This window comes from Streptomyces sp. bgisy100 (assembly GCF_057709105.1).
On the sequence record NZ_JBYITE010000037.1, the window covers coordinates 1 to 56,763 of the forward strand.

The 56,763-nt window shown below is 72.8% G+C and carries 47 protein-coding genes and 1 other RNA gene; 26 read left to right on the forward strand and 22 right to left on the reverse strand.

What is annotated here, in order from left to right:
- Window positions 1-95: 95 nt before the first annotated feature.
- Window positions 96-323 carry a hypothetical protein gene (locus tag AC3EQ1_RS22510; RefSeq protein ID WP_432096149.1) on the reverse strand — a complete coding sequence of 76 codons (228 nt, stop codon included), beginning with the start codon at window positions 321-323 and terminating at the stop codon, window positions 96-98.
- Window positions 324-380: 57 nt separating this feature from the next.
- On the opposite strand from AC3EQ1_RS22510, the gene map reads away from it, so the two are divergent.
- From map to AC3EQ1_RS22530, 4 genes are all read left to right on the forward strand, one after another.
- Complete coding sequence (gene map, locus AC3EQ1_RS22515; RefSeq protein ID WP_432096150.1) at window positions 381-1,238, forward strand: type I methionyl aminopeptidase; 858 nt, start codon at window positions 381-383, stop codon at window positions 1,236-1,238.
- A 144-nt stretch (window positions 1,239-1,382) separates the two neighbouring features.
- Entirely contained in the window at window positions 1,383-2,066 is a 684-nt protein-coding gene (locus AC3EQ1_RS22520; RefSeq protein ID WP_432096151.1) for a biliverdin-producing heme oxygenase, read from the forward strand.
- A gap of 116 nt (window positions 2,067-2,182) precedes the next feature.
- Entirely contained in the window at window positions 2,183-2,725 is a 543-nt protein-coding gene (locus tag AC3EQ1_RS22525) for a GntR family transcriptional regulator (protein ID WP_432096152.1), read from the forward strand.
- Between the two features lie 639 nt (window positions 2,726-3,364).
- Window positions 3,365-4,738 carry a sugar transferase gene (locus AC3EQ1_RS22530; RefSeq protein WP_432096153.1) on the forward strand — a complete coding sequence of 458 codons (1,374 nt, stop codon included), beginning with the start codon at window positions 3,365-3,367 and terminating at the stop codon, window positions 4,736-4,738.
- Window positions 4,739-4,791: 53 nt separating this feature from the next.
- Here AC3EQ1_RS22530 and AC3EQ1_RS22535 read toward each other — a convergent pair whose 3' ends face one another.
- Window positions 4,792-5,829, reverse strand: a complete 1,038-nt coding sequence (locus AC3EQ1_RS22535) for a GDP-L-fucose synthase family protein (protein WP_432096154.1) — start codon at window positions 5,827-5,829, stop codon at window positions 4,792-4,794.
- Window positions 5,830-5,955: 126 nt separating this feature from the next.
- On the opposite strand from AC3EQ1_RS22535, the gene gmd reads away from it, so the two are divergent.
- From gmd to AC3EQ1_RS22555, 4 genes are all read left to right on the forward strand, one after another.
- Window positions 5,956-6,969 (forward strand): GDP-mannose 4,6-dehydratase, encoded by a 1,014-nt coding sequence (gene gmd, locus AC3EQ1_RS22540; protein WP_388845137.1) that lies wholly within the window; start codon window positions 5,956-5,958, stop codon window positions 6,967-6,969.
- 283 nt (window positions 6,970-7,252) lie between these two features.
- Window positions 7,253-9,451 (forward strand): LamG-like jellyroll fold domain-containing protein, encoded by a 2,199-nt coding sequence (locus AC3EQ1_RS22545; RefSeq protein ID WP_432096155.1) that lies wholly within the window; start codon window positions 7,253-7,255, stop codon window positions 9,449-9,451.
- Window positions 9,448-9,954, forward strand: a complete 507-nt coding sequence (locus AC3EQ1_RS22550) for a hypothetical protein (RefSeq protein WP_432096156.1) — start codon at window positions 9,448-9,450, stop codon at window positions 9,952-9,954. The genes AC3EQ1_RS22545 and AC3EQ1_RS22550 overlap by 4 nt, the downstream gene beginning before the upstream one ends.
- Window positions 9,951-10,823, forward strand: coding sequence for a glycosyltransferase family 2 protein (locus AC3EQ1_RS22555; RefSeq protein WP_432096157.1), 873 nt, complete (start codon window positions 9,951-9,953; stop codon window positions 10,821-10,823). Before AC3EQ1_RS22550 ends, AC3EQ1_RS22555 begins: the two co-directional genes overlap by 4 nt.
- Before the next feature lie 181 nt (window positions 10,824-11,004).
- Here AC3EQ1_RS22555 and AC3EQ1_RS22560 read toward each other — a convergent pair whose 3' ends face one another.
- Window positions 11,005-12,945 (reverse strand): PLL family lectin, encoded by a 1,941-nt coding sequence (locus AC3EQ1_RS22560; RefSeq protein ID WP_432096158.1) that lies wholly within the window; start codon window positions 12,943-12,945, stop codon window positions 11,005-11,007.
- Between the two features lie 476 nt (window positions 12,946-13,421).
- On the opposite strand from AC3EQ1_RS22560, the gene AC3EQ1_RS22565 reads away from it, so the two are divergent.
- Window positions 13,422-14,789 (forward strand): NsdA family TPR-like regulatory protein, encoded by a 1,368-nt coding sequence (locus AC3EQ1_RS22565; protein WP_432096159.1) that lies wholly within the window; start codon window positions 13,422-13,424, stop codon window positions 14,787-14,789.
- Window positions 14,790-15,120: 331 nt separating this feature from the next.
- Here the strand turns inward: AC3EQ1_RS22565 and AC3EQ1_RS22570 are convergent, their stop codons facing one another.
- Window positions 15,121-16,272 carry a glycosyltransferase gene (locus AC3EQ1_RS22570; RefSeq protein WP_432096160.1) on the reverse strand — a complete coding sequence of 384 codons (1,152 nt, stop codon included), beginning with the start codon at window positions 16,270-16,272 and terminating at the stop codon, window positions 15,121-15,123.
- A 233-nt stretch (window positions 16,273-16,505) separates the two neighbouring features.
- On the opposite strand from AC3EQ1_RS22570, the gene AC3EQ1_RS22575 reads away from it, so the two are divergent.
- Window positions 16,506-18,017, forward strand: coding sequence for a hypothetical protein (locus tag AC3EQ1_RS22575; RefSeq protein WP_432096161.1), 1,512 nt, complete (start codon window positions 16,506-16,508; stop codon window positions 18,015-18,017).
- Between the two features lie 73 nt (window positions 18,018-18,090).
- Here AC3EQ1_RS22575 and AC3EQ1_RS22580 read toward each other — a convergent pair whose 3' ends face one another.
- From AC3EQ1_RS22580 to AC3EQ1_RS22595, 4 genes are all read right to left on the reverse strand, one after another.
- Window positions 18,091-18,453 (reverse strand): LppU/SCO3897 family protein, encoded by a 363-nt coding sequence (locus AC3EQ1_RS22580; RefSeq protein WP_488187166.1) that lies wholly within the window; start codon window positions 18,451-18,453, stop codon window positions 18,091-18,093.
- 178 nt (window positions 18,454-18,631) lie between these two features.
- Window positions 18,632-19,903 (reverse strand): MATE family efflux transporter, encoded by a 1,272-nt coding sequence (locus tag AC3EQ1_RS22585; protein WP_432096202.1) that lies wholly within the window; start codon window positions 19,901-19,903, stop codon window positions 18,632-18,634.
- Window positions 19,904-20,250: 347 nt separating this feature from the next.
- Entirely contained in the window at window positions 20,251-21,993 is a 1,743-nt protein-coding gene (locus tag AC3EQ1_RS22590; protein WP_432096163.1) for a lipopolysaccharide biosynthesis protein, read from the reverse strand.
- On the reverse strand, window positions 21,990-23,249 hold the full coding sequence (locus AC3EQ1_RS22595) for a glycosyltransferase family 4 protein (RefSeq protein WP_432096164.1): 1,260 nt from the start codon (window positions 23,247-23,249) through the stop codon (window positions 21,990-21,992). The genes AC3EQ1_RS22590 and AC3EQ1_RS22595 overlap by 4 nt, the downstream gene beginning before the upstream one ends.
- Window positions 23,250-23,427: 178 nt before the next feature.
- Here AC3EQ1_RS22595 and AC3EQ1_RS22600 point away from each other — a divergent pair, with 178 nt between their 5' ends.
- Window positions 23,428-23,889 (forward strand): FAD synthase family protein, encoded by a 462-nt coding sequence (locus AC3EQ1_RS22600; protein WP_388845176.1) that lies wholly within the window; start codon window positions 23,428-23,430, stop codon window positions 23,887-23,889.
- Here the strand turns inward: AC3EQ1_RS22600 and AC3EQ1_RS22605 are convergent.
- Window positions 23,843-24,580: a CDP-alcohol phosphatidyltransferase family protein gene (locus tag AC3EQ1_RS22605; protein WP_432096165.1), complete on the reverse strand. Its 738-nt coding sequence runs from the start codon at window positions 24,578-24,580 to the stop codon at window positions 23,843-23,845. The genes AC3EQ1_RS22600 and AC3EQ1_RS22605 overlap by 47 nt on opposite strands.
- A gap of 201 nt (window positions 24,581-24,781) precedes the next feature.
- Between AC3EQ1_RS22605 and efeO the strand changes: the two genes are divergently transcribed.
- Genes efeO through AC3EQ1_RS22625 form a run of 4 tightly spaced genes read left to right on the forward strand, consistent with a single transcriptional unit; the run spans window position 24,782 to window position 29,065 of the window.
- Window positions 24,782-25,927, forward strand: coding sequence for an iron uptake system protein EfeO (gene efeO / locus AC3EQ1_RS22610; RefSeq protein ID WP_432096166.1), 1,146 nt, complete (start codon window positions 24,782-24,784; stop codon window positions 25,925-25,927).
- A gap of 12 nt (window positions 25,928-25,939) precedes the next feature.
- Window positions 25,940-27,235, forward strand: coding sequence for an iron uptake transporter deferrochelatase/peroxidase subunit (gene efeB / locus AC3EQ1_RS22615; RefSeq protein ID WP_432096167.1), 1,296 nt, complete (start codon window positions 25,940-25,942; stop codon window positions 27,233-27,235).
- A gap of 5 nt (window positions 27,236-27,240) precedes the next feature.
- On the forward strand, window positions 27,241-28,218 hold the full coding sequence (gene efeU, locus AC3EQ1_RS22620) for an iron uptake transporter permease EfeU (RefSeq protein ID WP_388845187.1): 978 nt from the start codon (window positions 27,241-27,243) through the stop codon (window positions 28,216-28,218).
- On the forward strand, window positions 28,175-29,065 hold the full coding sequence (locus tag AC3EQ1_RS22625) for an SCO2278 family lipoprotein (protein WP_432096168.1): 891 nt from the start codon (window positions 28,175-28,177) through the stop codon (window positions 29,063-29,065). The genes efeU and AC3EQ1_RS22625 overlap by 44 nt, the downstream gene beginning before the upstream one ends.
- A gap of 104 nt (window positions 29,066-29,169) precedes the next feature.
- On the opposite strand, the gene AC3EQ1_RS22630 is transcribed toward AC3EQ1_RS22625, so the two are convergent.
- Window positions 29,170-29,925 (reverse strand): bifunctional DNA primase/polymerase, encoded by a 756-nt coding sequence (locus AC3EQ1_RS22630; protein ID WP_432096169.1) that lies wholly within the window; start codon window positions 29,923-29,925, stop codon window positions 29,170-29,172.
- A gap of 150 nt (window positions 29,926-30,075) precedes the next feature.
- Here AC3EQ1_RS22630 and AC3EQ1_RS22635 point away from each other — a divergent pair, with 150 nt between their 5' ends.
- Window positions 30,076-30,939, forward strand: coding sequence for a glycerophosphodiester phosphodiesterase (locus AC3EQ1_RS22635; RefSeq protein ID WP_432096170.1), 864 nt, complete (start codon window positions 30,076-30,078; stop codon window positions 30,937-30,939).
- A 243-nt stretch (window positions 30,940-31,182) separates the two neighbouring features.
- Here AC3EQ1_RS22635 and AC3EQ1_RS22640 read toward each other — a convergent pair whose 3' ends face one another.
- Window positions 31,183-31,785 carry a TetR/AcrR family transcriptional regulator gene (locus tag AC3EQ1_RS22640; RefSeq protein WP_432096171.1) on the reverse strand — a complete coding sequence of 201 codons (603 nt, stop codon included), beginning with the start codon at window positions 31,783-31,785 and terminating at the stop codon, window positions 31,183-31,185.
- 118 nt (window positions 31,786-31,903) lie between these two features.
- Between AC3EQ1_RS22640 and AC3EQ1_RS22645 the strand changes: the two genes are divergently transcribed.
- Window positions 31,904-32,125, forward strand: coding sequence for a DUF6243 family protein (locus tag AC3EQ1_RS22645; RefSeq protein WP_432096172.1), 222 nt, complete (start codon window positions 31,904-31,906; stop codon window positions 32,123-32,125).
- Between the two features lie 122 nt (window positions 32,126-32,247).
- Window positions 32,248-33,069 (forward strand): dimethylargininase, encoded by an 822-nt coding sequence (ddaH, locus tag AC3EQ1_RS22650; protein WP_432096173.1) that lies wholly within the window; start codon window positions 32,248-32,250, stop codon window positions 33,067-33,069.
- Between the two features lie 250 nt (window positions 33,070-33,319).
- Here the strand turns inward: ddaH and AC3EQ1_RS22655 are convergent, their stop codons facing one another.
- From AC3EQ1_RS22655 to AC3EQ1_RS22665, 3 genes are all read right to left on the reverse strand, one after another.
- Window positions 33,320-34,357 carry a small ribosomal subunit Rsm22 family protein gene (locus AC3EQ1_RS22655; RefSeq protein ID WP_432096174.1) on the reverse strand — a complete coding sequence of 346 codons (1,038 nt, stop codon included), beginning with the start codon at window positions 34,355-34,357 and terminating at the stop codon, window positions 33,320-33,322.
- 316 nt (window positions 34,358-34,673) lie between these two features.
- The gene (locus tag AC3EQ1_RS22660) at window positions 34,674-36,173 is read right to left on the reverse strand and encodes a serine hydrolase domain-containing protein (RefSeq protein WP_432096175.1); all 1,500 of its coding nucleotides are present in this window, start codon (window positions 36,171-36,173) and stop codon (window positions 34,674-34,676) included.
- Window positions 36,101-37,378 carry a Bcr/CflA family multidrug efflux MFS transporter gene (locus AC3EQ1_RS22665; protein ID WP_488187167.1) on the reverse strand — a complete coding sequence of 426 codons (1,278 nt, stop codon included), beginning with the start codon at window positions 37,376-37,378 and terminating at the stop codon, window positions 36,101-36,103. Before AC3EQ1_RS22665 ends, AC3EQ1_RS22660 begins: the two co-directional genes overlap by 73 nt.
- A 487-nt stretch (window positions 37,379-37,865) precedes the next feature.
- Here AC3EQ1_RS22665 and AC3EQ1_RS22670 point away from each other — a divergent pair, with 487 nt between their 5' ends.
- Window positions 37,866-38,855, forward strand: coding sequence for a Gfo/Idh/MocA family protein (locus AC3EQ1_RS22670; protein WP_432096176.1), 990 nt, complete (start codon window positions 37,866-37,868; stop codon window positions 38,853-38,855).
- Window positions 38,856-39,210: 355 nt separating this feature from the next.
- On the opposite strand, the gene AC3EQ1_RS22675 is transcribed toward AC3EQ1_RS22670, so the two are convergent.
- On the reverse strand, window positions 39,211-40,833 hold the full coding sequence (locus AC3EQ1_RS22675; RefSeq protein WP_432096177.1) for an alkaline phosphatase D family protein: 1,623 nt from the start codon (window positions 40,831-40,833) through the stop codon (window positions 39,211-39,213).
- Between the two features lie 158 nt (window positions 40,834-40,991).
- Between AC3EQ1_RS22675 and AC3EQ1_RS22680 the strand changes: the two genes are divergently transcribed.
- The 4 genes from AC3EQ1_RS22680 to AC3EQ1_RS22695 all read left to right on the forward strand — a co-directional run bounded on the left by AC3EQ1_RS22680 (window position 40,992) and on the right by AC3EQ1_RS22695 (window position 44,673).
- The gene (locus AC3EQ1_RS22680; RefSeq protein WP_432096178.1) at window positions 40,992-41,756 is read left to right on the forward strand and encodes an SDR family oxidoreductase; all 765 of its coding nucleotides are present in this window, start codon (window positions 40,992-40,994) and stop codon (window positions 41,754-41,756) included.
- An 81-nt stretch (window positions 41,757-41,837) separates the two neighbouring features.
- Complete coding sequence (locus AC3EQ1_RS22685; RefSeq protein WP_432096179.1) at window positions 41,838-42,974, forward strand: hypothetical protein; 1,137 nt, start codon at window positions 41,838-41,840, stop codon at window positions 42,972-42,974.
- Window positions 42,975-43,260: 286 nt separating this feature from the next.
- The gene (locus tag AC3EQ1_RS22690; RefSeq protein ID WP_432096180.1) at window positions 43,261-43,473 is read left to right on the forward strand and encodes a hypothetical protein; all 213 of its coding nucleotides are present in this window, start codon (window positions 43,261-43,263) and stop codon (window positions 43,471-43,473) included.
- A 531-nt stretch (window positions 43,474-44,004) separates the two neighbouring features.
- Window positions 44,005-44,673: a transcriptional regulator gene (locus tag AC3EQ1_RS22695; protein WP_432096181.1), complete on the forward strand. Its 669-nt coding sequence runs from the start codon at window positions 44,005-44,007 to the stop codon at window positions 44,671-44,673.
- A gap of 281 nt (window positions 44,674-44,954) precedes the next feature.
- On the opposite strand, the gene AC3EQ1_RS22700 is transcribed toward AC3EQ1_RS22695, so the two are convergent.
- The 3 genes from AC3EQ1_RS22700 to AC3EQ1_RS22710 all read right to left on the reverse strand — a co-directional run bounded on the left by AC3EQ1_RS22700 (window position 44,955) and on the right by AC3EQ1_RS22710 (window position 48,072).
- Window positions 44,955-46,319: a nucleobase:cation symporter-2 family protein gene (locus tag AC3EQ1_RS22700; protein ID WP_432096182.1), complete on the reverse strand. Its 1,365-nt coding sequence runs from the start codon at window positions 46,317-46,319 to the stop codon at window positions 44,955-44,957.
- Between the two features lie 735 nt (window positions 46,320-47,054).
- An RNA gene (gene rnpB / locus AC3EQ1_RS22705) (RNase P RNA component class A) lies at window positions 47,055-47,459 on the reverse strand.
- A 43-nt stretch (window positions 47,460-47,502) separates the two neighbouring features.
- A complete protein-coding gene (locus AC3EQ1_RS22710) occupies window positions 47,503-48,072 on the reverse strand; it encodes a Uma2 family endonuclease (protein ID WP_432096204.1) in 570 nt (189 codons plus the stop codon).
- Between the two features lie 343 nt (window positions 48,073-48,415).
- On the opposite strand from AC3EQ1_RS22710, the gene yaaA reads away from it, so the two are divergent.
- Window positions 48,416-49,216, forward strand: coding sequence for a peroxide stress protein YaaA (yaaA, locus tag AC3EQ1_RS22715; RefSeq protein WP_432096183.1), 801 nt, complete (start codon window positions 48,416-48,418; stop codon window positions 49,214-49,216).
- A gap of 391 nt (window positions 49,217-49,607) precedes the next feature.
- Here the strand turns inward: yaaA and AC3EQ1_RS22720 are convergent, their stop codons facing one another.
- From AC3EQ1_RS22720 to AC3EQ1_RS22730, 3 genes are read right to left on the reverse strand one after another with little or no spacing between them, the layout of a single operon-like run.
- Entirely contained in the window at window positions 49,608-50,795 is a 1,188-nt protein-coding gene (locus tag AC3EQ1_RS22720; RefSeq protein ID WP_432096184.1) for a bifunctional RNase H/acid phosphatase, read from the reverse strand.
- Window positions 50,796-50,800: 5 nt separating this feature from the next.
- Window positions 50,801-51,544 carry a zinc ribbon domain-containing protein gene (locus AC3EQ1_RS22725; RefSeq protein WP_432096205.1) on the reverse strand — a complete coding sequence of 248 codons (744 nt, stop codon included), beginning with the start codon at window positions 51,542-51,544 and terminating at the stop codon, window positions 50,801-50,803.
- A complete protein-coding gene (locus tag AC3EQ1_RS22730) occupies window positions 51,541-52,470 on the reverse strand; it encodes a Nif3-like dinuclear metal center hexameric protein (protein ID WP_432096185.1) in 930 nt (309 codons plus the stop codon). Before AC3EQ1_RS22730 ends, AC3EQ1_RS22725 begins: the two co-directional genes overlap by 4 nt.
- A gap of 428 nt (window positions 52,471-52,898) precedes the next feature.
- Here AC3EQ1_RS22730 and AC3EQ1_RS22735 point away from each other — a divergent pair, with 428 nt between their 5' ends.
- Both AC3EQ1_RS22735 and AC3EQ1_RS22740 read left to right on the forward strand, forming a co-directional pair.
- On the forward strand, window positions 52,899-55,085 hold the full coding sequence (locus tag AC3EQ1_RS22735) for a hypothetical protein (protein WP_432096186.1): 2,187 nt from the start codon (window positions 52,899-52,901) through the stop codon (window positions 55,083-55,085).
- 192 nt (window positions 55,086-55,277) lie between these two features.
- Window positions 55,278-55,439, forward strand: coding sequence for a hypothetical protein (locus AC3EQ1_RS22740; protein WP_432096187.1), 162 nt, complete (start codon window positions 55,278-55,280; stop codon window positions 55,437-55,439).
- Window positions 55,440-55,651: 212 nt separating this feature from the next.
- On the opposite strand, the gene AC3EQ1_RS22745 is transcribed toward AC3EQ1_RS22740, so the two are convergent.
- Window positions 55,652-56,602, reverse strand: coding sequence for a 3-oxoacyl-ACP reductase (locus AC3EQ1_RS22745; RefSeq protein WP_432096188.1), 951 nt, complete (start codon window positions 56,600-56,602; stop codon window positions 55,652-55,654).
- Between the last annotated feature and the right edge of the window lie 161 nt (window positions 56,603-56,763).

Consider the following 56,763-nt stretch of genomic DNA (forward strand, 5'->3'; position numbering starts at 1 on the left):
ACCCGGTCCCCCTCGCCCGGCCGGGCGAGCGGCTGAGCGGGATCAAGGAGCGGGCCGCCGGCCCAGGGCTCACGGGATCCGGCCGCCGCCGGGGATCAGCCCTCCGCGTCCGGGCTCGCCTTGTCGTGCCAGCGGGGGTCGTTCTCCCACTCCCGGTTCCGTTCCGCCGCCGTCTCCATGGCGCGCTCCGCGTCGCCCCTGGTGGGGTAGGGGCCGAGCCGGTCCTCGGCGGGGCACTCCGGCCCCTCCTCGACCTTCTTGTGCTGGAGGCAGTAGAACCACTCGCCGGGCTTGCCGGCCCTCTTCTTCTTGAACAGCGCCATGGGGGCTCCTCTCTCTCGCGCCATGTTTCCCGATGCGGCCTGGATACACTCGCTGGCATGTCCAGCCAGTCACTTCTCGCCCCGGGGACCCTGTCCCCCGCCCGCTCCGTCCCCGCCTCGATCCCGCGCCCCGAGTACGTCGGGAAGGACGCCCCCACCCCGTACACCGGGCCCGAGGTGCAGGACGCCGACACCATCGAGCGCATGCGCGTCGCCGGCCGGATCGCCGCGCAGGCGATGGAGGCGGCGGCCGAGCTCATCGCGCCGGGCGTCACCACGGACGAACTGGACCGGGTCGCCCACGAGTTCATGTGCGACCACGGGGCGTACCCCTCGACGCTGGGCTACCGCCGCTTCCCGAAGTCGCTGTGCTCCTCGGTCAACGAGGTCATCTGCCACGGCATCCCGGACTCCACGGTGCTGCGCGACGGCGACATCGTGAACCTCGACGTCACCGCCTACATCAACGGGGTGCACGGCGACAACAACGCGACGTACCTGTGCGGGGACGTCGACGAGGAGTCGCGGCTGCTGGTGGAGCGGACCCGGGAGTCCCTGAACCGCGCGATCAAGGCCGTCAGGCCGGGCCGCCAGATCAACATCATCGGCCGGGTCATCGAGTCCTACGCGAAGCGGTTCGGCTACGGCGTGGTCCGGGACTTCACCGGGCACGGCATCAACTCGTCCTTCCACTCCGGACTGATCATTCCGCACTACGACAGCCCGCACGCGACCACCGTGATCCAGCCCGGGATGACCTTCACCATCGAGCCGATGCTGACCCTGGGCACCCACGAGTACGACATGTGGGAGGACGGCTGGACGGTCGTGACGAAGGACCGCAGGCGGACGGCACAGTTCGAGCACACGCTCGTGGTGACGGACACGGGTGCGGAGATCCTGACCCTGCCGTAGAGTTTTGCCGACGGCTTGTCGGGAAGGCATTGACTTAGGTCACCCTAAGTCGGAAGAATCGCAGACGGTCGGCCGCGCGGGCGCGGACAGCGCCCGCGGTGGCGTTCTTCCCCTCTCCCGCCCCCTCGGCCCCGGAGGCCCGCCTTGGACGCACCCGGCGCGACACCGTTCTCCACGCTGATCCGCACGGCCTCGCACGAGCAGCACACCGAGGCGGAGAACTCGACGTTCATGAGCGACATGCTCGGCGGGAAGCTCGGGGTGGCGGCGTACACCCGCTACACCGAGCAGCTCTGGTTCGTCTACCGCGCCCTGGAGGACGCGGCGGAGCGGCTCGCGGACGACCCGGCGGCGGGCCCGTTCGTCCGCCACCGCGAGCTGCTGCGGGTCTCGGCCCTGGAGCGCGACCTCACCCACTTGCACGGCGGCCCGGGGTGGCGCGCCACCGCGGAGCCACTGCCCGCCACCGCGGCGTACGCGGCCCGGATCACCGAGGTCGCGCGGAGCTGGCCCGCCGGGTACGTGGCCCACCACTACACCCGCTACCTGGGCGACCTCTCCGGAGGCCAGATCATCCGCTCCACCGCGGAGAAGACCTGGGGCTTCGCCCGCAAGGGCGACGGGGTCCGCTTCTATGTCTTCACCGGCATCGACAACCCGGCCGCCTTCAAGCGGGAGTACCGCGCCCTGCTGGACACCCTCCCGGTCGACGACCTGGAGAAGCAGCGGGTGGTGGAGGAATGCAAGCGCGCCTTCGCCCTGAACACGGCGGTCTTCCGCGAACTGGGGGTGGACTGCGGGCGGGACCGGGGGCCGCTGACGGCTTGAGGGGGCCGGGCCGTTGCCCGTACGTGATCGGCAGCGCCCGGACATCCCCTTCCCTCGGTCGCCTACCGTGTGACGCAACCAGGCTCGGACAGCATCCGTGGTTGCGGGAGGGTCGCGTGAGCGAGAGCGAGTGGGTCAGTACCTCGATGCCGTATCTGGCGCCCGGCGACAGCCGGGGACCGGACCCCTGGACAGCCGAGACCGCCGCCCGGGGACGTCGGGGGACGCAACGCATCGTCCATGCCGGTGAGGCGACGGCACCGGCCGAGGTCGGGGAACTGCTCGGCCTGCCCGAGGGGGAGGCCGTGGTCGTGCGCCGTCGCGTCATGTACCTCGACGACCAGCCGTGCGAACTGACGGACACCTACTATCCGGTGCCGGTCGCCCGCGGCACACCGCTGGCCGGAGCGGCCAAGATCCCCGGCGGGGCGGTGCGGCTGCTGGCCGAGCTCGGACACGTCGGAGTCCGCGTCCGCGAGGACGTCACCGCCCGCCTTCCGACGGCGAATGAGGCGGACGAGCTGCGGATCGAGCCCGGCGAGCCGGTACTTCAGCTGACCCGCGTCACCCTGGACGCCGACGACCGGCCGATTCAGGTCGACATCATGGCCATGCCTTCGCAGCGGCAGCGACTGCGTTACGAGCTCAGGATCGAGTGACCGCACCCGAGCGCCACAGAACGGCACCGACCGCCCGTCACGCCATCCGCCGGCGCCCGGGAGACCGGGGGCGCACCCCGGCCCCTCCCGCGCCGCCCCGATCCATGGGGTATGAATCCGGCCCTTTCCGCGACGCCCGCGGACCGTGACGGCGTCCGGATCCCTTCGTACTGATCCGCGATCGCCGTCGTCCTCCCGCACGGCCGCCGGGGCCGGTCCGGGCGGGCCCGAGGCGGCCGGGGCGGCGGGGCGCGGCCTGGGGTGGGCGCCGCCGGGCGCGGGGTGACCTGCGCCGCGCCCGTCGGGTGAGCCGTTTTCGGGCGAACGCGCGTGCCCCGGAGGGCCTCCGCGTTCGACCGTCAACCCCAGCAAACGAGCCGTGGCGGGAAAAGTGAACCTCAGGGGTATCGAACAGCAAAAATTCGCAAACCTCGGCGGACGCACACCTGTTTGACATACCGTCTCAGCACCTTGCGCGCCGTCCACTTGGGGAAGTGGCTGGTGCGCCTTTTCGGTCGTGAGGTACCAGGGGGGTCCATGCGGCGCGGTGGTATGTCCTATTCCGGATCGGTCAGGCCGGTATCAGAGCGCAAGAGTCTGTCGGGCGGAAGCAGTGAGAAGTCGCCCTGGTATCTGCCCGTGGCGCTGGCCACGGACATCCTCGGCATCGTCGTGCCCGTGTGCACGGTGTTCGCCGTCACGCGCCAGCCCCATCCGGTCCTGGCCGCCCTCGGCGCGGCGGCCGTCTGGCTGGGCGTGCGGGCGTCGCACCGCCGCTACGCCGTCCAGGCGCTGGGCGAGTCCCGCGGCGTGCTGCCCGTCCTCCACGACTGGTTGACGCTGCTGGGGCTGCTCGCGGTTGCGCGGATCGCCGTCGGGGAGAGTTCCGAACCGGCGGTGGCGCTGCTGGCGCTGTCCGCCGCCCCGCTGGTCACCGTCGTCTGCCGGAAGGCCACCCACCGGCATCTCACCGCGCTCCGGCGCGAGGCGCAGTCGGTGCACCGGGTGCTGGTCATAGGGGAGCCGAGCGCGGCGGACGACGTGGTCGAGCATCTGGCCGGGCGCACGGATCACGCCTATGTGGTGACCGGGGTGATACCGGTCGGGTCGGGCCAGCTGACCTCCGGCGTCCCGGCCCTGACCCGGCTGGCCAGCGCGCTGCCCGCCACGCCAGACGAGGACTGGGTGCCGGTGCTGGACGTCGCCGAGCAACTCGGGGCCGAGCTGGTGCTGGTGGCGGCCGGCCCCCGGCTCAGCGGCGAGCGGCTGCGCCGGCTCTCCTGGGCACTGCACGACGTGGGGCTCCCGCTCGCGGTGTCGCCCGGTCTCACCGAGGTCGCCCTGCGGCGGCTGCGGTCGGTGACCGTCGCCGGGCTGTCGCTGCTGCACATCGCCCCGCCCACCCGCCGGGGCGCGCATGTGGTGCTGAAGTCGGCGCTGGACCGGGCGGGGGCGGCCCTCGGGCTGTTACTGCTGGCACCGGTGTACGGGCTGCTGGCGCTGGCGGTCCGGCTGGACTCGCCCGGTCCCGTGCTGCACAAGCAGACGCGCATCGGGCAGGACGGCACGCCGTTCACCATGTGGAAGTTCCGCACCATGGTGGTGGACGCGGAGGCGCGGCGGGCGGAGCTGGCGGCCGTCAACGAGCAGGACGGGCCGCTGTTCAAGATGCGGCGCGACCCGCGGGTGACCCGTACCGGCCGCTGGCTGCGGCGCAGTTCGCTGGACGAGCTGCCGCAGCTGGTCAATGTGGTGCGGGGCGAGATGTCGCTGGTCGGGCCGCGTCCCCCGCTGCCGGACGAGGTGGCCCAGTACGACGACGTCGAGCTGCGGCGGCTGACCGTGAAGCCGGGGCTGACGGGGCTGTGGCAGATCAGCGGGCGCTCCGACCTCTCCTGGGACGAGACCGTGGCGCTGGACCTGCGGTACGCGGACAACTGGTCCATCGGCGGCGACCTGGATGTGATCGCCCGTACGTTCCGCGCCGTCGTCGACGGCCGCGGAGCTTACTGACGGGCGGCGCGATGCTGTCGCCGTGCCCCGCCGCCCGTCGGCGGCGGGGCCGCTCAGACCGCGCCGCCGGCGCACCAGTCGGCGTGGACCGCCGCGATCCCGTCCCGCAGGGGGATCCTCGGCTTCCAGCCGAGGGCGGCGATGCGGGAGATGTCCAGCAGCTTGCGCGGGGTGCCGTCGGGCTTGGAGGTGTCGAAGGCGATCCGGCCCTCGTAGCCGGTCACCTCCCGTACGGTCTCGGCGAGTTCGCGGATGGTGAGGTCCTCGCCGCAGCCGACGTTGACCGGTTCGTCGCCGTCGTAGCCGCGGAGCAGCACGGCGCAGGCCGAGGCGAGATCGTCGACGTGCAGGAACTCGCGGCGCGGGGTGCCGCTGCCCCAGAGGAGGACCTCCTCGCGCCCGTCGCGCTTCGCCTCGTGGAAGCGGCGGATGAGCGCGGGCAGGACGTGCGAGGTCTCCAGGTCGAAGTTGTCGCCGGGGCCGTAGAGGTTGGTGGGCATCGCGGAGATGTAGGAGGCGCCGTACTGGCGCCGGTAGGACTGCACCTGCACGATTCCGGCGATCTTGGCGAGGGCGTACGGCTCGTTGGTGGGCTCCAGCGGGCCGGTGAGCAGCGCCTCCTCGCGGATGGGCTGGGGCGCGAGCTTCGGGTAGATGCAGGAGGAGCCGAGGAAGAGCAGCCGGCGGGTGCCGGCCGCGTGGGCTCCGGCGATCACGCTCAGCTGGATGCGCAGATTGTCCTCGAGGAACGGCACCGGGTAGGTGCTGTTGGCCATGATGCCGCCGACCTTGGCGGCGGCCAGCACGACGGCGTCCGGCCGGACGTCGCGGAGGAAGGTTTCGGTCGCCGCGGCATCGCGGAGATCGAGGGCGTCGCGGCCACGGGTGATCACCTCGTGGCCGTCGGCGGTGAGACGGCGGGAGACCGCGGACCCGACCAGGCCGCGGTGGCCCGCCACGAATATCCGGGCCCCGTCCGGCAGCAGCGGCTCGCCGGCCGTCGCGGCGGAGGAGGGCACCGGCTCGGCCGGGGACTGCGGTCCACCGGCCCGGGCACCGGGGTCGGTGCCCCGGGAAGTCGCAGCTGTCATGGCACCGGATTGTGCCAGCGCGGATCGCCCGCCAGGGAGTGAATCCCTGCATCTGATGGAAACAGCAAGATTTCGCAACATTTCGCCCGGGCCCGACGTGGCCCGGATCTCAGGGGGGGACCTCGCATGGGCAAGAGCGCACTCATCACCGGAGTGACCGGACAGGACGGCTCCTACCTCGCCGAGCTGCTGCTGTCGAAGGGCTACACGGTCCACGGCCTGGTCCGCCGTTCGTCGTCGTTCAACACCGAACGGCTGGACCACATCTACCAGGGCCCGCAGGAGCCCGACCGCCGGCTGGTGCTGCACCACGCCGACCTCTCCGACGGGGTGGCGCTGGTGAACCTGCTGCGCGATCTGCAGCCGGACGAGGTGTACAACCTCGGCGCCCAGTCGCACGTCCGCGTCTCCTTCGACGCGCCGCTCTACACCGGTGACGTGACCGGCATGGGCTCGATGCGGCTGCTGGAGGCGATCCGGGCCAGCGGCGTCGACACCCGGATCTACCAGGCGTCGTCGTCGGAGATGTTCGGCGCGACACCGCCGCCGCAGAACGAGCGGACACCGTTCCACCCGCGCAGCCCGTACGGCTGCGCCAAGGTCTTCGGCTACTGGGCGACGGTCAACTACCGGGAGGCGTACGACCTGTTCGCCGTCAACGGCATCCTCTTCAACCACGAGTCCCCGCGCCGCGGCGAGACCTTCGTGACCCGCAAGATCACCCGGGCGGTGGCCCGGATCAAGGCGGGCCTCCAGGACCGGCTCTACATGGGCAACCTGGACGCCGTGCGGGACTGGGGCTACGCCCCCGAGTACGTCGAGGCGATGTGGCGGATGCTCCAGCAGGACCAGCCGGACGACTACGTGGTGGCGACCGGCGAGGCGGGGACCGTACGGCAGTTCCTGGAGGTGGCGTTCTCGGCCGTCGGCCTGGACTGGGCCGAATACGTGCGGTTCGACCCGAAGTACGAGCGTCCCAGCGAGGTGGACGCCCTGATCGGCGACGCGTCCAAGGCGGAGGAGCTGCTCGGCTGGAAGCCTCGGGTGCTCTGGCCGGAGCTGGCCCGCATCATGGTGGAGGCCGATGTGTCGGCACTCGATGCCGAATTGGCGGGTACGGCGGTTCGTATCGATAGATGACTCGCCAACTCGCAAAGTACGGACATCATTTTGGCCATTTCGGTTACGGCGGCGTGAGCGGCGCCCTAACCTGCCGTGCACAGGGTGGCCAGGGGGGCCGCGCACGCGCGAGCGAGCCGAAAGGGCGCGCCGGTGCCGCACATGAGGGGACCGGGCACGGCGAACGGACAGCCGAGCGCAGTTTCGGAGAGTGCCGGCACCGGGGCAGGGCGCCCGACGGCGAGCAAGTGGACAACACAGCCCAGGGGGGCACATGCGCACAGTGGGGGTTTATGGGGCTGCCATGGCCGTGGCAGTCACATCATTGGTCGGAGCGGGAGCGGTGACGGCGCCGTCGGCAGCCGCGCTGACCCCGCCCGTCGGGATCACGGCCGACGATCTGCCGACCTGGCAGACGAACGGCATCGTCTGGTCGATGGCCCAGGCGGACGGGATGGTCTTCGCGGGCGGCACGTTCTCGACGATCCGGCCGCCGGAGGAGGGCTCGGACGGCGGTGAGCAGCCGGCCGTCAACTTCGCGGCGTTCAACGCGGCGACGGGCGCGCCGACGTCCTGCAAGCTGTCGTTCACCATCGGCTCGGGCACGGCCACCGTACGGGCACTGGCGGTCTCCCCGGACCGCAAGACCCTGTACGCGGGCGGGCAGTTCGGCGCGGTGAACGGGATCGGGGCGAGCAATGTCGCGGCGATCGACATCGCGACCTGCACGCCGAAGACGTCGTTCAAGGTGGCGTCCAGCGCGACCGTGCGCGCCCTGGCCGTCACGGACGACACCGTCTACCTCGGCGGCGACTTCACCTCGCTGGAGGGGCAGTCGCGGCGCTACTTCGGCGCGGTCACCACGGGGGGTGACCTCAAGCCGTGGACGGCCGACGCCGACGAGCCGGGCCGCGCCCTGGAGGTCGCCCCCGACGGGAAGAACGTGGTGCTCGGCGGCGACTTCATGACGGTGCGCGGGGCCGACTCGCACGCCCTCGCCGTGGTCGACGCGGGTACCGGCGCGCTCACCAAGACCTACGCCCGGGGCTTCATCCCGACCACCTCGACGGTCAAGGACCTCACTTCGGACGCCACCGGCGTCTACACCGGCAACGAGGGCACCGGCGGCGGGGTCTTCGACGGCCGGATCGCGCTGAACGCGAGCGACTTCAACCAGCGCTGGCGGGACACCTGCCTGGGCGCCACCCAGGCGGTGACGGTCCACAAGTCGGTGCTCTACTCGGGCTCGCACGCGCACGACTGCAGCAGCATGGGCGAGTTCCCCAACCAGCGCCGCAAGCACCTGCTCGCGCAGTCGGTCGACGACCCGACCCTGCTCGGCTGGTTCCCGGACACCAATGACGGCCTGGGCGAGCAGATCGGCCCGCGCGTGATGGAGACGGCTCAGGCGGGCGGGACCGACTACCTGTGGGTGGGCGGCGAGTTCACCACCGTCAACGGCGGCCGTCAGCAGGGCCTGACCCGCTTCGCGAGCGGCCCGGACACCTCGGCGCCGTCGGTTCCGCTGGTCAACGCCTCCAGCGTGAAGCCGAGCGAGGTGAACGTCCGCTGGCAGTCCAGTCTCGACCTGGACGACAGCAAGCTGACCTACCGGGTCTACCGGAACGGCGGGACGACGCCCGTCCACACCGTCAGCGGCTCCTCGCTGCCGTGGGTCCGGCCGCAGCTCTCCTTCACCGACACCGATGTGACGCCGGGCTCGACGTACACCTACCGGATCACGGCGAGCGACGGCACCAACACCAGTGCCCGGTCCGCCACCCAGACGGTGACGGTGCCGGCCGCGGCCGACTCCTACGCGGAGCGGGTGAAGGCCGACGGCGCGAATCTGTACTGGCGCTTCGACGAGGCGTCGGGGCAGTTCGCGGCGGACGCCTCGGGCGGCGACAACAGCGGTGTCCACCGCAACGGTCCGACGTACCGGGTGACCCCGGCGGCCGTCCCCGGCGGCAGCACGGCCGTGGGCTACAACGGCTCCGACGAGTACACCTACAGCGACCGCAAGCACAGCCGGCCGTCGCAGTACACCATGGAGACCTGGTTCCGGACGACGACGACCTCCGGCGGCAAGCTCATCGGCTTCGGCGACCGCACCCAGGAGCCGAGCGCCAGCCACGACAAGCAGCTGTACATGACCAACGACGGCCGGGTGGTCTTCGGTGTGCACAGCGGCTTCGCCCGTACCATCAGCAGCGGGTTCGGCCTGAACGACGGCAGGTGGCACCACGTCGTCGCCACCCAGGGGCCGAGCGGCATGCGGCTGTACGTCGACGGCTCGCTGCGGGCCAGCAATCTGCTGGTGACGTCCAGCTCGGACTACGACGGCTACTGGCACGTCGGCGGGGACACCATCAACTCCTCGTGGCCGAGCAGCCCGTCCAGCGACTACTTCAACGGGCAGATCGACGAGACCGCGGTCTACCCGAGTGTGCTGTCCGGCTCGCAGGTCTCCGGTCACTACAACCTCCGGACCCGCGGGTGATCCGCGGCCGCCGGTCCGTCGTCGCCGCCGCGCTCCTCGCGGCGGCGGCGACGCTGCTGACCGGATGCGGTAGCGGCGGGGAGCAGGACAAGGGGTCCGGGAAGGCCCGGTCCGCGGCGGCGTCCGCGGACGACCGGGCGGCGGGCGACTCCCCGGCCACCGACGTCGGTGAGGGATCCGAGGCGAAGAAGCCGAAGGCCCCGCGGACCCCGCCGGGCCCCAAGGTGTCGGAGCGGGATCTGAAGCCCGTCACCGGATCGTTCACCGAGAAGCAGAAGTCGTATCTGACCGACCGGGTGCCGAAGGGCACGGACCCGGCAGCGGTCCTGCAGATCGGGCAGGAGAGCTGCGACCGGCTCTCCCGTACGGCCGAGCTGGACCGCAAGGCGGCGATCAGCGCGCTCCGCTCGGGGGAGATCCCGAACGCGGAGGCGGCGGTGAAGCACCTCTGTCCGAAGCAGCTGCCCCTGCTGAAGGCCTCCAAGGAAGGAAGCGGCGGTTGAACCCGAGCAAGCTCCCCATCGTGGTGGCGATCCCCACGAAGAACGAGGCCGAGAACATCGCCCGCACCGTACGGTCGGTCATCGACCACTTCGAAGCGGTGGTGGTGGTCGACTCGGACAGCACGGACGAGACCTGCAAGATCGCCGCGGAGGAGGGTGCCGAGGTCGTCCCGTACACCTGGGACGGCGGCTATCCGAAGAAGAAGCAGTGGTGCCTGGACCACGTCCATCCCCAGATCCCGTGGCTGCTGTTCCTCGACGGTGACGAGACGCCGTCCCCGGAGCTGCTGGCCGAACTGCGGCACTGCTTCTCCCGGCCGCTGAAGGTGGCGGCGTTCGACATCCCGCTGGGCTACTGGTTCGCGGGCCGCCGGCTGCGGCACGGCTACACCATCGTCAAGCGGGCGCTGCTGGACCGCACACGCTGCCACTTCCCCGTCCTCGGGGACCTGGACGCGCCGGGCATGGGCGAACAGGAGGGCCACTACCAGCCGATCGCCGAGCACGTGTGGCGGCTCAAGTCCCCGATCGAGCACGAGGACCTGGACCCGGTGCGGACCTGGTTCGACCGGCACAACCGGTACTCGGACTGGGAGGCGTGGCTGGAGCACCACCCGGAGGTCAAGGAGGAGATCCGGCAGGCCAAGACCCGGCAGGGCCAGCTCTTCCACAAGGCCCCGTTCAAGCCGCTGGTGTCATTCGCCTACGCCTACCTCTACAAGCGCGGCTTCCTGGACGGCCGGGCCGGCTTCGACTACGCCCTGGCCATGAGCTTCTACCGCTGGCAGATCGGGCTGAAGGCCCGGGAGGGCGAACTGAGCGAGGCGGGCCGGCCGGGGGTCACGGTGGAGCGGGTCACGATCCGGTAGGGGCCCGTCGGGTCGAGGACTGGAGGAGGGGCTGTCCCGCCGTGCGGCGGGGCAGCCCCTCTCCCTTGAGCAGCGGGGACAGCCGGCTCACGGCCTCGCCTGGGATCTCGTGGGATTTCTGGACGGTGCGCTCGCCGGGCCCGCCTCACGGTGTGCGGGACGGGCCCGGTGCGGTGGTGGGTCAGCCGCGGTGGACGCAGTGCAGGGTGCCGTTGTGGGACGCCAGGGCCGGAGCCGAGAGGCTGGTCGCGGGGATGCGACGGAACCCGCTCCAGCTGGGCCCCTCCGCCGTTGCCTCCCACAGGTCCTGGCCTGCGCCGGCGGCGCGGACGGCGCAGTACAGCTTGCCGTTGTGGGCCGCCAGGGCGGGTGCGGTGCCGGTCTTGCCGGAGGGGAATTTCTGGTAGGTGTACCAGACGTTGTTGGTGTGCAGTGTCGTCCAGTACAGCCCGTCATCGGCGATGCTGCGGTGGACCGCGAAGAGCATGTTGTTGAAGGGGGCCAGGGCCGGGGTGCTGGTGCTCTTGGCCGGGAGCGCGGTGAAGGCGCTCCAGCGGGTGCCGTCGAAGGTGGCCCAGTGCAGGTCATCGCTGTCGAGGTAGATGTTGAAGCTGGGGTGGAATCGCTTCGCGCGGCGGATCATGAGGTGGAGCTTGCCGTTGTAGGAGGCGAGCGCCGGGGCGGAGAAGGTGCGCACGTCGTCGGGGAGTTTGGCGTAGCCGGCCCACCGGTGGCCGTCGAAGCTGTCGAGGAACAGTTCACCGGTCACGGAGTGGTGGGCGGAGTAGAGCTTGCTGCCGTGGGCGGCCAGGGCTGGTGCGGAGGGACTGGCGCCGGCGAGGTAGGAGAAGGCGCTCCAGGAGGGCCCGTCGTAGCGGTTCCAGTACAGCCTTCCATCGTCGGCGGCGCTGCGGACCATGGAGAACAGCTTGCCGTCGTAGACGGCCAGGGCCGCGGCGGCGACCGTACCGCCGGAGGGGAAGGGGGTGTCCGTGCTCCAGGCGGTGCCGTTGGTGGAGGTGGTCGACAGCAGGCGGGTGTCACCACGTCCGGCCCACCGCGCGTACAGGCGGAAGATGCCACCGTCGCCGGTGAACTGGAAGTAGCGGGTCTGATTCGGCAGCGCGGCCAGAGCCGCGATGGCCGGGCGGTCGAAGACGATGGTGTGTTCCTGGATGAAGTCGTCGTCGTTCCTGAGCCAGGCAATGAGTTCTTCGATGAGCCGTACGATCATCGAGGCGAGCATGATCCAGTCGGCCGTGTTCCCCCACTGGCCGGACGGGAGCGGCGCGATGAGCTCGGAGAACTTGGCCAGCTCATCGGAGATGATGCGCAGCTTGCGACGCATCTCGTCGTGGAAGCCGCTGGTGCTGTCGTCTTCTTCCCAGCAGGCGATGTTGCAGGCCACGATCTTGCTGATGATGCCGTCGAACAGGATCTGGTCCTCGGCGCGGATGGTGGCCCAGTCGCCGGAGTTGAGGGAGCCGTAGTGCTCGGTCTTGCGGGTGTGCTTGCCACCGCCATCGGAGCCGGAGCTCAGCGCCCAGTAGATCTCATCCCGGCCGGTCTCCCCGTTGGTGGCGTCCACGCAGTGCATCTTGTCCAGGACGATCCGGGCGTGGAAGTTCGCGGCGGCCTGCTCGGCCGGAGCCGAGGAGGTCACCAGCGTGACCCCGAAGCCGGCCTCCTCCACTGCCCGGCAGAACTCGATGCTGTTCAGTTCCTCCGGCACCTCGGTGGCGCCCACGTCGACCACGTTCACGTTCGGCTGCGCGGAGATGTCCTGTGTCTCCGGCAGGTCCTTGAGCAGGTCCTCGGTGGCGTAACCCTCAGCCAGCGGACGCGCCGTCACCGTTTGGGGGAACAGCTGCGGCGCGTGGCGCACCGAGGCTTCCTCCGTGTACACCCGCCCGATCTCGCGGATGTCCTCCTCGCTGAGCAGGTGCCCCAGCGGCGCCAGCAGCCCCGCCTCCAGATCCGTCAGCTCCATGCCCGCATCCAGCCGGGCCGCCCCCCGCAGCAGCACCCCGTACAGCAGGGCCGTATCCCGCGGCGCCGCTGCCCGCCGCCGGGTCCGTTCCGTTGCGGGACGGCCCTGCAACTGCGCACGTACCCGCTCCACACGCTCACTCTGAGACAAGAACACAGACGCCACGAAAACCCCTTCAGGGATGAGACGCCCCCGACCCAGCACCAGGGCCGAAGTACGCCCTGACCCTCCCAAAGCGGCCACTCTGAGCGACAGGTAATTTACGGACAGTTCTGACATGGCGGCCAGGACCCCACCAGACCGGCGGATGTCGCACACACAACGGGAGCAAATCAGCACGCGCATCACGGTCCGGCCCGAGCTGGCGAAGGGGCGCCGACCCACCAGCAATGACGACCTCCCACCGGCCCTCACGCGGGGTGAGTGCGACAGCGGAGCCCGTGATCACATGCGTGTTCGCCCTTCCTCTTGCCTCATGTGGATGGCCGGGCGGCTACCGCCTGAGCAGAATCGACCGCCCGCACCCGCAGTGACCAGTACCGTGATGTCGCGAGACGTGGCGAAGTGGCAACGCTCCGCGACAGGTGCTCGGGGAGGGGAGAACGGTGATGACCGGCAGAATCAGCAATCCGAACCTCGCGTTATGGATCGCGGCAGCCGACCTTTCCCACGGCGAACTCGCCCGCCGGATCGCAGCCGAAGCGATGCGCCGAGGTCACCGACAGATTGCCCCGAACGCCACCCGCATCCGCCGCTGGATCGAGGGCGAACGCCCACGCCCGCCCGTACCCGTGCTCCTCGCCGCGGTGCTGTCCGAGGCGGCCGGTCAGCCCCTCACCCCGGGTGATCTCGGTCTGATGGCTGCCGGGCCCACGTTGGATGACATCCAGCTCCCGTTGCTGACCGAGGCAGCCGCCCAGGCCCTGGCCGTTTGGACTCGGATGGACCTCTTCCTCGATCGTCGCGACGCCCTCAGGCTCGCCCTCGGCACCCCGCTGATCCTCGCCGCCGAGCGCATGCTGGGCGGCCATGCCCGCCGCCTGAACCGCGACACGAAGGGCTTCGACGCCGACACCACCGCTGCCCTGGAAGACGTCACCACCTTCTTCACGAAGGCCGACGCCTCCAAGGGGGGCGGGCTCTACCGCTCCGCGATCGTCGCACAGCTTGCAGAAGTCGCCCGCCGCGTCCAGGACGGCGTGCCGCCGTCGCTCAAGACCCGGGTCTTCGCGGCTGCCGCCGACCTGGCGGCGCTGGCCGGATGGGTCAGTCACGACTGCGGACGGTATGCCACCGCCCAGCGGTACTGGTCCTACGGCATCTACGCTGCGGGCGAGGCCGGGCAGCCCGACCGTGGGGTGGAGATCGTCACCCGCATGTCACACCAGATGATCTACCTCGGACACCCCGGCGACGCACTCGGCCTGCTCGCTGTAGCCGGGGCGAAGGCCGAGCTGCCCGCGACCAGGGCGCTGGTCGCCTCCCAGACCGGGCGGGTCCACGCGGCCCTCGGTGATGAGCGCCTGGCGGAGAAGCACCTCGTCGTCGCTGACGAGTTGGTGGCCGAGGGCCTCGGCGACGACGTCCCCGACTGGGTGGCCTACTTCGACGCCGCCGAGCACGCCGGAGCCCGTGCGGTCTCCGCCCGCGACCTGGCCTGCGCCCTCCGGCCTCGCGCAGCGAGCACCCACTTCGCCGACGCCCTCGCGCTCAGGAAGCCGGGGTTCGAGCGGGTGCGTGTCATGGACCGGATCGGCCTGGCCGCCGCTCTGTTCAACGAGGGCGAGCCCGAGCAGGCCGCCCGAGCCGCCCGGCACGCCCTCGACGAGGCGGCCCGGGTCGATTCCACGCTCGTCGCCTCCCGGCTCAACACCCTGCTGAACGCCGCACGCCCGTACCGCACCGCCGACGTGGACGAGGTCTGCACCCGCGCGCGGGATCTCGCGGCAACGCGCCCGACACCGGTTGCGGCCTGAGACCATCGAGCCATGGGCAAGCACTCCCGGCCCGGGCCGCCGAACCAGCCGTCCCCGCCGTCCCCCGCATCGACAGCGGAGACCCGCTCGCGGCGTACGACAAGCGCCGTCGCCCACCACTGAACATCCACCGTCGGCACCGTCCGCTCCATGGTGGAGGCGGCCGCCTCCGCCCCGGCGAGCCACGGGCACTGGAGGAGTGGAACGGATTCTCGTACGAGCCGCCGGAGCTGCGCCGGATCTCGCCGCGGCCCAGCGGTGGGTGAACGAACAGCCGTCGAGCGACGGTACTCACCCACGCTGAGCCGGTCCCTCGCTGCCGTATGGCCCCTCAGTGCCGCCGGATCGCCCCGTCGTAGACCGCCTGGAGGGTGTCGACGACCTTGTCGATGGAGAACTGGTCGCGGATCAGCCCCCAGGCCGCCTGGGACGCCTCCTCGTTGGCTGCCGGGTCGAGGAGTTCCAGGATCGCCTGCCCCACCAGTGCGCCGTTGTCGCGGTCGGGCTTGCTGTCCACGACGCGTCCGGCGCCGGCCGCCTCGACGCCCGGGGAGAGGCCGCCGGTCTTCGTCACCACCACGGGCACGCCGACCGACATCGCCTCCAGGACCGAGACGGCGAACGGCTCCACGACCGACGGCAGTACGTAGACGTCCGCCGTGCGCAGCCGCTCCAGGACCTCGGCGTGGCCGAGGGCACCGACGTACTCGACGGAGTCGGCGACGCCCAGTTGCCGGGCGAGGTCCAGCATCGGGGCGGCGAGCGCGCCGGTGTCCGGGCCGGCCAGGACGAAGCGGGCGTCCGGGTGCTTGGCGAGGACGGTGGGCATCGCCGCGATGAAGTCCTCGGGCCGCTTCCGGGCCTGGACGCGGGCGCAATACAGCACCGTGGGCGGCCGGCCGCCGTCGGCCGCGGGCCGGCGCTCCTGCAGGCGGACGCCGTTGACCAGGCGGTGCGTGCTGTTCAGCCGGTCCGGCGCGATCACCGCCTCCACGTCGTCCCGCTCCATCCCGGTCAGGTGGAGGATCGAGTCCGCGCCGCGCAGCACCCGGCGCAGCCCGAGCGCGTCCACCAGCTTCGCGACCCGCTTCTCGGTGGGGTCGATCATGCCGTGGGTCTGGAGCACCAGCGGGCGGCCGAGCTGCAGCGCGATCAGGGCGAACGGCAGGGTGATCAGATCGCGCATCAGATGGACGTGCACGACGTCGGCGGTCTTCACCAGCTCGCGGGCGCGGGCGAGCAGCGCCGGTGAGGTGATGCCGCTGACCTCGAACTGCGGCAGGACGTGCCGCGCCTGGAACATGAACGCCGGTACGCCCTCGATCTCCTTCGGCAGCGGCCCGGTGAACCCGTCCCCCAGGGTGGCGATCCGGGCGTCCACACCACGGGCCCGCAGTCCCTGGGAGAGATTGAGCGCCACCCGGGTGGGGCCGCCGAAGTCGTTGGTCGGTGTGTGCAGCGTGACGACATGCAGAACCTTCACCGATTGTTCCTCCCCCCGATGCCCCCCGGCATCGTCCGGCCAGCGTAGCGGCGGGCACGCGGCGGCGCGGCCGGATCCTTCGATGTGGCGTTCGAGGCTCGTGCGTTCTGCGGATACGGTCAGGCCGGACTCCCTAGACTTGCCGTGGGGCACCGGGCCGGGGGTTCCGGGCGCAGGTGTCCGACGGACCGGCAGGCCCGGTGCAGGGGGCACGGGGAACGAGGGTGGGGGCCATGGCTGTTGAGGTACGGGACGTCGCGCCGACCGAACCGGCCGGGCCGACCGAACCGCCCGTTCCGCCCGACGTGCCGCCGGTCTCGCCCCGGGCCGTGCTGTCCCGGGCGCTGGCCGTGCCGCTCGTCCTGGGGCTGGTGTTCCTGCTGCCCGGGGTGGTGGCCGCGCTGCCGGGGCCGGGGATCCGGGACGAGGCGTACTGGCTGCAACTGGTGCTCACCGGATACGCCGGGGCCCGGCTGGCGGCGATGACGCTGACCGTGCGGCGGCGGCTCATCCAGGGGTCGTTCTGGATGTTCGTGTATGTGGCGCTCGGGGTGGCGCCGTTGGCACAGGCGGTTCTCGGCCAGACCCCGACGCCGGTCGTCGGGACCCGCTCCGACCTGGTGCTCGCCACCACGCTCTCGCTGATCGGCCTGGTCGCCTACGACGTGGGCGTGCTGCTGGCCCGGCACCGGCCGGTGCTCCGCAACCGGGCTCCCCGGCGCACCGCCTCGGTCAGCCGGCGGCGGCTCTATCTGCTGGTGGCGCTGGCGTTCGTGGCCAGTGCGCTGTTCGTGGTCAAACTGGGTGGTCCGGCGGTCTTCTTCAGCAGCCGTCAGGAGATCAGCGAGGGCATCCAGAGCAGCGGTGTGGCCGCCGCGGACTCGGAGTCGCACGTCGGGTCGGCGTTCCTGCGCGGCTTCGGCACGGTGCCCGCGCTGCTGGCGTTCCTCTTCCTCACCCGCTGGCTGGTCACCTCCCGCGCGGCCCGCCGACGCCCGCTGGTGCTGCTGATGTGGGTCGGGTTGCTCGGGGTGAACGCCCTGGTCAACAACCCGATCTCCAACCCGCGTTACTGGTTCCTGACCGTGATGTTCTCGATCCTCTTCACGGCCTTTCCGAAGAGTCCGGTGATGTACCGGGCGGCGCTGGCGATGGGGGTGGTGGCGGCGCTGCTGCTGTTCCCGTTCATGGACCGGTTCCGGTACGACGAGAGCGGCCACCGGCCGGTGGAGTCCGAATCGGCCTTCGATCCGCTGGTGCGCAAGGACTACGACCAGATCGGCATGTTCGCCAACACCATCACCATGGTCGACTCGGGCACCGGCCATGCGTACGGCCGTCAGCTGGCGGCGTCGACGTTCTTCTTCGTGCCCCGCTCCATCTGGCACGGCAAGCCGCTGGACTCCGGCGTCCGGGTCGGCCAGTGGATGGGCATGCAGAACACCAATCTGTCCTCACCGCTGTGGGCCGAACTCTGGCTGGATTTCGGCCCGGTGGGCATGACGGGAGGCTTCCTGGGCCTGGGCTATCTCTGCGCCCGGGCGGACCGCCGCTACACCGTCCGCACGCTGGACGATCCACGGCCGGGCAACGTCCTGGCGATCGTCATCCCGGTGGTGGCGGGGTACGCCTTCATCCTGCTGCGCGGCCCGCTGCTCCAGGCGTCGGGGCGGATCGGGATCGCGATGGTGTGCCTGGCGCTGGTGACGACGTTCCGGTCGGATCCGCGGAAGCTGCTGCACTGACGGGGACGGGCCGGCGCATCGCCGCCGGGAGGGGCCCCAGCGGGTCACGCCGGAACGGGCTGCCGGGACCGGCTCAGTGCCGGTTCCTCGCGAAGCACACGACGTAGGACTCCGCGCCGGCCGCGCTGATCGAGCCGGTGGAGCCCTTGACGTCCGAACACGCCAGCCCGGTCACCTCGTCGTCGAGCCGCTTGAGCACCCGGTAGCGGGCGTGGGAATCGCCGCATCCCAGCTGCTTGACGCCCGGGTCGTCCTCGGACCCGGTCTTCTGGAAGCAGTCCCCCGCCTTCAGCTGCGCGACGTCGTTGTCACCGGCGAAGTGGCGGTTGAGGAGCGTGGCGGAGACGACAACGACGACCAGGACCCCGATGAGGATCCACGCGCGGCGCAGTCGCGCCGCCCGGGCCGAGTCGTCGAGCGGCTGCGCGATGGTCATGAAGAGGTCCCCCGGACGGTCGGATACGCGGTGCTGATCGCCCTCCATGGACACGGCACCTGGGCACCGAACATCGATGTACGGCATGGACGTGGACATGGCGGCAACCGTCGTACGGTAGCGGAGGTTCCACCAAGCCCCCTGACCGCCCCCGGGTTGCGGCGCGAGGGCCGGGACGTCAGCCCTGTCCGGACCGGGTGACGTCGTCCCTGTCCCCCGCCGCGTCCGGCTCCCCCGCCTCGGCGCCCGCCGGTTCCGGGGAGCGGCGGACCACGGCGATCCGCAGCCACGCCGCCACCGCCTTGCACGCCGAACCGAGGCACAGCCCCCAGGCCGCGCCGAGGACGCCGCCCAGGGCGTAGCCGGTGAGCATGGCGGCCACCGAGAGCAGCGAGAAGACGACCTGGATCGGGAGGGTGGCGCGGGGGCGCAGCACGCGGAGGGTGAGCAGGGCGCAGGTGCCCAGGGCGATGGCCGCGTACTGGCTGCCGGTCGCCGGGAGGAGCGCGGAGGAGGCCGCCCAGGTGTCGCCGAGGAGTTCGCGGCCGAGGCGGTCCGGGAGCGCGATGAGGACGGCGGCCCAGGCGGCGGCGACGGCAGAGAGGGCGATGGCCAGGACCACGGTCGCGCGCACCTTGCGGGCCGCCGTCGGGTAGCGGTTGAGGATCGGCGGGCCGAATCCCGTGGAGGCGTTGAACAGCACGTTCATCGGGCCGAAGAGGGTCGTCACGCCGCGCAGCGCGCCGACCGCCAACGGGCTGGCGAACAGGCCGAGTCCGATGACGGCGAGCTGGCTGGAGGCGTTGCCGACGGCGAATTCGACGACGAAGCGCCTGCCGAGGTGGCCTCGGCGGAGCAGTCGGCGCGGGTCGGAGGCGGCGCCGCGCAGCCGGGGGGCGAGCAGCGCCGCGGAGACGGCCAGGGCCGGGAGGGCGGAGAGCCCCCAGACGGCGATGAGGCGTTCGGGCCCGGAGCCGGGCGGCTGGACGGCGAGGGCGGGGACGGCGGCGGCGAGGCGGACCAGGTCGGCGGCGAGGGCGCAGTGCGGCAGCCGCAGAGTGGAGAAGCAGTAGCGCATGCCGTCCTGGACCAGGACGACGGGCAGGACGAGGCCCAGGACCGCGAGTCCGTGCGCGGTGCCGCCCGGCACGAGGAAGAGGACGGCGGCCATGACGGCGCCGATCGCCGCCGAGGCCCAGGCGGTGAAGGCCACGGCGGAGCGGCAGGCCTCCCGTACGGCGGCCGGTTCGCCGCGTTCCAGGACGAGCGCCTGGCCGACGTAGGCGACGAAGAGCCCGAGCAGCACCGCGAACACGGTGTAGAGCAGGGAGAAGACGGAGAACCCGGCGGCGCTGGAAAGCCGGGCGGCGACGACCAGCACCACGATGTTGGTGAGGGCCGACACGCCTTGGTCGGCGACGGAGCAGAGGACGGCGAGCCGGGTGCCGATGCCGTTGCGGCCGGTGGCGGGTGCGTCGGTGGCGGCCGCGCCTGTGGGGGCCGCGCCGCCGAAGTCCCCGCCGCCGCCCGCACCGCCGGAGCGGGCATCACCGCCGGAGCCGGTCCCGCCGCTGGAGCCCGTTCCGCCGCCGGAGGTTGTGCCGCCCTGCTCCCCGCAGGAGTCCGGCCCGCCGGAGCCGGCATCATCGCCGGGCCCCGCCATGTCACCGGAAGCGGCCTTCCCTCCGGCCCCCGCCCCGCCGCCCGGAACGGCCTCCTCACCACCGGGTCGCCGGACCGGGCCGCCCGCGCCACCGCTGCGGCCGTGGCGTCGTCCACGGCCGTCCCGCGAAACCGTCACCGGCGGGAGGACGTACGGGCGGGGAGCTCGTCCGGGTCGACCTGGCGCAGGGCGAGCGTGCCGGGCCCCTCGGGGCGTTCCGGGCCCTCCGCCGCGTCGGTGGCCGGCTGCGCCGCGTCGGCCTCGGTGCGGCGCCGGGTGCCCGTCCCGCCCTTGGACCCGCCGCGGGGCCGGTTGCCGCCTTCGGAGTGGAGGACGGCGCCGAGCACCGTGCCGCCCGCGCCGGCGACGAGTTCCCGCACCCGGTCGAGGTCGTCGCGCCGCACCTCGCGGGGGTCGCAGACGACCAGGACGCCGTCGACCCGGTCGGCGAGCGCTATGGCGTCGGCGTAGGAGAGGACGGCCGGGGCGAGGACGACGACGACCGAGTCCTCGTCGTCGGCGGTGGCGATGAGCTGGGTGGCGGGAGTGGAGGTCAGGGCGCGCGCGACGTTGCGGACCCGGCCGCCGGGGATCAGGTCGAAGGCGCCGGACTCCCCCGCGTCGATGGGTATCTGCTCCCCCGTGGGCCAGCCGTTGTCGCCGCGGGCCGGGGTGCGGGCCCAGCCGGGCCGGATGCCGTCGGTGGCGCGGAGCCGGGCGGAGAGCGACGGGGTGCGCAGGTCGGCCTCGACGAGCAGCACCTCGCGCCCCATCTCGACGAAGGAGGCGGCGAGGTTCACGGAGACCGCGGCGGCGGTGTCGATGGTGCCGCGCGGGGCGACGACGAGCAGCCGCCGGCGGCCGGCGAACCGCTGGTCGTAGGCGAGCCGGAAGGCGACGGAACGGTACTCCTCGGCGAGCCGGCCGTCCGCGAGCAGCGCGGTGGTCTGTCCGCGCCGGCCGCGGGGCAGGGTGCCGAGGACAGGCGCGCGCAGGGCCCGGACGACATCGCTCTCGGAGCGGGCGGTGGGGTCGAAGACGAGCCGCACCCAGGCGCCGAGGAGGCCGAGGCCGATGCCGACGGCGGCGCCGAGGCCCAGCATCATCGGCAGCCCGGGGCCGGACGGTTCGGACGGCGGGGTGGCGGTGCGGACGACGAACCCGGGGGTGGTGTCGAGGGCTTTGAGCTTGGTGACGTTGCTGTTCAGCTCGGAGATCTTGCCGAGCACCCCGGACTGGGTGGACAGCACCGTGTCCAGGGCGCGGCCGTCGCTGAGTCCGGCGACCTGCTTCGCCAGCTCGTCGCGCTGCTTCTCCAGCGGCTTGAGCTGCGTCTGGTAGCCCTTGACCATGTTGTCGATGAGGCTCTTGGTCTGCTGCTCGCGGTTGTCGAGGTAGGCGCGGGTGAAGGCGTTGGCGCGCTCGGCGGCCCGGCTCGGCGAGGAGTCGGTGTAGGCGAAGCGCAGCACGAGCGTGTTGGGCGGGTTGGTGACCTGGAGGCCCGCCTGGAGTCCCTTGGTGCCCGGCGGGAGGCCGAGGGCCTTGGCCGCTCGCCAGGCGACGGCGTTGCTGACGGCCGTCTGCCGCTCGGAGCCGATGCTCACCCCCTTGTCGGGGGAGGTGCTGCCGGGGGCGAACGGGTCGACCGAGGCGGCCCGTACGGTGACCTCGCTGGTGGCGACGTAGGAGTCGCCACCGAGCACGCCCAGCAGCGCGCCGCCGAGCAGCCCCACGGCGACGCCCACGGCCAGGATCAGCCGGTAGCGGAGCAGTTGTCTGAACTGGTCGCGCAGCAGGTCCGGTTCCTCGTGCGCCTGGGGCGCACGGGGCCGGTCCGGGCCGCCGGGCGCCGGGTCCGAGGCGATGTGCGATGTCATGTGCGGGCCCCCCTCCGCGGGTCGGGGCGGCCGTCGAGCGCTTCGTCGAGGAGCCGGGTGATTCTGGCCAGGCCCGCCTCACGGCTGAGGTGGGCGTCGACGTAGGCCGGGCCGCGCGCCCCCAACGCGTCGGCCGCGGCGGGGTCTTCGGCCAGCTTACGGACCGCGGCCAGCAGCGTGCCGGGATTCTCCGGCGGAACCAGAACGCCCGCTTCCGAGCGGCGGACCTCCTCGGCGGTGCCGCCCTGGTCGGCGACGGAGGCGACCACCGGCCGCCCGGCGGCGAAGTAGGAGGTGAGCTTGGACGGGATGCTCATGTCGAGCACCGAGGCCCGCTGGGTGACGGCGAGGACGTCCGCGGCGGCGAGGACGTCCGGGAAGTCGGCCTCGTCCGCGGGCGGGAGGAAGTGGAGGTTGGGCAGTCCGCCGCCGAGGGCCCGCAGGTGCTCACGCTGGTTGCCGTCGCCCATCAGCACGATGTGCACCTCGGGGGCCTGCCGGGCGGCTTCGACGAGCACCTCCAGCCCCTGCTTGAGGCCCATGTTGCCGGAGTGGAGCACCACGGTGCGGCCCTCGCGCCAGCCGAGCCGGGCCCGCATCTCGGCGCGCGGCCGGGTGGGCCGCTCCACGTGCGACCAGTTGGGGACGAGCCGGATGCGCTCCCGGGGGACGCCCATCGCGGCGACCTTGTCGACGAAGGTCTCGTGGATGACGCCGACCAGGGTGGCCCGGCGCAGGGCGTAGCGCTCGACGGCTCCGGCGGCGGCCGCGGCCCGGTCCCCGCCGCGGATGCCGCTCTGGGCCGCCGCGGCGCCCATCAGGTCCTGGACGACGGGTACGTACGGCACGCCGTACCGCCGGGCGATCCGGGCGCCGATGACGCCTCCGGCCAGGCTGGGCAGTTGGGCGACGACCGCGTCCGGGCGGCCGGTGCGCGGCGGCGCGGCCAGGCCGTGGGCCAGGATCGACGCCTCGTACAGGGCGCGGCGCACGGCGGTCTGCCGTGGCGGGACGGTGTGCCGGCGGCGGTGCACCCGCACTCCGGCGCGCTCCTCCGTGGTGCGCCACACCCCGCGGTAGGCGGGGTCGGTCCGCCAGGCCGGGTAGTGCGGCATTCCCGCCAGCACGTGCACCTCGGTCCGGCCGTCGGCGGCCCAGTGCTCGGCGGTCTGTGTGGCGTACGGGCCGATTCCGGCCTGTTCGGGCGCGTAGTTGGTGGACACCAACAGGACGCGCCGCCCCCCATGCTCCGGCATGCGCATCTCCTCCCCCCAGAGTCGATCAGTTGCACCCTAGCCCGTCATGGGTACAACTTGTCGTTTTTCTCTGTTCGTTCAGCTTTCGCAATCTTCCGGTCGGCGGCTCCGCTCCCGACTATCGTCGGTGGCTCTGACGCGCTGGGGAGCGCGTCGCGAGTGGGGGGTTCCATTTCGCATGCCGCACACCGTGGGATACGCACCCGGGGTCTACGACCTCTTTCACGTCGGCCATCTCAACATCCTCAGACACGCCCGCAGCCAGTGCGACTACCTGGTCGCCGGGGTCGTCTCGGACGAGATGGCGGAGCTGGCCAAGGGCCGCGCGCCGGTGGTTCCGCTCGTCGAGCGCCTGGAGATCGTCCGCAGCATCCGCTTCGTGGACGCGGCGTTCGTGGAGACCGTGCCGGACAAGCTGGACACCTGGCAGCAGGTCCGGTTCGACGTGATCTTCAAGGGGGACGACTGGCGCGGCACCCCGAAGGGGGACCGGCTGGAGCGCGACTTCGCCACCGTGGGCGTCGAGGTCGTCTACTTCCCCTATACCGTCCACACCTCCAGCACCCAGCTGCGGCGCGCCCTGGAGGCGCTGGTCACGCCGGGCGTATCGCAGACAGTTCCCGGAACCACTTCGCCATGAAGGCCGCCAGGAAGAGGCCGTGCACCGCGGCCAGCACGGTGTAGGCGCCGAGGAAGACCCGCTCGCTGCCGAGCGTCAGGAAGACGAGGCAGAAGACGCCGTAGTCGACCGGCAGCAGCGCCACCGCCCGCAGAGGTGAGGGCGCGGCGGCGGGCGGGGCGGGCGCGGCGGCGGCCGGCTTCGGCTTGAGCTTGTCGGTGAGCAGGCCACCGCAGAAGATCAGCACGGCCGCGAGCTGGAATCCGAGCGGCAGCAGCAGCCAGCCGGGGCCCGGCAGGTCAAAGAATCGGTAAAAGGACACCAGCACCGCGGCGTGCAGTGCGGTGATCTTCGCGCAGTCCACGACGTGGTCGAGCCACTCTCCGGCCGGACTGCTCACTCTCCGCAGCCGGGCCAGCTGTCCGTCCGCCGAGTCGAACGCGAAGCCGACCACCAGGCCCGCCCAGACGGCGAGGGCGAGCGGCCAGGAGGGCGGGAAGACGGCGACCGCCGCCACGGCGGAGAAGCTGAACGCGGCGCTGACCAGGGTGACCTGATTAGGGGTCAGTCCCGCGCGGCAGGCCGCCGCGGCGAGAATCCGCCCGGCCGGCCGGTTGATGTGACGTGAATACAGCGACACCCCCTTCGCCGTTTTCTGCGCGCCGCGGAGCTCACTCAACGCCGCACCGAATGTCATGGTCCGAGCCATCATCCCCCCAGATGTCCGCTCACGAAAAAGGCCCCCGCACAAACGCACAATCATGATGGCACGGGGGTCCGACAGCCGCCCCGGACCACTTCCGGTGAGACCGGGGTCACTGGACCCCCGGCGAGAGATCAGGTAAGCCTCGGATAACTTAGGTCAGCCTCACACGCCACCCCCCTTCTCTGTCCGAGCATGCCTGGAGCCCGAATGCGAGTCGTCCGAAACACCTCCGGTGCCGCCCTGGCGGCCGTCGCCGCGGCGGCCCTCACCGCGGTCACCGGCTGCGCCGAGAAGACCGACGCCAAGGGACCCGGGGCGATCGAGATCACCGCCTCGGACACCGCGTGCAAGGTGTCCAAGAAGAAGTTCGCGGCCGGTCACGTGGAACTCGCCGTGGAGAACACCGGCGCGAAGACCACCGAGGTCTACGTCTACGCCCCCGGCGACCGCATCGTCACCGAGCGGGAGAACATCGGCCCCGGCACCAAGGCCACGATCACCACCACCGTCAAGGCCGGTTCGTACGAGATCGCCTGCAAGCCCGGCATGAAGGGCCACGGCATCCGGCAGAAGGTCGAGGCCACCGGCGAGGGCGCGGCGAAGAAGCTGGACCCGCGGCTGGACGGGGCGGTCGCCGCCTACCGGAAGTACGTCCAGGCGCAGGCCGACGAGACCCTTCCCGAGGTCGAGAAGTTCGTCGCCGCGGTGAAGAAGGGCGACGTCGAGGGCGCCAAGAAGGCGTACGCCCCGTCGCGCATCGGCTGGGAGCGCACCGAGCCGGTCGCCGAATCCTTCGGTGACATCGACCCCAAGGTCGACCTCCGCGAGGACGGGCTGGAGAAGGGCCAGAAGTGGACCGGCTGGCACCGCCTGGAGAAGGCGCTGTGGAAGGACAAGAAGATCGGCCAGGAGGAGAAGGACCTGGCCGCGCAGCTCGTCACCGACCTGAAGGACTGGCAGAAGCGCGTCGGCAAGGCGGAGATCGACCCGACCGGCATGGCCAACGGCGCCAAGGAGCTGCTGGACGAGGTCGCCACCGGCAAGGTCACCGGTGAGGAGGAGCGCTACAGCCACACCGACCTGGTCGACTTCAAGGCCAACGTCGAGGGTGCGGAGAAGTCCTACGAGCTGCTCAAGCCGGTCGCGGGCAAGAACGACCCGGCCCTCGTCAAGGAGCTCGACCGGCAGTTCGCGGCGCTGGACAAGCTGCTCGACCGGTACCGCGAGGACAAGGACTCCTACGCGTTCGACTCCTACGACACCGTCGGCAAGGCCGACCGCAAGGAGCTGTCCGACGGGGTCAACGCCCTCGCCGAGCCGCTGTCCAAGCTCGCCGCCGCCGTCGTGAAGTAAGCAGGGAGAAGCATGAGTTCCGAGACCGACGAGACAGGCGGAACAACCGCGGGCCGGACGCCGTCGCGCCGCTCGCTGCTGGGCTGGGGCGGCGCCGGGCTCGCGCTGGGCGCCGCCGCGGCCGGCGGCACCGCCGCCGCGCTGACCGCCGACGACGCGGCACCCGCGCTCGCCGGCGGCGCGGGCGCCGCGGTGCCCTTCCACGGCCGCCACCAGGCCGGTATCGCCACGCCCGTCCAGGACCGGCTGCACTTCGCCGCGTTCGACGTGAAGACCGACTCCCGCGACGAGCTGATCGCCCTGCTCAAGGAGTGGACCGAGGCCGCGGCGGCGATGACCGCGGGCCGTTCGGTCGGCGAGGGCGCCGTCCCCGGCATCCCGGAGGCACCGCCGGACGACACCGGCGAGGCCCTCGGCCTCAAGCCGTCCCGGCTCACCCTCACCATCGGCTTCGGCCGGACGCTCTTCGAGCGGGACGGCAAGGACCGCTTCGGCCTCAAGTCCCAGCTGCCCGAGGCCCTGATCGAGCTGCCGACGTTCTCCGGCGACAACCTCGACGCCGACCGCAGCGACGGCGACCTGTGCGTCCAGGCCTGCGCCGACGACCCGCAGGTCGCGGTGCACGCCATCCGCAACCTCGCCCGGATCGGCTTCGGCAGGGTCGCCATCCGCTGGTCCCAACTGGGCTTCGGCAAGACCTCGTCCACCACGCCCGACGCGCAGACCCCGCGCAACATGATGGGGTTCAAGGACGGCACCCGGAACATCGCGGGCACCGACGCCCCCGCCCTCCGCAAGCACGTGTGGGTGTCCGGGAAGGACGGCCCGGAGTGGCTCGCGGGCGGCTCCTACCTGGTGGCCCGGCGGATCCGGATGCGCATCGAGACCTGGGACCGCACCTCCCTGCAGGAGCAGGAGGACATCTTCGGCCGCACCAAGGGCGAAGGCGCCCCCTACGGCAAGCGCCGCGAGCGCGACGAGCCGGACCTGAAGGCCATGAAGGAGGACGCGCACGTCCGCCTGGCGCACCCCGACAGCAACGGCGGGGCGAAGATCCTGCGCCGCGGCTACTCCTTCACCGACGGCACGGACGGGCTGGGGCTGCTGGACGCCGGGCTGTTCTTCATCGCCTACCAGCGCGACGTCCGCACCGGGTTCGTGCCCGTGCAGCGCAACCTCGCCCGGATCGACGCGCTCAACGAGTACATCCAGCACGTCGGTTCGGCCCTGTTCGCCGTCCCGCCGGGCGTCCGCGGCCGCGACGACTGGTGGGGCCGGGAGCTCTTCGACGCCACGAAGGGGCGGTGACCGGCGTGTTCGCCAACTTTCTGATCGGTCTCCGCGAGGGCCTGGAGGCCAGCCTCGTCGTCTGCATCCTGGTGGCGTACCTGGTGAAGACCGGGCGCCGGGACGCGCTGCGCCCGATCTGGACGGGCATCGGCATCGCGGTCGGGGTGAGCCTGGCGTTCGGCGCGGTGCTGGAGTACGGCTCGCAGCAGCTGACGTTCGAGGCCCAGGAACTCCTCGGCGGCTCCCTGTCGATCGTCGCCGTCGGCCTGGTGACCTGGATGGTGTTCTGGATGCGGCGCACCGCGCGGCATCTGAAGGCCGAGCTCCAGGGCAAGCTGGACCAGGCGCTGGCCGTCGGCACCGGCGCCCTGGTGGCGACGGCGTTCCTGGCGGTCGGCCGGGAGGGCCTGGAGACCGCGCTGTTCGTCTGGCGGGCCGTGAAGGCCACCGACGACGGCACGGCCCGGCCGCTGATCGGCGTGCTGCTGGGCCTGGTCTCGGCGGTGCTGATGGGCTGGCTGTTCTACCGCGGCGCGCTGCGCATCAATCTGTCGAAGTTCTTCACCTGGACCGGCGCGCTGCTGGTGGTCGTCGCGGCGGGCGTGCTGGCGTACGGCTTCCACGATCTGCAGGAGGCGCGCTTCCTCCCGGGGCTGGGCACCAAGGCGTTCGACATCAGCGCCGCCGTCCCGCCGGACAGCTGGTACGGCACCCTGCTGAAGGGCACGCTGAACTTCCAGCCGGACCCGACGGTGCTCCAGGTCGTGGTGTGGACGCTGTACGTGATCCCCACCCTCGCCCTGTTCTTCGCCCCGGGTAGGGTTGCGCCGACTCAAGCAGCCCCCGAGGAGCCCTCGAAGGAGTCGCGACCCGATGATACGGACGCCCCGCAGGTGGTCCCAGGTGACGGCGTTCCTGTCAGCCGCAGCTCTGCTGAGCCTGACGGGGTGCGTGACGGTGCACGGGGAACGGGCGGTCATCCCGGCGGCGCGGAAGGCTGACGCGGCGAAGGCCCTGGAGCGCTTCACCGACGGCTACAACACGGCGTACCGGAAGAGCGATCCGGCCGCCGCCGCGGGAGTCGAGACGGGCGCGCTGCTGGCCATGGAGGAGCCCCGGGTGAAGGCGCAGCGCGTCAACAGCCCCGACGGGAACCCGGGCTTCCCCCCGCTGGAGCTGACGGACGCGCGGTACACGATCCCGAAGCAGGCCGGGTGGCCGAAGTTCTTCGTGGCGGACACCGCGAGCAACCGCAACGACTTCCGCTGGCTGCTGGTCTTCACCCGCTCCCGGGCCGCCGATCCGTGGAAGGTCTCCTACCTCTCGATCCTCAGCGAGGACGAGGTGCCGGCGTTCCGGACCGACGAGGACGGCTGGGCCGAGCCGGTCGCGGCCGGTTCGCCGGCCGGCCCGGCCCTGGCGCCGGGCCGGCTGAGCAGCGCGTACACCGACTATCTGCAGACGGGCCGGGGCGGGGTGTTCGCCGACGGCCCGGCCACCTCGGGCCAGCGGGCGACGCGCAAGAAGCTGCTGAAGACCCCGCAGTTCTGGACGGACTACCGGGACCAGCCCGCGAAGCCACCGCAGTACGCGCCGGTGGCGCTCCGCACGGAGGACGGCGGCGCGCTGGCGTTCTTCGCCGCGCACCACGCCGAGCAGCGGACGATGGCGGCCGGTTCCCGGGTGGGCGAGGTCAAGGACCCCACGGCGAAGGCCCTGATGCAGGGCAAGCCGGAGCGCGCGCTGATCCTCTCCAGGATCTCCGAGTCGGCGGCCCGGATTCCCCCGCGGGGCCCGGTGGACGTTCTCAACCGGCTGGAGGGCGTGACCGCCGCGCGCGGCAAGTGACCGCGTGAGGGGCCGGGCAGGTCCGGGCAGGCGCCCCTGACGCGCCGCGTCCCCCTTCGGGGATCACCGCCCCGTGCGTGACGTGATCACCGCCCCGTGCGTGCTCAGTGGTGGAGCGGCCAGGCCGCCGAGTGGTGGTCGCTGTCGTCGGTGGCGTACCGGGCACAGGCGTCCGTCAGCGTCTCCAGCAGCGTCAGCGGATCCGGCAGCGGCCGCTCCGGCCCGCGCAGCCAGGTCACCGGACCGGCGGACGGCAGCCGCGACGGGGGGACGAGCACATAGCTGCCGCGGCAGTGCCAGCGCAGGCCGGGGTGCTCGTCCATGGTCTCGGGGTGGCAGTCCAGCTCGCAGGGCCACCACTCGTCCTCGTCGTCCGGGGTGCCGCGGGTGGCGGTGAAGAACAGCACCCGGCCCCGGGGTCCCTCCCCGCCGGCGACGACCGGGCCGACCTCCACCCCGTCGGCCTCCAGCCGCTCCAGGGCGCTGAGCCCGGCGTCCGCGGGCACGTCGAGCACATCGTGGTTGATGCCGGTGGCGGTGATGACGTTGGCCTGCGGCTGGGCCCGCAGCCAGCGGCCGATCTTCTCCGGGTCGGTGGAGGCCTGGGTCTGCCAGGCGAAGGAGACGGGGTGCCGACCGGGCGTGGGACAGCCGATCCGGTCGCAGGAACAGCCGTAGTCGGAGGGGTACGCGGCCTGGGCGAGCGGGAAACCCGCCGCGGCCGCGGCCAGCAGGAGATCCTCCCGGCCGGCGTCCGCCGCAGCCGTACCCGGAGCGCCCGCACCGCTTCTCGGACGGCGGCGCAGCCACTGGGAGAACCTGCTTTCCCTGCCGCGACTGCGGTTGTTGTCGGAGTCCATCTATCCCCTCACTTCGACCGCTGTCCGATCAATGCTGCCACCATCCTCCTCCCCCCGGGGCCGGACTCCGCATCCGGGTGTGTGGGCTCCGCCATCCATTGGGGCACCATGACAGGGCATACCGGGAAATCCCGCCCTAGCGTTGTTTTCATGGTCACAAGGTCCCTGCTGGCGGGTGTCGTCGCGATGTCCCTGGCGGGGCCGGTCGTGCCGGTGCAGATCGCCGCCGTCGGGCGGACCGTCGACGACCTGCCCGGAACCGTGTACACCGCGCACCGCGCCGGCGCGCTGGAGGTTCCGGAGAACAGCATGTCGGGCCTGCTGACAGCGTTCAGCCGCGGCACGGCCCAGGTACTCGACGCCGACACCCGGATACTGCGGGACGGCACGCTCGTGGTGATGCACGACGCCTCGCTGGACCGGACGACCGCTCTGCGGGGACCGGTGGACCGGCTGAGCCGGTGGCAGTGGCGAGCGGTGCGGATCCGGCCGCGGGGCGCGCTGCGCCGCAGCTGGCGGCCGGAGCCCGCGCCGACGGTGGCGGAGGTGCTGGACCGCTTCGGCGGGCGGCGCGTCCTGATACTGGAGGCCAAGGACCCGCGGAGCCTGTCACGGCTCGCCCGGATGATCCACGCCCGGGGGCTCGAGCGGGCGGTGTTCGTGAACACCAACCGGCCGTGGCTGGCCCGGCGGGCCCACCGGCTGGGCCTGCTGGCCCAGTTGTGGCGTTCGGCGCGCCAGCTGCGTCACGACCGGCCCGAGCGGTGGCGGGATTTCGTGGCGCTGCTGGACGTGGACCACCGGGCGAGCGACGCTGATCTGCGCCGGGCCGTCGCCTCCGGCATCCCCCGGGTCTGGGCGCACACGGTGAACACCCCGCGGGACCGCGACCGGGCCCTGCGGCTGGGCTGCAACGGGATCGTCACCGACGCCCCGGCGCTGCTCGCGGCCACCCCGGTGGAGCGGGTCCCGGGCGCGGGCGCGGGCACCGGCGCGGGCACCGGGAGCGGCTGAACGGCGGCACCCTGGGAGCCGCAGACGGAGCGGGAACCGCGGCAGCGCGTCAGGGCGGGGTCACGGCGGCCCGTCAGGGCGGGGGCACGGCAGCCTGTCAGGGCGGGGGCACGGCGGCCTCGAAGCGGAAGAGCCGGCCGAGGACGCCGATTCCGTCACGAAGGCACCGGTCACCGCCGTGCGGTGCGGACCGCGACCGGCCCGGTGCCCCGTCCCGTACAGCGGTGGCGGGACCCTGCGGAGCTAGCCCCGCGGCCGGAGCCCCCGCAGGGTCTGTTCGACGACGCTGTCCGCGAAGTCGTGCGTCAGCGGGCGGGTGCGCAGCATCCACCGGTGGTACAGCGGGCCGACCAGCATCTCCACGGCCACCCGCAGATCCGTGCCGTCGGCGACCTCCCCGGCCTCCCGGGCGGCGCGCAGCCGCTCCTCGAAGGCGACGAGCTGCGGTTCGAGGACCCGGCCGGTGAGTTCGCGGGCGAGCTCGGGATCGTTCTGGCTCTCGGCGGTCAGGGCGCGGCTGGGCAGGTCGTACTTGGGGTCGTTGAGCTCGTCGGCGGTGGCCCGCAGGACGAGCTTCAGGTCGGCCTCGAGGTCACCGCTGTCGGGCAGCACCGGGCCGCCCTCCTCCTGCCCGCTGAGAGCCAGGAAGGAGTCGAACAGCACGGCGGCCTTCGAGGGCCACCAGCGATAGATGGTCTGCTTGCCGACACCGGCACGGGCCGCGATGGCTTCGATCGTCAGCTTGTTGAAGCCGACCTCTCCGACGAGTTCGAGGGCGGCGTCGAGGATCGCCTGCCGGGAACGTTCGTTGCGGCGGGTGGAATCGGGGGTCCGGGTCTGAGGCATGGTTCGAATCTACCATTGCGAGGCGAGACGTTTCGTCTTGACGAGACGATACGTTTCATGCAGACTCGGAGTCGACAGCGAGACGAACCGTCTCGGCTAGCTCGACCGAGGAGGACTCATGACCCGAGGCAGTGCCGGCTCCATGCTCGGCGTGGGCGGTACCCGCAGCAATCTGTCCCGCTCAGCGCTGCGCGGCGGACGGGGCGGCCGGCCCGCGGGCGGCGGCAGCGACCCGCAGGCCGCCAAACGCGAGTTGCTGCGTTCCCTCCGGGCGGCCCGGGAGCCCGCCCGGGAAGCGGACGGTCCGGGGGATTCCCGGGGCGGAGCGCAAGAGGACTGACGGGCACGGTTCCCCGTCGCGATTCATCCGTACGGATCACTGCGCGGCGGGGCCCGACGGTGGAACATGTGAGCGTGCAGGTATCTCACGTCTGCGCCCCATTCCACCGTGAGGAGACCTCCTTGCGCTCATCGTTCAGTCCTCGCCGGTACCTGATGTGCCCACCCACGCACTTCAAGGTCACCTACTCCATCAACCCCTGGATGGACCCCACCAAGCCGGTCGATCTCGCACTGGCCCTCGCGCAGTGGGAGGACCTGCGCGACCGCTACCGGACCCTCGGGCACACCGTGGAGGTACTCGACCCGCGGCCGGATCTGCCGGACATGGTCTTCGCCGCCAACGGCGCGACCGTCGTGGACGGCCGGGTCCTCGGGGCCCGGTTCGCCCATCCCGAGCGGACCGCCGAGGCCGCGGTGCACCGGGAGTGGTTCCGCTCCCACGGCTGGGACGAGGCCGACGTCCGCGAACCGGTGCACATCAACGAGGGCGAGGGGGACTTCGCCGTCACCGACTCCTGGCTGCTGGCCGGCCGCGGTTTCCGCAGCAGCCCGTTGTCCCATCCCGAGGCCCAGGAGTTCTTCGGCCGCCCGGTGATCGGTCTGGATCTGATCGACCCGCGCTACTACCACCTGGACACCGCGCTCTGTGTCCTCGCCGGCGACGAGGTGATGTACTACCCGGACGCCTTCTCCCCCGGCAGCCGGGCCGTCCTCGCCCGCCTCTTCCCGGACGCGATCGTCGCCGAGGAGGCCGACGCCGCCGCGTTCGGGCTGAACGCGGTCTCCGATGGCCACCACGTCCTGCTCCCCCAGGCGGCGCTGGGCCTCTTCGACCCCCTGCGGGACCGGGGGTACGAACCGATCGGCATGGACCTGTCGGAGCTCCTGAAGGGCGGCGGCAGCGTCAAGTGCTGCACGATGGAGCTGCGTCCGGCGGACTGACCGGCCGGAACGGGCGGCGCCGCCGCACGGCCGCCGGAGAGCACGCCGGCCGGGACGGAACCCCGGCCGGCGGCCACGTCCGGAGCGCGGTCCGCCTCCGGGCCCAACGGCCCTCATGCGCAAGGGTCCTCATACGCAAGGACCATCAGACACAAGGGCCGTCAGACACAAGGGCCGTCCGGCACAGGGGCCGTCAGGCGCAGAGGGGGCACCGTCGGAGCCGACGTCCCTCAGGCGTGGCGGCGCCCCGTCACTCCGTCGCGTCCGGTTCCTGCGGTGGCGGCCAGCTGTCGCCCCACTCCGTGTCGCGGGCGGCGCGGTACAGCGGCCCCTGGCGCTTGGTCACCGTGCTGCGGCGCAGGGCCCCGTCGGCGGTGCAGAGGTCCAGCAGGACCTGTCCCTTGCGGAGTTGCGGGTGGCGTACCACCCGGTGCTCGGCGGTGGCCGCCGGGAAGCGCACCGCCGCCACATAGCTGAACTTCTCGTCCTCGTACGGCAGGGAGCCGCCCTTCACCTGCCGGTGCAGCGAGGACCGTCCGACCCGGGCCGCGAAGTGGCACCAGTCCCGGCCCCGTTCGATCGGGCAGGCGGCGCTGTGCGGGCAGGGGGCGACGACCCGCAGGCCGGCCGCGATCAGCCGGTCCCGGGCCTCGATGATCCGCAGATAGCCGTCGGGGGTGCCCGGTTCGATCAGCACCACCGCCTGCGCCGCGCGTGCCGCCTCGTCGACCACCGACCGGCGGTCCTGAGGGGTCAGCTCGCCCAGCACGTAGGAGACCGTGACCAGGTCGGTGCCCTCGGGCAGCTCCAGTCCGCCGCCGATCGCCGCACGCCGCCAGTCGGCGGCGCGCAGCGCCGGGAGGCCGGAGTCCGCCGCCAGCTCGCGGCCGATCGCGAGCGCGGGCTCGGCCCAGTCCAGCACGGTCGTGCGGCGCTCCGCCTCGGGCCAGGCCGCCGTCACGGCCCAGGTGGCCGCGCCGGTGCCGCCGCCCACGTCCGTATGGGTCGCCGGCGACCACTCCGGCAGCTGTTCCCGGAACGCGGCGAGCGCGGCCCGGACGGCCTCGAAGGTCGCGGGCATCCGGTATGCGGCGTACGCGGCGACGTCGGAGCGGTCGCGGAGCACCGGGGCGTCGGTGGGGGTGCGCCCCCGGTAGTTGGCGATCAGCCGGTCGACCGCCTGTGCGGCCTGTCGGGGCGGCAGACCGTCCAGAAGCCGCGCGAGTGCCGTACGCAGTGCCTCGGGCACGGTGACGGCGCCGGTGCGGGGGGAATCAGGGGCGTGCATCCGGAAGAGTCTAGTTCGGGTGCCACCGGCACCTTCAGCCGCTTCGGGCGCCCCGGCGCCTTCAGGCCGCATCAGGTTCCCCGGCGCCTTCAGGCCGCTTCGAGTGCCCCGGCGTCTTCATGCCGCGCGGTGGCCGCGAGGGTGGTGGGTGCCTGGTACGGGCGGGATGCGCGGGTCCGGCGCCGCCCGCATCAGCCCCGCAGGCTGCCGTCCCGCCGCCGCCACCGCCTCTCGCCGCGAGCGCTCACCACCGGGACGTCGCTTCGGACGCCTCCTCGTGGCCTCCCCCGTGACCCTCACCCGGATCCACCCGCCGTTACACGCCCCCGGCGGCGGCGTCCCGGTCGTCCGCGGCCCGTACGGCCCGCGCGAGGCGGGTCGCGGCCGTCGCGCGCGGGACGCTGTCCGCCGGCCTGCGGCGCGGGTGGACGGTGTTGGCGAGCAGCACCAGGAAGCTGTCCGTGGCCCGGTCCAGGACCAGGCTCGTCCCGGTGAAACCGGTGTGCCCGGCCGCGCCCCGGCCGGCCAGCTCCCCCATGAACCACGGCTGGTCCACCTCGAACCCCAGCCCCGGCGGCGCCAGCAGCAGGTCGACCGAGGCGGGGGCGAGGATCCGGGTGCCCTCGTACGTCCCGGCGTTCAGCAACGCCCGGCAGAGCACGGCGAGGTCCCACGCGGTGGAGAACAGCCCGGCGTGCCCGGCCACTCCCCCGAACGCCCAGGCGTTCTCGTCGTGCACCTCGCCGCGCAGCATGCCCCGGTCGGCCTTGGCCCACGGCCTGCGCTGATCCTCGGTGGCCGCCACCCCGGCCCGGCCGGGAACACCGGCCACTCCGGCAGGGCGGGGGGCACCGGCGGTCCCGTCACTCGGCACACCGCCGCCGGCGGAGCCCGCCACCCCGGCCGGGCCGTCGCCCGACACCTCCGCCGGACCGTCCCCCGATCCGCCGTCCCCCGACCCGGCGGGCCCCGTACCGCCGGGCCCCTTACCACCGGGCCCCGTACCGCCGGGCCCCGTACCGCCGGGCCCCGTACCGCCGGGCCCCGTACCGCCGGGCCCCGTACCGACCGGCCGGAAGCCGGTCGCCGTCATCCCGAGCGGGCCGGTGATCCCGCTGCGGACGAGCGCGTCGAGCCCCTCGCCCGTGATCCGCTCCAGCACCACCTGGAGCGCGATCATGTTGAGGTCCGAGTAGCACCGGCCGGAGCCGGGAGCGGCCACCGGCTCCTCGTCCCACAGCATCGCCAGCCGCGCCGTCCGGCCCGGCCGCTCGTGGAAGGGCAGTTCGGGGCGGAGGCCGGAGGTGTGGGTGAGCAGCTGCCGTACGGTCACCCCGCCCTTCCCCGCCGCGGCGAACTCCGGGACGTACGCGGCCACCGGCCGTCCCGCCTCCAGCACGCCCCGCTCCATCTGCTGCACCGCGACGATCGCCGTGCAGAGCTTGGTCAGCGAGGCCAGGTCGAAGACGGTGCCGGTGCGCATCGGCTCCCACGCCCGCCGCGGCAATTCGACGCCCCGGTCGGCAGCCGCGTCGTATCCGGCGTAGCGCACGGCCCAGCCGGCCGCCTGCTCGACGGCGACGACCGGGCCCCGGCCCGCGAGGACCACCGCCCCCGCGCACCAGGGGCGCTCCCCCTCGGGCAGCCGCCGTACGTCGCGGACCAGTTCGTGCAGCTCGGCGGCGTCCAGCCGGGCGCGCGCCGGGGTCCCGGCGTGCAGGCGCGTGTGCGGTCGTGACGTGGTCAGCTTCCCGCTCCCTCCGTGTCCCGGCCGCGGTCCGTCCCCTCGACGGTCCGCTGCTGCCAGGGGCGGCACAGTCCCAGGAAACATGTGACCGCCAGCAGGCCGCACACCACCTGGACGAGCGCCATGGGGACGGCCGTGCGCTCCCCCGCGATGCCCACGAGCGGTGAGGCGACCGCGCCGACGAGGAAGGAGCAGGTGCCGATCAGCGCGGAGGCCGAGCCGGCGGCGTGCGGGGTGCGCATCAGGGCCTGCGCGTTGGTGTTCGGCAGCGTCACGCCCATCGCGGACATCAGTACGAACAGCCCGGCGGCCACCGGGCCGAGCCCCACGTCCCCGAAGACGCCGGACGCCATCAGCAGCAGCGCGACAGCCGCCGTGGTCACCACGGCCAGGCCGACGGACAGCGCCTTGTCGAGGCTGACCCGGCCGATGAGCAGCTTGCCGTTGAGCTGCCCGACCGCGACCAGGCCCACCGAGTTGAGGCCGAACAGCAGGCTGAAGGTCTGCGGGGAGGCGCCGTAGATCTCCTGGACCACGAAGGGCGAGGCGGAGATGTAGGAGAAGAGGGTGGCGAAGGTGAAGCCGCCGGCCAGCATGTAGCCGGTGAAGACCCGGTCGGCGAGGAGCCCGCGCATGGTGCGCAGGGTGGCGCCGAGCCCGCCGCTGTGCCGCCGCTCCGGGGGCAGCGTCTCGCCGAGTTTGCGGATCACCAGCAGGGTGATCAGGATGCCGATGCCCGCCAGGACGTAGAAGACGCCCCGCCAGTCGGTGACCCGGAGCACCTGGCCGCCGACGAGCGGCGCGACGACGGGTGCGGCGCCGGAGACCAGCATCAGGCTGGAGAAGAACCGGGCCATGGCGACGCCGTCGTAGAGGTCGCGCACCACGGCCCGGGCGATCACGATCCCGGCGGCCCCGGCCAGGCCCTGGAGCAGCCGGAAGGCGATGAGCAGTTCGACCGTGGGCGCGAGGGCGCAGACGGCGGTGGCGACGACGTAGACCGTCATGCCGGCGACGAGCGGCCGGCGGCGGCCCCACTTGTCACTCATCGGGCCGACGACGAGCTGGCCCAGCGCCATGCCCGCGAGGCAAGCGGTCAGGGTCAGCTGGACGGTGGCGGCGGGGGTGTGCAGCGCGTCGGTGACCGCCGGGAGGGCGGGGAGGTACATGTCCATCGACAGCGGTGCCAGCGCGGTCAGCCCGCCGAGGACGAGGACGAGGAGCAGCGCGGCACGGCCGGCCGGCGGTTCCGGAGCTGCTCCTTCCGTCCGCACGTCCGCAGCCGCCGCTCCCGCGCGGTCCACCGTTCCGGCCTGCTCCACGGTTCCGGCCTCGACCGTTCCGGCCCGCTCAACCGTTTCAGCAAGCTCCGCCGTTCCGGCCCGCTCCGCCGCTGCTGCCCGCTCCGTTGCTGCTGCCCGCTCCGTTGCTCCTGCGCGGTCCTCCCCGCCGGCAGGTTGCTCCCCCGAGGCCCGGTCGTGGCCGTCGGCGCTCCCGACCGCCCCGTCCCGGTCGGCGGTCACGGCCGGCACCGCCCCTCGGCCCGCGGCGCCGTTCCCGGCCGACCCTTCCTCAGGGTCTCCCCGACCATCCGGCACCCCCGCCGTATCCGATATGACCCGCTTTCTGTCCCGAGCGGGTCGAACTGACAACTTTTCCGGTCGCATCGGGCCGGTTTCCGGCATTCGACTCTCCACTTTCGTTGAATCCTTACCATGCATTCAGCATGACGACTGGTCCACGGCGACGAGGGCGGTGCCTGTGCAGGACGTTCGTGTGCGCTGGGGCATCCTGGGGACCGGCGGCATCGCCGCGTCCTTCACCGCGCAGCTGCTGGAGCTGCCCGGGGCCGAGGTCGTGGCCGTCGGTTCCCGCAGCACGGGCACGGCGAGAGGCTTCGCCGAGCGGTTCGGCATACCCCGCGCCTACGGCAGCTGGGCGGGGCTGGCGGCCGACGACGGCGTGGACGTCGTGTACGTCGCCGTTCCGCACTCCGCGCATCGGGCGGCGGCGGGCCTGTGCCTGGAGGCCGGCCGGGCGGTGCTCTGCGAGAAGGCCTTCACGCTCAACGCCCGCGAGGCGGACGAGCTGGTGGAACTGGCCCGGGAGCGCCGCCGCTTCATGATGGAAGCGATGTGGACCTACTGCAATCCCGTCATGCGTCGCATGGTGGAGATCGTAACCGACGGGGCGATCGGGGAGATCCGCAGCGTGCACGCCGATTTCGGACTGCCCGGGCCGTACGGTCCGGCGCACCGGCTGCGCGATCCGGCGCGGGGCGGCGGGGCCCTTCTCGACCTGGGCGTGTACCCGGTCTCGCTGGCCCATCTCGTCCTCGGTGAGCCGTCGGAGGTGCAGGGCAGGGCGGAGCTCACGCCGGAGGGCGTGGACGCCAACACCGGGATGCTCCTCGGCTGGGACTCGGGCGCGGTGGCCCTGCTGAGCTGCTCGATCACCGCGGACACCCCGATGACCGCGGCGGTGACGGGTACGGCGGGCCGGATCGAGTTCCCGCGCGGCTTCTTCTATCCGGACCGGTTCGTACTGCACCGGCCGGGCCGGGAGCCGGAGGAGTTCGCCCTGGAGGGCCGGCGCAACAGCCTGCGGCACGAGGCGCTGGAGGTGATGCGCTGTCTGCGTGCGGGCGAGACGGAGTCCCCGCTGGTGCCGCTGGACGGCAGCCGGGCGGTGATGCGCACGCTGGACGCGGTCCGGGGTCGCATCGGGGTCCGGTACCCGGGCGAGGAGTGACGGCCCGCGCCGAGCCGGGACGCCCCGGCGGATGCGGGGGCCTCGGGACGCCCCGGCGGATGCGGGGGGCGTCCCGGCTCGGCGCGGGAGCGCCGGACGGGCCGGCGGATGCGGGAGCGCCGGACGGGCCGGCGGAACGGGCACCGGGCGGTGTCCGTCCCACCGGCCTCCGCCGGGCGGGCAGCGCCCGCAGCCTGACGCCCGTCGCACGGCCGCCCGGCGGACCGCCCGGCGGACGGCCAGACGGCAGACGGCAGACGACGGACGGCAGACGGCGCCCCTCAGGCGGCAGCCGACACAGGAGGCCTCGGACCGCCGACGACCGCCGACGTCAGCCCCCGAAGGCCGGACGGCCTCAGGCCGGTTCGAGCCCCGGCGACCCCGCCTCGGTGACGAACGACGCCGCCGTGGTCAGCGCCGCCCCCTGGGTGGTCACCGCCTTGAGGGTCTTGAAGTCGGCGCGTGCCTCCGCCGTCCCGAGAGTGACGGTGAGGTAGCCGCGGCGGCCGTTGTACCACTTCATGTGGGGGTTGGCCGCCATGTACGTGGCCCAGTTGGCGGGCCGGTCGGCGCCGTCCTTGCCGCTGGAGACCGAGGTGGTGACCAGCTCCGTGCCGACGGTCCGGCTGCCCGGGTCCCGGAAGTCGGCCTTGATGTCCATCCCGTAGCTCACGTGCACATCGCCGGTGAGCACCAGGAGGTTGTCGATCCCGGCCGCCTGCGCCCCGGCGAGAACTCGGCGGCGGGAGGCGGGATAGCCGTCCCAGGCGTCCATGCTCACCTTGTAGTCGGCGTCGGTGGTGGACCGCCGCTGGGCGAAGGTGACCTGCTGGGGCAGCACGTTCCACAGGGCCTGCGAGGAGCGCCAGCCGTCCAGCAGCCAGCGCTCCTGGCCGGCCCCGGTCAGGGTGCGCGACGGGTTCTCCGACTCGGGCCCCGGAACCTGCCAGCCGTCGCCCTGGGCCTGGTCGGAGCGGTACTGGCGGGTGTCGAGGACGTCGAACCGGGCGAGCCGGCCGAAGCCGATCCGCCGGTAGAGACGCATGTCCGGGCCGTTCGGCCGCTGCGGCCGGCGCAGCGGCTGGTTCTCCCAGTAGGCGCGGTAGGCGGCGGCCCGGCGGATCAGGAAGTCCTCGGACGGTCCGCCGCCCTCCGGGACGTCGTCGGCGTAGTTGTTCTCGACCTCGTGGTCGTCCCAGGTGACGACGAAGGGGTGCGCGGCGTGGGCGGCCATCAGGTCCGGGTCGGTCTTGTAGAGGGCGTACCGGAGCCGGTAGTCCTCCAGGGTGGCCGTCTCCCGGTTGAACACCTCGGGAAGTTTCCGGTCGGTGTACTTGCGGGCCCCGCCGGCCGCGTCGACGGCGTACTCGTACAGGTAGTCGCCGAGGTGGAACACGACGTCGAGGTCCTCGCCCGCGAGGTGCCGGTACGCGGTGAAGTACCCGTCGTGATAGGCCTGGCAGGACACCGCGGCCAGGCGCAGGTCGTTCAGCCGGGCGCCCGCGGCCGGTGCGGTGCGGGTGCGGCCGACGGGGCTGATCCAGGAGCCGGCCCGGAAGCGGTAGTAGTGGACGCAGTCGGGGGCGAGGCCGTCGGCCTCGACGTGCACGGTGTGGTCGAACTCGGGGTGCGCGGTGGCCGTGCCTCGGCGGACGACCCGGGAGAAGCGCTCGTCGCGCGCGATCTCCCAGTCGACGTCGACGCGGGCGGCGGGCAGGCCGCCACCGGTCTCGTACGGCTCGGGGGCGAGTCTGGTCCAGAGCACGACGGAGCCGGGAAGCGGGTCGCCGGAGGCGACACCCAGGGTGAACGGATCGGCGGTGAGCGCCCGGCGCGCGTCGAGAGCGGCGGCGTCGGCGGTGCCCGGAAGGTTGGTGGCGAAGGCGAGCGCGGCGGCCGCGCCGGTGACGGTGAGGAAGCGGCGCCGGCCCAGGTGGGCGGCGGCGGCCCGGAGCTCCGTGCGGTACGGGATAGTCATCTGCCCCTCCCCTGACGGGTGTTGTACTGCGGAATTCCAGTGCCGGGGAGAGGCCGCGCGTTGTCGCGAGCACAACACGTACATGGCGAGTCGATGAGCTTCGCCTCCCGAAGGGGCGTTCGGGGGCAATCCCGCCGCCGTCCCGTACCCTGCGGGCCATGGCGGAGAGCGAGACCGGCCCGAGGGTCGCGGTGATCACCGGCGCCGGTTCGGGCATCGGCAGAGCGGTCGTCCGGGCTCTGGTGGCCGACGGATGGGCAGTGGCGCTGGCGGGGCGCCGGGCGGCGGCGCTGGAGGAGACGGCGCGGCTGGCGGACGCGGGCGGGCAGGCCCTGGCCGTGCCGACGGACGTGACCCGGCCGACCGAGGTGACGGAGCTGTTCCGGGCGGCGGCCGGGCGCTTCGGCCGGGTCGACCTGCTCTTCAACAACGCCGGGGGCTTCGGCCCGGCGGTGCCGCTGGAGGAGCTGGCGCACGCGGACTGGCAGTCGGTGGTCGACACCAATCTCACCGGGGCGTTCCTGTGCGCCCAGGCGGCGTTCCGGCAGATGAGCGGCCAGGATCCGCGGGGCGGCCGGATCATCAACAACGGTTCCGTCTCGGCCCATGCGCCGCGGCCGGACAGCATCGCCTACACCGCCACCAAGCACGCGATGACCGGACTCACCAAGTCGCTGTCGCTGGACGGCCGGAAGCACCGGATCGCCTGCGGACAGATCGACATCGGCAACGCCGCGACCGAGATGACCGAGGCGATGCGGACCGGGACCCGCCAGGCCGACGGCACCCTCGCGGCCGAACCGGTGATGGACGCGGCGGATGTGGCGCGGACGGTGCTGCACATGGCGTCACTGCCGCTGGAGGCCAATGTCCAGTTCGCCACGGTGATGGCCACGACGATGCCGTACATCGGGCGTGGCTGAATTCGACCATTTGGCGGGCTATTTCGACTGAGTGGGGTAATCACCCGCTGAATCCGGTTGCGGGGCGTTACCTTGCCGCTCATGCTCTCCAGGCACAACCCGCCGGAGCCCTCCCCGGAGGCGCGCCCGCCGACCACCCCCACAGCCGACCCGGCGCCCGTCGTCTGGCCTGCGCCCGCGCCGGGCGATCTGCTCGCGGAGCAGTCCGTGGACTCCCTCTCCGAGCCGGACGACGGCCCGGCGCCGCCCCGCTCCGTGCGATCGGACGTTCCGACGACCGCGCTGGACGCCCGCGGCAGGGCCGAGGCGGAGGCCGGCCGGAAGCCGACGGCGAAGGGGGCACCGCAGCCCGCGGCGAGCACCGGCCGGAAGCCCTCCGCCGACAGTCGCAAGCCCACCGCCGACCGGAGGCCCGCCGGCCGAGGCTGGCGGCGATCCGCCGCGAAGACCGGCGCCGGAGCAGCGGCAGGGGCAGCGGCGGAACCCGCCCCGGCGACCGCGCCGGGCCCAGGCCCAGGCGCCGCCCCCGGCCCACGCCCCGACTCCGGGTCCGGCTCCGGCTCCGGGAAGGCTGCCGCCTCCGCCCCGGCCGTGTCCCCCGCGCCTGCCGCTGCCGCCGCGACGCCGACCGGCGCGGCCCCCGCGACGCCCTGCGCGCACGGACGGGTCTCCGTCGGCCGCATCCGGAGCATGAGCCGCACCGGCCGGGCCGTGGGCGCGGTCTGCGCCCTCTACGCCACCGGGCTGGTCCTCAGCCTGACGGGCGCGACACCGATCGCGCCCAGCACCCTCCTCCCCTTGCCCGGCGTACCGAACGCGGCCCCCGCGGACGACGGCCCCCGGCGCGTGGGAACCGTCGAGGCCACGGGAGTACCGGGCGGCCCGGCGGGCGCCCCCGGCGACGACAAGCCGGGCAGCCTCTCCCACGAGACGTCGGCATCGGCATCGCCCTCGGCGTCCGACGGCCCCTCCGGCGAGCCGGGCGACCGCTCGGACCCGCCGTCCCCCGACAGCGGGGACGGACATCCCCTCCCGCAGCAGCCACCGGGCTCGTCGGCCACCGCGCCCGTACCGGGGCCCAGCGTTCCGTCGCAGCCGCCGGCCGAGTCGCCGCCCGCCCAGCCGACGTCCACCCCCGGTTCCACCCCGTCCGGCGAGACCACACCGCCGGCGAACCCTCCCTCCGGCAACGACGGCGGGTCCCAGGGGACCGGCTGACGCGACGGACCCCCGCCCTCCGCCGCGGGGGCATGGAGGGGGCGCGACGGGGGCGGGGCGGGCCGCGGCGCGAGAAGCGGCGGCCACGGTCCGAGTGAAGCGCACCGAGCCGGCAGCCCGGCAGGGTGTGCGCGGACCGTCCACAGGTGCGGCGTTCACACCCCGTGTGCGCAGGAAGGCCGGGACCGGTCCGGGGCCTCTCGCCGGGATCGGCCCGCCGTGGGGACCGGCCCGCCCGGCGACCGACCGGGATGCGCCCCGGCGGCTCGCGCAGCACCCTGTACGTATGACCGAGCACCCGCCCGTGATCGTGCACCCGCCGTCCCCGTCGGGCGGGCGCCGCATCACCGTGCACGGACAGATCGTGGGCCTCGCCCACGGCCGGGGGGACGTGTGCGAGTTCCTGCGCGAGGCAGGTCTCGATCCCACGCTCGACGACCCGGCGGTGATCGAATGGCGCGGCGGCGACCTGGATCACTGGCCCAGACCCACGGCGTAACGGAAGCTTCCCGGGCCATCGGGACTCTCGGACTCTCGGGCTCTCGGACTCTCGGGCTCTCGGGCTCTCGGGCTCTCGGGCTCTCGGGCTCTCGGGCTCTCGGGCTCTCGGGCTCTCGGGCTCTCCACACAGAATCCCGGACACTGGGCACTCAGGGCGAATCGGGCCGGCCCTGCTGAACAGCGCGTCCGGGCCCTGGACAACAGCACGGACAGCCGCAAGGAATGGCTACCAAAGGGCGTACGGATAACGGCAGTTCCGTCGATCCGCCCCAGTGCATCGGATTCGGCACGGTACGCGGGGCCGGGGCAAATACCAGCGAGTAGTTGAAAGTTCCTGCATTTGCCTTGGGATCGAAGGGAAGCTGGCACTTCCTACCAATGGATCATCTGTTAATCTGCCCGCTCCTGGATGTTCCTCCACCTGCCCCTCCCCCCAAGCACCCATATGTCCGGATGGGTGCAGCGAGGTGTCTCGTACGTGCTCAGAACTCCGTTTTCCCCCACCGAGGCCAGAGCGGCTCGCATTCGAATGGGCCTGACAGAAGTTCAAGTCGCACAGACCATGGGGGCGTGCGGCGTCCCCATTCCTCCCGAAGCCGTGGTCGCCTGGGAGCAGGGCACGCACATCCCCACGGAACCGCAGCTCTTCGCCCTGGCCGACACGCTCTGGTGCCCGGCGACCGTGCTGATGGGAGTGCAGCCGCGCACCCTCGCGGAACACCGGCTGGCCCGCCAGCTGAGCGCGGAACGGCTGGCCGGGCGGATCGGGATGGCCGTGGCCGAGTACCAGGCGGCCGAGGCGGCGCAGCGCTGGGACGGCGACTACCGGCAGACCCGGGCCCTGGTGGACACGCTCGGGCTCTCGCTGCGCCAACTCGTCGGCATCATGGGCCGGGTGGACGAGCTGGCCGACCACCTGCGGGCGGCCATCGACGGCCGCTGGAAGTCCCACGTCGCTCCGGTGGCGGAGATCGCCGCGATCAACGAGAGCCGGGTGAGTGACGCGCTGCGGACGATGCACGCGGAGTTCGCCGAGTTCTCCGAGCGCTACATGGGTCACGTCGTGGCCCGGAACGACGACGCCCGCCTGAAGGAGGTCGCCGCGGAGCGCTCCGCCTATCTGCGCCGGCTGGTGGATCACTTCTGGGAGCTGGTGGGCGAGGCGGGCGAGGTCCCCCCGTTCAACACCGTGCTCTGAGCGCACCCGGCCGCCACGACTCCGCGTCCGGGGAGCGATCGGCGGCTGCCCGCTGAGTACTCGGCGGCTGCCCGCTGAGCGATCGGCGCCTGCCCGCTCAGCACTCGGCGCCAGCCCGCTGAGCACTCGGCGCCTGCCCGGCGGCGTTCCCGCGAGGCCAGGACGGCGCCCCGCGGGCGCGGACGGCGCCCTGCGGGGACCCACAGCTCCCAACGGGGCTCGGACGACGCCCTGCGGGCCGGGGGCACGGGGATCGCCCCCGGCCCCGGCCCGCAGCGGGTTCAGCGCTGTGCGGTGCCCAGCTGCGGGTCGGCCGGGCCGTCCCGCTCGATCTCGTCCCAGTCGATCTCCATCGCCGTACGGCGGGTGAAGACGTTGAAGAAGAGGTTCAGCAGGATGGCGGTGAGGCCGCCCAGGGTGATCCCGCTGTCGAGGACCGCCTGGACGTCGTCCGACATCCGGTCGAAGAACGGCGCGACCGTGGTGGGCAGCAGCGCGGCGCCGAGACTGACCGCCAGGATCAGCGCGTTGCGCTCCTCGCGCAGGTCGACCTTGCCCAGGATCTGGATGCCGACCGTCGCCACCATGCCGAACATGGCGACCGCCGCACCGCCCAGCACCGGATGCGGAATGGCGGCGACCAGGCTGCCCGCCTTCGGCAGCAGCCCCAGGATGATCATGAAGACGCCCGCCGCGACCACGACGAACCGGCTCATCACCCTGGTCATCCGCACCAGGCCGATGTTCTCCGCGAAGGCCACGTAGGGAAAGGAGTTGAACACACCGCCGAGGACGGTCGCGATGCCGTCGGCACGCAGGGCGCTGGCGACCGTTTCGCCGTCCACCTTCTTGCCGGTGATCTCGCCGATGGCATAGACGTCACCGGTGGTCTCCACCATGGTGATCAGCATGACGACGGTCATCGCGAGGATCGGGAAGAGTTCGAACTTGGGCATGCCGTAGTGGAACGGCGTGCTGACGCCGAACCAGTCGGCCTGGCCCACGGCGCCGAAGTCGGCGTCCCCGAGAAGCCAGGCCACCGCGGTGCCGAAGACCAGGCCGATCAGCACCGCGACACTGCTCAGAAACGGCTTTCCGATCCTGACGACCAGCAGGATGAAGAGCAGCGTGCCGAGGGCATAGGCGAGGTTCTTCGGGGAACCGTACGCCGCTTCGCCCATCAGATTCGCGCCGCCGGCCGCGTCCTGCAGGCCCACCGGGATGAGGGTGAGGCCGATGATGGTGAGAATCGTGCCGATGACGATCGGCGGAAAGAACTTCACCAATTTACTGAAGAACGGTGCGAACAGGAACGTGGCAATACCCGCTGTGATCACCGCGCCGTAGACCACCAGAAGACCGGCGGTGCCGCCGCCCGCACCGATGCCTATCGCAATCATGGGTGAGACCGCGGTGAAGGTCACGCCCTGAACAAGGGGCAGCCGGGCGCCGATCCGCCAGATGCCGAGGGCTTGGATGATCGAAGCGATACCGCAGGTGAGCAGGTCCGCATTGATCAGATAGACCAGTTCTTCATGGGACAGCCCCAGCGCGTTGCCGAGGAGAATCGGCACGATCACCGCGCCGGCGTAGAACGCAAGAATGTGCTGGAAACCGTAGAGGGAGAGCTTCGGGAGGGGAAGCACCTCATCGACAGGGTGAACTCCCTGCCCGTCCCCACTGTTCTTCTGTTGTGGAATTCGCGCCATCTCTGCCTTGCCTCCGCGAGGTAGGTGAATGAGAAGGAGCCGCCGAGCGGAGTCCCGGGAGATGCGAAGTCCCGGGAACGGTACGGCGACCGGTGATACCTGTACGGCCGACGCCCGTCCGGGATCGCCGACACCACGCCGTTCCGGCCGCGCCAGGTACATCCCGTGATGGCAGGACATCCTTGGATCAGCAGAAAGAGCCCGAATTGTCATCTGGATCCGCAGGCGAGCGGGGGCCGATCGGCGATCACCCTAGGGGACCGGCGTCCCTTCTCGCGAGTAACCTTGGCCAGAGCTCCACCCGATGGCCCGGTCCACGGAAATCGGCGACTGAAAAAGTTGAATTCCGCAACCTCGGCGCACGCGCCCCTCCTCGGCAAGGACGGCGGTCAAGTCCGGGGCACGATCGGTGATTTCCCTGCCCGGCCGATGACGGCTATTGCGGAGGCATTGCCGCGGTCCCGGAGTTCGCCGGTCGGCACGGTGGCGCGGCCCGGAGCGAGGGGACGCGTCGGGCGCACGGGCCCGGCCTCGGTGTACCGGCACCCGCTGAGGGGGCGTGAGGTGGGCTCGCGGGGATCCGCAGTGCGCGCTGAAAATCCCCGGATCCTCCCCCAACCGGGCCCCGGGACGTATCCGTCCAGAGATATCGCGGGTCGGAGGCGTGAGAGGCAGACGAGTCGAGCTGTACGCCGGGTTCTGTCTCCACCGGGCCTCGCGGCCCGGCAGGAGGCGGCCATCCATCTAGGACCGGCGTTGCCGCCGGTCTCGTGCGGTCTACCCGCGGACTCGGGCGGGCAGCCCTCGATCATCCGCGCAGGGCCGCCTTGCGGCGGCCCCTCTTGACCTTGCTCCAGGTGGGGTTTACCGAGCCGTCCGAGTCACCTCGGACGCTGGTGGTCTCTTACACCACCGTTTCACCCTTACCGGGAAGCCTTGCGGCCCCCGGCGGTCTGTTTTCTGTGGCACTGTCCCGCGGGTCGCCCCGGGTGGGCGTTACCCACCACCTTGCCGTGTGGAGCCCGGACGTTCCTCGGCGGGATCCGAGGATCCCGACGCGGCCGCCCGCTCGGCTCGTCTGCCGTGCCGACCATGGTACCCGCCGGTCGGGGCGGACCCGTCACACGAAGTCGGCCGTGCGCAGCACGAAGGAGAAGGGTTCGGGGAGAGCGACCTCCTTGCCGTACGGGACGGTGCACAGCTGCCGGTAGTCGTCCCCCTGCGGATCGCTGAACAGAGTCACCGCGGCGGCCTCGCGATCGGCGAGGAGATAGAGCGGGATGCCACCGCGGGCATAGCAGTGGCGCTTCGCCCTGCGGTCGCGGTCGGGGTTGGCGGAGGTCACTTCCACGACCATCGCCACCCCGTCGCACTCCATCCAGGACCCGGCGTCGTCGAAGAGTGCCAGGCTCGCGTCGGCCAGCGTCAGATCCGGGATGACATGGTTTCTGGGGCAGGGGCCGCCCCGAGGCACCTGCAGGCCCTTGTTGCCGGACATGTCCATCTCCACGGCGGAGGCGCGGGCGACCTGCCGGATGATCCGGCTGATGATGCTCTCATGAGCGCCCCCGGGCGGCGGCGTCACGACAATCTCCCCCTCGATCAGCTCGGCCCGGAAGCCCTCGGGCGTCTCCAGGGCCAGGAAGCCTTCCAGCAGGACTTCTTCCTGGGCGAGCGGCTCGTGTGCCATGGCGCTCATGTCACGCACCTTCCCTGTCTCGCGACAACGTAGGGACCGAGGGGGCCGGCAGCCCACGAAAGGAGAGTTCTTCCCCCGATCGTGGCACAGCGCGACGCGGCCGCCGCTGCTCTCGGCGTTGCTGTGTACACCCGTGGCGGTCCGGAGGCGGGATCGGGCGGGGCCGGCCGCCGCGGTCGGCTGCGTGGGGCACCGGGGCGGCCCCGGCGTCCGGTGGCAGGCCGTCCGGGAGGTGGCAGACCGTCCGGGGGCAGGGCGCGGGGCCGTTAGGCTGCGGCGGGGGCCCTGTCCGGTCGGCCACGGCCCCCGCTCACCCGTGTGAAGGAGATCTTCCGTGCTCGTGCTGTTGCCGCCGTCCGAAGGAAAGGCCGCCGGCGGTTCCGGAGCGCCGCTCGACCCGGCGGGGCTGTCGCTGCCCGGACTCCGGGAGGCGCGCGCCACGGTGCTCGACGAGCTGGTGTCGCTGTGCGGCGGCGACGAGGAGAAGGCGCGGGAGGTCCTCGGGCTCAGCGAGGGGCTGCGGGGCGAGGTCGCCAAGAACGCGGGGCTGCGCACCGCACCGGCACGCCCGGCCGGCGAGATCTACACGGGCGTGCTGTACGACGCCCTGGGCCTGGCCACGCTCAACGCCGCGGCGCGCCGCCGCGCGGAGCGGTCGCTCCTGGTCTTCTCCGGGCTGTGGGGCGCGCTGGGGATCGCCGACCGCATTCCCTCCTACCGCTGCTCGATGGGGGTGAAGCTGCCGGGACTCGGCGCGCTCGGGGCGTACTGGCGGGGGCCGATGGCCCAGGTCATGCCGGCCGCCGCCGGGGACGGCCTCGTGCTGGATCTGCGGTCGTCCGCCTACACGGCCGCCTGGAAGCCGAAGGGCGAGGTCGCGGAACGCACCGCCACCGTCCGCGTGCTGCACGCGCGCATGGTGGACGGCGTCGAGAAGCGGTCGGTGGTCAGCCACTTCAACAAGGCGACGAAGGGACGGCTGGTCCGGGATCTGCTGACGACCGGGGCGGAGCCCGCGGACCCGGCGGAGCTCGTGACGGCCCTGCGGGACCTCGGGCACGTGGTGGAGGCCGAGGCGCCCGCGAAGCCGGGCCGGCCCTGGCAGCTGGACATCGTGGTCACCGAGGTGCACTGACGGCGCCGGTCTCGGAGCCCGGTGAGCGCCGCATCCGGAGCCCGGTGAGCGCCGCACCCGAGCCCGGTGAGCGCCGTTCCCGGCAGCGCCGGGCTTCCACCCGACGGCCGACGGCCCACGACCGGCGACCGGCGACCGGCGACCGGCGACCGGCGCGGAATGAGAAGAGTGCGGGCTCCCGTTCGGAAGCCCGCACCTTCGGCACCGCAGCGGACAGCGCCGCTGCGGACCTCGCCGCAGAGAACGCAGCGAACCGCGGAGAACCGCACCCGCGGAGAGCCGCGCAGACCGGTGGCCGACGCAGGCGGCCACCGCTCTCGTGCCCATGTCCGCGGGGCAGACTCCGCGGGCCGGCGCCCTCGGTCGGCGTCCGCGGGTCGGCGCCCTCGGTTCAGCGCAGGTGGCCGGTGTCGTTCAGCAGCCTCAACGACGCGTTGCCGTCCGCGTAGTAGGCGACCGCCGAGAGGGAGGCCGCCGACAGTTCCATCCGGAACAGGGACTCCGGTGGGGCCCCCAGGGCCAGCCGGACCAGGGTCTTCACCGGGGTGACATGGGTGACCAGCAGCACCGTGCGGCCCGCGTGGCGGGCCAGGATCTTGTCACGGGCCAGGGCCGTCCGGCGGGCCACCTGGGCGAAGCTCTCGCCGCCCGGCGGTGCAGCCTTCGCCGACCCCAGCCAGGCGTCGAGTTCCTCGGGGTAGCGCTCGCGCACCTCGCCGAAGGTCAGCCCCTCCCAGGCGCCGAAGTCGGTCTCCCGCAGCCCCTCGTCGATCCGGACGTCCAGTCCGAGCCGGCCGGCGACCGTCTCGGCCGTCTCCCGGCAGCGGCGCAGCGGCGAGCTGACGACGGCCTGGACCGTGCCGCGCGCGGCGAGCGCCGCGGCGACCTGTTCGGCCTGGCGGCGGCCCGCGGGCGAGAGCTCGGGGTCGGAGCCGCCGCTGCCGGAGAAGCGCTTCTCCGGGGTGAGCGCGGTCTCGCCGTGCCGGAGCAGGACGAAGGTGGTGGGGGTGCCGAGGTCGGCCGGGGCGGCGTAGCCGAGCGGGGCGGGCGCGGGCTCGGGGAGCGGCTCGTCCGCGTCCGGCACGGCCGTCGCGGCCCGCTCCCCCGCGGCGGTGCGGGACGGGCTGTCCAGGGCGGCCGTCGACCGGGACGGCTGCCACTGCTCACCCCGCTTGCCCGCGTCCATCGCCTCGTTGGCGAGCCGGTCCGCGTGCTTGTTCTGCTCGCGCGGAATCCACTCGTACGTGACCCGGCCGGGCGGCAGCACGGTCTTCGCCTCGGCCGCCAGCGGACGCATGTCCGGGTGCTTGATCTTCCAGCGGCCCGACATCTGCTCGACGACGAGCTTGGAGTCCATCCGGACGCGGACGGCGGCCTCCGGGTCCAGGGCGTGGGCGGCCCGCAGACCGGCGATCAGGCCGCGGTACTCGGCGACGTTGTTCGTCGCGGTGCCGATGTACTCCGCGGCCTCGGCCAGCGGCTCACCGGTCTCCGCGTCGAGGACGACCGCGCCGTAACCCGCGGGCCCCGGATTGCCCCGGGACCCGCCGTCCGCCTCGACGATGAAGCGTCGACTCACGGGGCCTACAGCCCCGACTCGCCGGTACGGACCAGGATGCGGCGGCAGTTCTCGCACCGCACGACCTCGTCCGGGGCCGCGGTCCGCACCTCGTTGAGCTCGGTGATGTTGAGCTCGAGCCGGCAGCCCTCGCAGCGCCGCTGGTAGAGCCGGGCAGCGCCGACGCCGCCCTGCTGCTGGCGCAGCTTCTCGTAGAGCTTCATCAGGTCGGCCGGGACGGAGGCGGCCACGATCTCGCGCTCCTTGGTGACGGTCGCCACCTCGTCGTCGAGCTCCTGGAGGGCGGCGTCCCGGCGGCCGACGGCGTCGGCGACCTTGGCCTGCACGGACCCCACCCGCTCGGTGAGCTCCCCGGCCCGCTCCTGTGCGGACTCGCGGCGCTCCATGACCTCCAGGACGACGTCCTCCAGGTCGCCCTGGCGCTTGGCGAGGGAGGCGATCTCGTGCTGGAGGCTCTCCAGGTCCTTCGGGGAGGACACCGCTCCGGAGTCCAGCCGCTGCTGGTCGCGGGCGGCGCGCTGGCGCACCTGGTCCACGTCCTGCTCGGCCTTGGTCTGCTCGCGGGCGGTGTCGCTCTCCTCGGTCTGGGCGGCGACCAGCAGGTCGCGCAGCTGCGCGAGGTCGGCGTTCTGGGTCTCGATCTCCGCATGCTCCGGCAGGCTGCGGCGCTTGTGCGCGAGCTGCGACAGGCGGACGTCGAGGGACTGGACGTCGAGCAGTCGGATCTGGTCGGCGGGCGCGGCGTTCAGCGTGGGGCTCCTGAGGTGTGGGTGGGGACATCCGTACGGGCGCCCGTGGGGCCCGGCGGTGCGGTGTCGGTGGCGTTCCCCGCACCGGGGGCGGGGGAACGGTGGGCCGCCGCGTGGGCGGTCCAGGGGTCGGTGACCGTGCGGGAGACGTGCGTGCGCAGGTTCCAGCCGTGCCGGTCGGAGATCTCGTCGAGCTGGGCGGCGGCCTGCTGGACCCAGGGCCACTCGGTGGCCCAGTGCGCGGCGTCCAGCAGTGCCAGCGGGCTCCGCTCCTGGGCCTCGGACGCCGGGTGGTGGCGCAGGTCGGCGGTGAGGTAGACGTCCACGCCCGCCTGCCGCACGTCGTCGAAGAGGCTGTCGCCGGAACCGCCGCACACGGCGACGGTCCGCACCGTGCGGGCCGGGTCGCCGGCGACCCGGATGCCCTGGGCGGTGGCCGGGAGCCGCTCGGCGACGCGGCCGGCGAAGGCCTCCAGGGTCAGCGGCTCGTCGAGCTCGCAGACCCGGCCCAGGCCCCGGCGGCCGGCCGGGTCCGTGGCGTCCGGGACGAGCGGGCCGGTGATCCGCAGGTCGAGGGCGCCGGCCAGGGCGTCCGAGACGCCCGGGTCCGCGCGGTCGGCGTTGGTGTGTGCCACGTGCAGCGCCACGTCGTTCTTGATCAGCGTGTGGACGACGCGGCCCTTGAAGGTGGACGCGGCGACCGTCGTCGTGCCCCGCAGGTAGAGCGGGTGGTGGGTGACGAGCAGGTCGGCGCCGAGTTCGACGGCCTCGTCGGCGACGCGCTGCACGGGGTCCACGGCGAAGAGGACCCGGGAGACCTCGGCGTCGGGGGATCCGCAGACGGTGCCGACGGCGTCCCACTGCTCCGCCCGCTCGGGGGGCCAGAGAGTGTCGAGCGCGGCGATGACTTCAGACAGTGCGGGCACGGGTCAGAGGTTACCTCTCACCAGTGTCCTCGGGTGCTGCCACTGCCCGACCCGGGGGACCCCGCCCGGACCGTGCCGGGGGCCGGCCGGGGACCGCTCCGGCTCCGGAGGCCGGCCCGGCCGGCCTCCCGCCGCCGGCCTCCCGCCGCCGGGCCCGCCACCTCGCGGAAGCGCCGGAGCCCGGCACGGAGCGGCGCACCGGGCCGCGGACGGCGACGGGGACGGCGATATGACGGGGACAGGGGCGACCGGGCGCGGGGGCTCCGCCACGTGCCACCGGCGCCGCACCCGCCCACCACCGGGAGCACAAACTGGCCTGAAAACTCAGCGGAATCGGGCAAGCAACACCCTTATGTGTGAAGCGGGGGAAGGCGCACTGTTCGGCCGCAGCGGCCGAAACTAGGTTCGGGCGCCGGAGGTGACCCCTGATGACGGTCTGTGCCCCAGCGCCGGAGACCACCGCGGACAGCGGCACCCTGCGACCGACGCCGCTGACGATCTCCGCGGAGGGCTCGTACGGGGCGCGGCTGGCGGGGGGAGCGGAGACCGGGAACTGGTTCCCCGAGCGCTGGACGCTCGGCGGGCCGGAGCCGTACGTCGTCCCGCTGCCCGGCAACCAGCCCGAGGAGCCGGACAGCGAGGTTCTGCCGCTCGCCGACGGCCGGGTGCTGATTTCCCGCCGTGTCGCGGACCGGTACGCGTTCTCACTGCTCTACCCCACCGGCCCCGGCACCGGTGAACTGTCGCTCGGCGGGGTCGTCTGCGAGCGGCTCACCCTGCTGCCGCCGGTGCCCGGCGGAACGGCCGCCTACGCGCTCGCCCACGGCGAACACTCGACCGCGCTGTGGCGGGTGTACGACGGGCGGCCCCGCGAGGCGGGCAGCGGCCCCGTCCGGCCGGAACACGTCGTCGAACTGCGCGGCCGCTGCTCTGGGGGCGCCTGGCTGGACCGTACCGGCCGGCTGCTCGCGCTCGATCAGCAGCCGACGGACGGCCGGGTGAAGACGGTCGCCGTGGATCTGGGCCGGGGCGGCGCGATCAGTCCGCTGCTCCAGATCACCGAGGAGAGCAACGACCGGCTGCTGCTGGCCGATCCGGACAGCGGGCTGCTGCTCGTGCAGTCGGACGCGCCGGGCCACGAACGGCTCGGCTGGGGCGTGCTCGGCAGCAGCCGCCCGGTGCGCTTCCCCGAGACGCTGCGGCTGCCGGACGCGGCGGTGACCCCGTTCGCCGTCCAGCCGGGCCAGATGCTGATGCCGGAGAACTGCGCGGTGGCGCTGCGGATCGACGGCGCCGGCGGCAGCCGGGTCGGGGTGTGGCGGCCGTCCGGCCGGGAGCTGCGGCAGCTCACGCCCCCGCACGGCTGGCTGGCGGGCGCGGGCCTGTGGACACCGGACGGCGAGCTGCGACTGCCGTACGCCACGGCCGAGCTGCCGTGCGGACTGGCCCGGATGACGGCGGGAACGCGGGCGGCGGGCCCGGGTGCGGGTGCGGGTCGGGCACCGGACGAGGCGGGTCCGGCCCCGAGTACGGATCGGGCACCGGGTGCGGATCGGGCGCCGGGTGGGGGCCGCGGGCCGACGGAGGGGCCGGCACGGGGACCGGCGCGTGCGGTGCGGGGGCCGGTGACGGCGGAGGTGGCGCGCATGGATGGGGCGGTTCCGGCAGCGGAAACGGTCAGCGCGACGGAGGCCGTTGCCGCCGTACAGGCCGTTGCCGCGGCGGAGGCGGTGGTTGCTGCGGCGGAGTCCGCGCCGATGCCCGGAGCGGAGCGGGGGCAGGCGGCCGAGGGGTCGGCGGAACCGGCGCGACCAGTGAGCGAAGTGCCGTGGGCAGTGGCCGAGGCCTTGAGGCCGGTGGCCGAGACATCGGACCCGGTGGCCGAGGCGTCGGGCCCGATGGCCGAGGCGTCGGGCCCGATGGCGGCAGAGGTGGAGCAGCCGGCCGCGGAGCCCGCACGGGCTGCGCGGAGACAGCCGGCCTGGGTGCCGGTGGCACTGCCGGTGCCGGTGCCGGTGGCGGAGCAGGTGCCGGTGGCAGTGGCGGTGGCTGAGCAAGTGCCGGTGCCGGTGGCTGAGCAAGTGCCGGTGCCGGTGCCGGTGCCGGTGGCGGTGGCGGCGCCGACGTCGGGTCCGGCCCTGGAGCCGTTCCCCGAACCGCAGCCGCACCCACAACCGCAGCTACAGCCACAACCGCAAGCGTGGCCGGAGCCGCTGGCCGAGGCCGGATCCGTACCGCTGCCGCTGCCCGTCCCGGAGCCGCGACACGCCGAAGGGGAAATCCGTGATCCGTGGGTGCACCACCCGGCAGGACCGGGGAATTCCGCGGAGCCGGAGGGGGGTTTCGCGGCCGGAACCGGGAGCGTGCCGGAGCCGGAGGCGGGTCCGGCAGCGGACCGTCGGCACCCGGAACCGGAGGTGCCGGTCGTTGTCGGTGCGAACATCACCGGGCTGGACACACGCCCCTGGACCGAGGAGAGCGAGCCGGTTGTGGAGGCGTGGGGAACGGGTAGCCCGCCGGGTATGGCCGACCCCTGGCAGGGTAAAGATTCAGCCAGTCACCCTCCGTCCCGTCCGGTGCCTCTCCAGCAGGCTCCCATGGCTCGGACCAGGTAGCTGCACGATCATCAGCCTGGTTAGAATTCTCCGGGGGCTACGTAGCTGAACAGACCGGGCACCGACGGTTACTCACCGATGTTGTGCGGTTGGCCGATTGACGACTGTCGTCGGCCGTTTCGGGACGGCGTACTGCACGCTGCCGCGGCCCTCGCGCACAGCACGAAGCGATTCGACGGGGTGACGTCACCAATGTCCGAAGCACGAACCAACACGAGCGAGGCGCGCCCCCAGGGAGCTGCCGCCGAGGGCGCTTCCAGCCGTGGGAAGCACCGGGGGCCGGCGGCGGCCGAGGACGCGCAGACGCCGGTCCACGGCCGCCACCGGCGGCCCGCACAGGAGCAGAACTCCTGAGGCTGTCGTAACGGGGATTGCCGGGCAGTCCGGGCGCCGTCCGTCGGCCCGGGGCTGCCTTTCGGCTTTCCGGGCCCGGGCGCGGGCCCGCCGGACACCGTGCGGCCGGCCGCGCGTCCGGCGGGGGACACCGTACGCCCGAGCGCGGCCGACCGTCCGGGGGCCGTCACGGGTGCGCCGGGCCGTAGTGCCGCCCGGCCGGCGCCGTGGGGCTACCCCCGCTTGAGGCCGAGGACCTCCACCGCGGCGAAGGTCTCGCCCGGCGGGCGCTCCGCGAAGTACGGCGTCAGCAGGTCGTCGAGTTCCGCATGGCTGAAGGTCTCCTTCGCGGAGTCGAACTGCGCGGCCACACGAGGCCGTTCGACGACCGCGACCATTCCGCCGTGCACCACGAACACCTGCCCGTTGACCCGCGTGGCGGCCGGCGAGGCGAGATAGCCGACGAGCGGGGCGACGTGTTCCGGGGCGAGCACATCGAGCCCGCCGTCCTCCGGAACTCCGAAGCCTGCGAAGACGTCCTCGGTCATCCGGGTGCGGGCGCGCGGGCAGATGGCGTTGGCGGTGACCCCGTACTTGGCGAGCGCGGCGGCCGTGGACGTGGTCAGCCCGACGATTCCGCCCTTGGCGGCGGCGTAGTTGGGCTGGCCGGCCGAGCCGGCGAGGAACGCCTCCGAGGAGGTGTTGACGATCCGGCCGTGCACCGGGCCGCCCGTCGCCTTGGCCCGTTCCCGCCAGTGTTCGGCGGCGAAGCGCGTGGTGTTGAAGTGACCCTTCAGATGGACCCGGATCACCGCGTCCCACTCGTCCTCGGTCATCGAGAAGACCATCCGGTCGCGGAGGATGCCCGCGTTGTTGACCAGGATGTCGAGGGAGCCGTAGAGGCCGACGGCGAGGTCGACCATGGCCCGTGCCTGCTCGAACACCGCCACGTCGCCGAGGTGGGCCACGGCCTGGCCGCCCGCGGCCCGGATCTCCGCGGCGACCTCCTCGGCGGGGGTGGCCGACGCCGCGCCCGAACCGTCCCGCCCCGGCTGCCCGTAGTCGTTGACGATGACGCGGGCACCGAGCCTGGCCAGTTCGAGGGCTTCCGCGCGGCCGAGGCCGCGACCGGCACCCGTGACGATCGCGGCCTTTCCGTCGAGGGGCAGTCCCTGCGATGGCATACGTGTCCTCTCAGAAGTCTCTGGCGGTGTCCCGGAGCGCTCTGACGGCCGTGCGGCGCGCAACTCGGACGGTTGCCACGGGCGCTCTCGTGCGGTGGCGCTCGGACGGTCGTCGGAAAGAGCGGCGGTGCTCGGGTCCGGCCGTCGGCCCCGGGGCCCGT

What these genes read in the sequence shown, in the direction of transcription:
- AC3EQ1_RS22580 (WP_488187166.1), bottom strand. Translation starts at nt 18,453, where the DNA reads ATGACCATCGCGCAGCCGCTCGACGACTCGGCCCGGGCGGCGCGACTG.
- AC3EQ1_RS22690 (WP_432096180.1), top strand. Translation starts at nt 43,261, where the DNA reads ATGACCGAGCACCCGCCCGTGATCGTGCACCCGCCGTCCCCGTCGGGC.
- AC3EQ1_RS22695 (WP_432096181.1), top strand. Translation starts at nt 44,005, where the DNA reads ATGGGCCTGACAGAAGTTCAAGTCGCACAGACCATGGGGGCGTGCGGC.
- map (WP_432096150.1), top strand. Translation starts at nt 381, where the DNA reads ATGTCCAGCCAGTCACTTCTCGCCCCGGGGACCCTGTCCCCCGCCCGC.
- AC3EQ1_RS22675 (WP_432096177.1), bottom strand. Translation starts at nt 40,833, where the DNA reads ATGACTATCCCGTACCGCACGGAGCTCCGGGCCGCCGCCGCCCACCTG.
- AC3EQ1_RS22545 (WP_432096155.1), top strand. Translation starts at nt 7,253, where the DNA reads ATGGCCGTGGCAGTCACATCATTGGTCGGAGCGGGAGCGGTGACGGCG.
- efeO (WP_432096166.1), top strand. Translation starts at nt 24,782, where the DNA reads ATGCGAGTCGTCCGAAACACCTCCGGTGCCGCCCTGGCGGCCGTCGCC.
- AC3EQ1_RS22635 (WP_432096170.1), top strand. Translation starts at nt 30,076, where the DNA reads ATGGTCACAAGGTCCCTGCTGGCGGGTGTCGTCGCGATGTCCCTGGCG.
- AC3EQ1_RS22510 (WP_432096149.1), bottom strand. Translation starts at nt 323, where the DNA reads ATGGCGCTGTTCAAGAAGAAGAGGGCCGGCAAGCCCGGCGAGTGGTTC.
- AC3EQ1_RS22575 (WP_432096161.1), top strand. Translation starts at nt 16,506, where the DNA reads ATGGCTGTTGAGGTACGGGACGTCGCGCCGACCGAACCGGCCGGGCCG.
- AC3EQ1_RS22535 (WP_432096154.1), bottom strand. Translation starts at nt 5,829, where the DNA reads ATGACAGCTGCGACTTCCCGGGGCACCGACCCCGGTGCCCGGGCCGGT.
- AC3EQ1_RS22600 (WP_388845176.1), top strand. Translation starts at nt 23,428, where the DNA reads ATGCCGCACACCGTGGGATACGCACCCGGGGTCTACGACCTCTTTCAC.
- AC3EQ1_RS22595 (WP_432096164.1), bottom strand. Translation starts at nt 23,249, where the DNA reads ATGCCGGAGCATGGGGGGCGGCGCGTCCTGTTGGTGTCCACCAACTAC.
- AC3EQ1_RS22630 (WP_432096169.1), bottom strand. Translation starts at nt 29,925, where the DNA reads ATGGACTCCGACAACAACCGCAGTCGCGGCAGGGAAAGCAGGTTCTCC.
- AC3EQ1_RS22685 (WP_432096179.1), top strand. Translation starts at nt 41,838, where the DNA reads ATGCTCTCCAGGCACAACCCGCCGGAGCCCTCCCCGGAGGCGCGCCCG.
- AC3EQ1_RS22590 (WP_432096163.1), bottom strand. Translation starts at nt 21,993, where the DNA reads ATGACATCGCACATCGCCTCGGACCCGGCGCCCGGCGGCCCGGACCGG.
- AC3EQ1_RS22655 (WP_432096174.1), bottom strand. Translation starts at nt 34,357, where the DNA reads ATGCACGCCCCTGATTCCCCCCGCACCGGCGCCGTCACCGTGCCCGAG.
- AC3EQ1_RS22640 (WP_432096171.1), bottom strand. Translation starts at nt 31,785, where the DNA reads ATGCCTCAGACCCGGACCCCCGATTCCACCCGCCGCAACGAACGTTCC.
- AC3EQ1_RS22740 (WP_432096187.1), top strand. Translation starts at nt 55,278, where the DNA reads ATGTCCGAAGCACGAACCAACACGAGCGAGGCGCGCCCCCAGGGAGCT.
- efeB (WP_432096167.1), top strand. Translation starts at nt 25,940, where the DNA reads ATGAGTTCCGAGACCGACGAGACAGGCGGAACAACCGCGGGCCGGACG.
- AC3EQ1_RS22745 (WP_432096188.1), bottom strand. Translation starts at nt 56,602, where the DNA reads ATGCCATCGCAGGGACTGCCCCTCGACGGAAAGGCCGCGATCGTCACG.
- AC3EQ1_RS22645 (WP_432096172.1), top strand. Translation starts at nt 31,904, where the DNA reads ATGACCCGAGGCAGTGCCGGCTCCATGCTCGGCGTGGGCGGTACCCGC.
- AC3EQ1_RS22565 (WP_432096159.1), top strand. Translation starts at nt 13,422, where the DNA reads ATGACCGGCAGAATCAGCAATCCGAACCTCGCGTTATGGATCGCGGCA.
- AC3EQ1_RS22605 (WP_432096165.1), bottom strand. Translation starts at nt 24,580, where the DNA reads ATGATGGCTCGGACCATGACATTCGGTGCGGCGTTGAGTGAGCTCCGC.
- AC3EQ1_RS22735 (WP_432096186.1), top strand. Translation starts at nt 52,899, where the DNA reads ATGACGGTCTGTGCCCCAGCGCCGGAGACCACCGCGGACAGCGGCACC.
- gmd (WP_388845137.1), top strand. Translation starts at nt 5,956, where the DNA reads ATGGGCAAGAGCGCACTCATCACCGGAGTGACCGGACAGGACGGCTCC.
- AC3EQ1_RS22680 (WP_432096178.1), top strand. Translation starts at nt 40,992, where the DNA reads ATGGCGGAGAGCGAGACCGGCCCGAGGGTCGCGGTGATCACCGGCGCC.
- AC3EQ1_RS22710 (WP_432096204.1), bottom strand. Translation starts at nt 48,072, where the DNA reads ATGGCACACGAGCCGCTCGCCCAGGAAGAAGTCCTGCTGGAAGGCTTC.